Consider the following 57,671-nt stretch of genomic DNA (forward strand, 5'->3'; position numbering starts at 1 on the left):
TCTGGCTATAGTGGCGGAGACATTGTTGCACAGCAGTTAATTGGTGCCTTAAATATGAATAAGAGTTTTGCATTGCCATCAAAATTTTGTATGATTGAAACTGCAAATGATCCGGGAAGCATTTTACAGGTAAATGGAATTGCAGATAGAACAGAAAGATTTGCACAGCATATTCGTCAGTGTCTAAGCGCAAAATAAACTCAGGAGAAAACATGTCAAAAAAGAGAGAAACAATAGAAAATAAGAATAATCAGGAAGAGAAGGAAACACTTGCAGAAATTGTCGAACCTTTGCTACGATGGTATGATGGAAATCGTCGAATATTGCCTTGGAGAGAGGAACCTTCTCCTTATCGCGTTTGGGTATCAGAAATTATGCTGCAGCAAACAAGAGTGGAAGCGGGCAGAGATTATTTTGAACGTTTTGTTAAGATCCTTCCCAACATAGAATCGCTGGCTAATGTAAGAGATGAGCAGCTGATGAAACTGTGGGAAGGATTGGGTTATTATAACAGAGCACGAAATTTAAAAAAAGCTGCCGGCATTATCATGGAGCAATTCTCCGGAGAAATGCCGTCAACGTACATAGGATTATTGGAATTGCCAGGGATTGGCCCCTATACGGCAGGGGCGATTGCATCAATCGCGTTTGGAGAAGCTGTACCAGCGGTAGATGGTAACGTTTTAAGAGTCATTGCTCGAATTATAGCAGATTATGGAGACATTACTTCTTCTTTAATAAAGAAAAGCACAGAAGCAAAGTTAAAAAAGATTTTACCAATAAATCGGACTGGGGACTTTAATCAAGCATTGATGGAATTAGGTGCTTTGGTTTGTATTCCAAACGGAGCGCCAAAATGCTCGGATTGTCCGGTAAGCCATCTTTGCATTGCTTTTCAAAATAATTTAATTGGAGAGCTGCCGGTAAAGAAACAGAAAAAGCCGCGTAAACTGGAAGAAAAAACAATGTTAATTCTTAAAAAGGATCATGCAATGGCTTTGCGAAAAAGACCAAAAACAGGACTTTTGGCAGGACTTTTTGAACTACCTAGTTTATCGGGATTTTTAAGTGAAAGTGAAATTGCATTTTGTCTAAGTAAGCAGGGCTTTGCATACACTACTATTAGACCCTTAGGAGATGCAAAACATATTTTCTCTCATGTAGAATGGCGTATGCAAGGATATGAGATTGAAATTACAGAGTTACCTACTAAAATAACAAAGAGTAGACAAGATTTTTGTGTAGAAGAATCCGCTGTAAATTTAGATTGTAAGGAGGAATTCGGGGACCTTATTTGGGTAAAGGGGGAAGCATTGCAAGAGGAAGTAGCGATACCTTCGGCATTCAAACCTTATGCACACGCATTTCCAAAAGCGAAAAAAGGAGGAGAGTAATGGCAGAGGAAAAGGATATAAAGGAAACTTTAGATGTTATGGAAAAAGCCAAGAGAAAGCTTTTGGTTGAAAAACAACATAGTTATTTTTTTGAAGGCAATACCTTACCGATGGAATTTAGAAGAAAGCAGTTGCTTAAGTTAAAGCAAGCTTTGCAGGTATATGAGCCTAGAATTATGGAAGCTTTGAAGAAAGATTTAGGAAAATCAGCGTTTGAAAGCTATGAAACAGAACTTGGAATGGTACTTTCTGAATTGAATTTTGCTTTATTAAATTTAAAAAAATGGACGAAAAAGAAAAATACGAAAACACCATGGGTTCATTTTCCATCAAAAAGTGCCATGTATCAAGAACCATTGGGAGTCGTGTTGATTCTTTCTCCTTGGAATTATCCATTGCAGTTATCACTAGCGCCACTTGTTTCTTGTATTGCGGCAGGTAATTGTGCTGTATTAAAGCCATCGCATTCCGCACCGCATACGACAGCGATTATGGAAGAAATGATTTCGACTTATTTCGCGCCCGAATACATAGCGGTAATAAGCGGCGAAACCGAAATCAGTCAGGAGTTGCTAAAGCTAAAGTTTGATTATATCTTTTTTACAGGAAGTCCGGCTGTCGGAAAAATTGTAATGAAGGCTGCATCGAAGCATCTTACACCGGTTACTTTAGAACTTGGAGGCAAGAGCCCTTGCATTGTAGATGGTACTGCGAATATTGAAATTGCTGCCAGAAGAATTGTATGGGGAAAATTTTTAAATGCAGGGCAGACTTGTGTAGCACCTGACTATGTTTTGGTCGATGAAAGTGTAAAGGAACGTTTAGTTGATCGTATGATTCAGTATATTTTAGCTTTTTATGGTACAAAACCATTAAAAAGCAAGGATTTACCACATATCATAAATGAAAAGCATTTTAACCGTCTTTGCGGGCTTTTAGAAGGGCAGAATATTCGTTATGGAGGTAAATTTGATGCGGAAATCCGAAAGATAGAGCCTACTATCCTAACAGAGGTAAAAGAAAACAGTGCTGTTATGCAAGAAGAAATATTTGGGCCACTGCTTCCAATTCTTACGTATAATAAACTTGAGAATGCCATTGACTTTATAAAAAAACGGGAAAAACCATTGGCATTGTATTTATTTACAAACAGTCAAAAAAATGAAAGAAAAATATTGCAGAAGGTATCATTTGGAGGCGGATGCATCAATGATACCATCGTTCATTTGGCAAACCCTCATTTAAGCTTTGGTGGTGTTGGGCAAAGCGGTATGGGTGCTTACCATGGGAAAAAAGGGTTTGAAACATTTTCCCATGAAAAAAGCATATTAAAAAAACACGTTGGGATTGATATACCGTTACGTTATCCGCCTTATATGGGAAAGTTAGGTTTGCTTCATTTACTATTGAAATAATATTTTATTCAGCAAAAAAAAGAGCAGAGTGGATTGAGAAGCTTAGATTAAGTTTCTGCATCTACTCTGTTTTTCTTATTGCAACATTCACAGCTTATAATAATTTTATAAAATACTGCACTAAAAGTGAAACAGCTGCAACCATAAACCAACAGCTCAGCCCTAAAGAAATGGGTCGAAGGCCATTCGTAAGAAGCTTTCGGATGTTGGTATTAAGTCCAATTGCTACCATAGCCATAACAATGATAAATTTACCTAGAACGACAAAGCCTTCTGAAATTTGCACTGGAATGTCTGCAAAGGTATTGAAAATTGCTGTTGCAATAAAACCCAATACAAACCACGGAAAGACATTTGTGATAGAAAAACTGGAATGGTCGCAATCCGTTTTTCTTTTTTTAGAGGTGTAAATTGCGAGGACCATTGTAATTGGAACGATCATCAATGTTCGTGTCAGTTTAACAATAGTGGCAAAGGATAATGCGGTATTGTTTCCGACAGAGTTGCTCCAAGATAAGCCCGCAGCAACCACCGAAGAGGTATCGTTGATTGCAGTACCTGCCCACATCCCGAATCCGGTATCGGAAAGTGAAAGTGCATGACCGAGTGCAGGAAACAGAAATACTGCAGCAATGTTAAATAAGAAGATTGTAGAAATGGCTTGTGTAATTTCTTCTTCATTTGCACCGATAACCGGAGCGGTTGCCGCAATGGCAGAACCACCGCAAATACAAGTTCCAACGCCGATTAAAGTCGTTGTATTGCCGTCAAGATTTAGAAATTTACCTACAAAATATGCAGTCAAAAAGCAAGTTGTCAAAGTAAATAGGATAACCAATAAAGATTGGCTTCCTACACGTAAAACATGAAATAAATTCATTTCAAAACCAAGCAGGATAATGGAGTATTGAAGTAATTTTTTAGAGGTATATTTTACGCCGGTTTCAAAAAATATAGGTAATTTGATAAAACCAATTACTATACCAATAAGAATACCGAAAACGGGTCCTCCAACAATAGGGAAATAATGTCCCAAAAACCAAGCAGGCATTGCTAAGATAAGACAAAGAATAATTCCTGGAATTCGATTTTTCATAAAAACTCCTTTACTAGAACTAAATGTTTATAATATTACAATTTGATGTTAAGCGCGCTACTAGTTGATTTTAGCAAATTAATAGTATAAAATAAAATTATATATTATTATAAATATATAAATTTATTTTATAGAGGAAACTATGCTTGATTTTCGATTGAAAACTTTACTTGCAGTTTGCAATGAAGGTAGTTATACAAAAGCGGCAGAGGTGTTACATATTACACAACCTGCAGTTACGCAGCATATTCGTTATTTAGAAAAGCATTATGGGACAAAGTTGTTTGTCTATAAAGATCGATCCATGCAACTTACTTATGATGGAGAACGCTTGAAAAATTATGTTGCGACTATGGAGGCAGGTATAAAAAAGATTGAATTGCTTATGACATCTGAAAAGGGAAGCTGTGAGCCAATTGCATTTGGAGCAACGCTAACCATTGGAGAGTATGCAATGCCGTTTATCATTGCTCGATTGCTGAAGAAAAATCCTCGATTACATCTTACAATGGAGGTTAAAAATACAGAAGTACTGCTCGAAATGCTTGAGAAAGGAAACATAGAGTTTGCTTTTTTAGAAGGATATTTTGATCGATCTCGTTATGACAGTCTTCTGTTTTCAAAAGAAGATTTTATTGCAGTATGTGCACCGGAAAATCCATTAGTAAAGTCTTTCGTTACACTGGAAACTCTTTTTTCGGAACGATTGATTCTTCGTGAGAAGGGATCTGGCTCGAGAGATATCCTCGAGCAGGTATTGCATGAGCATAATCATAATGTCAAAGAGTTTTCTTCAATCCTCGAGTTAGGAACAATCCGTGGGATTAAACAGATGGTTCATGATAATTTGGGGATTACCTTTGTTTATCGTAAGGCGGTAAAAAAGGAATTGGAGGAAGGAACTTTAAAGGAAATAAAAATAATGGACGTTAATATTTCAAGGGAGTTCAATTTTGTGTATTTAAAAAATGACATCCATGAAGAAGAACATCGTAATTGGTTTTTAAGGTTTTATGAAGAAAAGGAGAAGTTGGTTTTATGAAAAAACATGCAATCATACCTATTTTTATTCCCCATAAGGGTTGTCCGAATGATTGCGTTTTTTGTAATCAGAAAAAAATAACAGCAAAGCAAAAACCTTTTGAAATAGGTGAGATTGAAAAACGAATTGAAGAATATTTACCAACTTTGCAAAATAGGGAGTTAGAGGTTATTGAGGTTGCTTTTTTCGGAGGGAGCTTTACGGGGATTCCAATGGAAGAGCAAAGGGAATACCTTAGCATAGCAAAAAGATATAAAGATGCAGGAGAAATTCATAAAATTCATCTTTCGACAAGGCCGGATTATATAAATAAAGAAATTTTAGACTTACTGAAAGAATTTACAGTAGACGTCATTGAGCTGGGTGTTCAATCCTTTGATCCTGAGGTTTTATGTCTTTCTAATCGAGGCCATACCCGCGAAATTGTATATTCTGCATGTAAAATGATTCAGGATTACGGATTTGAACTTGGCATTCAGCTAATGATTGGACTACCCGGTGATAGCTATGAGAAGTGTATGGAATCTGTAGCAGAAACGATTAAAATAGGCCCGTCGCTTGCAAGACTTTATCCAACTGTGATTTTAAAGGATACCGAACTTTTTGAACGGTTTCAGAAGGGTACATTTAAGCCGTTTTCAAGTGAAGAGATGCTGCGTACAACGAAAGATATGTATCGAAAGTTACGCCAAAATAATATCACCATATTAAGAGTTGGATTAAAAAGTACGGAGATTATCAGCGAAAGCGGTGATACCGTTGCTGGGACTTATCACCCAGCCTTTCGGCAATTGGTTGAAGGAGAACTTGCTAAGGAAGAGTTGGAAAGGCAGCTATTTCTTTGGTTAAAAAATCAAAATGAGGCAGAAAACCTTTTAAAGAATGAAAAAATGGGTAAAAGGAAAAAAACAGTCGTTACTTTTTTATGCGAAGGCACAAGCTTTTCCAATATGATAGGTAATTGTCGATGTAACAAATATTATTTTGAAGAAAAATATCCTCAGTTATCTTTTCGTTTCAAAACGGATTCATCACTTGAGGAAGGAAAATATTTTCTAAAAAATTTGTGAAAAATTCAAAAAATTACGTGCGTTCGATAAAAATTTAAAGTATAATGGTCTCGTTTGTGACATAAAAAAGCAAAAACAGAGTTTTAAGGGAAGGAATATATAGATGGTAAACATCGGAAATGATTGGGATGAGGTATTAAAAGGAGAATTTGATAAACCATATTATCAGGAATTACGTAAATTTTTAATTAATGAATATCAAAGTCGAGGCGTTTATCCATCGATGTATGATATTTTTAATGCATTAAAACATACAGCATATGCAGATACTAAGGTTGTGATATTAGGACAAGACCCCTATCATGGTCCTGGACAAGCACATGGTATGTGCTTTTCTGTAAAAAAAGGAGTACCAAAACCACCTTCCTTAGTTAATATATTTAAAGAATTGGAATCAGATTTAGGCATGAAACCGCCATCACATGGAAATTTGGAAAGCTGGGCTGATCAAGGAGTTCTATTGCTCAATACCGTTTTAACGGTGAGAGCTGGAGAAGCCAATTCTCATAAAGGAAAAGGCTGGGAAACCTTTACTGATCAAGTTATTTCATTATTAAATGAGCGTGAAAAGCCGATGGTATTTATGCTTTGGGGAGCAAATGCGAAATCAAAACGCAGTCTAATACATAATGATCGTCATTTGATTTTAACAGCGGCACATCCAAGTCCACTGTCAGCTTACAATGGATGGTGGGGTTGTTCACATTTTTCTAAGGCCAATGATTTTTTAAAGGATGGGGGGGATTACATAAACTGGGTTATTGAAGATTAAAATCAGTATGAAAAACAAAAGAAAAAGGGAGAGAGAATAATGTTAGGATGGATTATTTTAGCGATTGTAATCGGTATAATCGCAATATGGCTTGTTGCAGGGTACAATGGTTTTATTACCATGAGGAATCGCATCGAAGAAGCATTTGCCACAATGGATGTCTATCTGAAAAAAAGATATGACTTAATACCTAATTTGGTGGAAACCGTAAAGGGATATGCCGCTCACGAACAGGGAACGTTAGAGAAAGTTGTAGCTGCCCGGAATATGGCAGCATCAGCGAATTCGATGGAAGAAAAGTTAAAGGGAGAAACGCAGCTGCAAGCGACATTAAAAAGTCTATTTGCTGTAGCAGAAGCGTATCCGGATTTAAAAGCTAATACAAATTTTATGGATTTACAACGTCAACTTCAAAAATTAGAAGATGAAATTGCCAGTGCCAGAAAATATTATAATGCGGTCGTAAAAGAGTTTAATACAAAGACAGAGCTGTTTCCAAGTAATTTGATAGCGGGGATATTTCATTTTACAAGAAAAACAATGTTTGAGGTAGACGATCAAGCGCAGAGGGATGCAGTAAAAGTTCAATTTTAAATAGAGCAGGGGATTTGATAAAGGGAAAGAGGATTATTATGAAAGGGTTATTAAAAAACACAATTGTTTTTTTTGTTGGATTGGTTTTCATTGCCTTGCCGCTTACCGTTTATGGTGCAAGCTTTGAGACCGAACAATATGATGTTAGTCTTGATGTAAAAGAGAATAATTCCTTCTATGTAGAGGAAGACATCACTGTTAATTTTACATCACCAAGCCATGGAATCTATCGTTATATACCGAAAACAGGCACGATAGATTACCAACGAAATGGAGAAGCGGTAACAAAACATTATAAATTAAAAATTAAGGATATTGAAACGCCGGGATTTGAAAATGAAATCAGTTATGAAAATAATAACATAGTTATACGCGTTGGAGATCCTGATATTACGTTAAGCGGTCCAGTAAGTTATAAACTGCGTTATCAAGTGATAGGGCATGAGGATGGAGATGCTTACCTTGATCAGCTTTATTGGGGGTTGCTGCAGGGAGAGTGGGAGACATCCATAAAAAATGCAGATTTTACAATAAAAATGCCAAAGAATTTTGATCAATCCAATGTAGAGTTTATTTCAGGAGCCTATGGCAGTAACGATATATCACGTGTTGAATGGAGCGTAGAGGGAAATAATCTTAAAGGCTCGATTAACCGAGAATTATTGAAGGGAGAAGGTGTAACTCTTCGTATTGTTTTGCCCGAAGGTTATTTTGTAGGAGAAAGGAATAACGACTGGATGGGCGTTGCCATGTATATTTTAATTATACTTGCAGCGGTTATAAGTATCCTTTTATGGTGGTTTTTTGGAAAAGATCAGAAAGTAGTGAAGACGGTAGAATTTTATCCACCGGAGGGAGTCACACCGGGAGAAATCGGCTACATATTGGATGGAGTCGTCGATAATAATGATGTCGTGTCTATGATTCTTCATTTTGCCAATGAAGGATATCTAGAGATAATTGAAGAAGAGACAGACAACTTCCGACTGGTTAAGAAAAAGGACTTGCCTGAATCGGCAGAAACCTATGAACACACCTTGTTTCGAGGCATATTTACCGACAGAGATTCAGTAAATATGGAGGAATTAAAGAAAGATTTCTATGCAGCTTTCCAAGCGAGCAAGAGTCAATTAAAAGGAAAATTTACCAAGAAAAGAGGAAATCTTGTATTTACAAGAACCTCCATATTTGCTCAAATCATAACTGCATTGGTCTTAATGAATCCTTTATTATCCATTGCAATTTTAGGAGTGGGGTATCGGTATCTTTCTTTTGGATATACACTGATGTTTTTGCCTGCAGTCGCATTAACACTAGCTGGTTATGCTACAATGCGAAGTATGTATGAGCGGAAGGACAACACACGAAAACGCTTTAAGGTTGGAATGAGTGTTGCGACCATTTTCCTTAGCGGCTTTGGTTTGGGTATTTTTATTGTAGAAAGTATCTTTATTTTAAACTTACCGTTTGCAAGTGTATTGGCGGCACTTTCTACGTTTGTTTGTATGATTTGTGCAGTTGCAATGAAGCGACGAACAAAGTACAGCGTAGAGATTATGGGTAAAATATTGGGATTTAAGGAGTTTATTCGTACCGCGGAGCTACATCGAATTAAAACATTAGCTGAGGAAAATCCGAAATATTTTTATCATGTGTTGCCGTATGCGTACGTTTTTGGATTAACGGATATCTGGGCTAAGAAATTTGAAACGATCGCCCTGGCACCGCCTGAATGGTACCAATCCAGTTATAACGGTAATTTATTTACTAGCTATGTCTTTTTACATTCCTTTCATCATTATACAAATGCCATGCAAAACAGCATCGTAATTCCTTCTTCTGGAAATGTAGGAACGATTGGCGGCGGCGGTTTTACTTCCGGCGGCGGCTTTTCAGGAGGTGGAATGAGTAGCGGTGGAGGAGGAAGCTGGTAATATTAAATTGGTGACTTCAAACAAATAATTCATAAAAATTGTATACATATAGACAATTTTTATACAATTTCGTTAACAGTAATATATTGCATTTTTGTATACAACTATCGTAAAATATAAAGGTAAGAAACTGTTCGTTTCTGCGCGTTTTTTTTGACGTCGTGGAAACGAATCGTTTTTTGGAATGCTTATTGGAATTTTTTGAGAGATGAGAGAAAAGAAAGGACGGAAAACATGAAAAGAAATAAAATAACGGCTTATTTATTAGTTATGATGATGGTTGTTCTTACTTTGGCTGGTTGCGGTGGCGCTGCAAATGATGATAATGCAGGAAATGACGCAAAGAAATTCGTGATTGGTACCGATACAACATTTGCTCCTTTTGAATTTGAAGATGAAAATGGTAATTTTGTTGGAATCGATATGGATCTATTAAAAGCCATTTCTGAAGATCAGGGGTTTGAATACGAACTTCAGGTATTAGGCTTCAATGCAGCAGTTCAGGCTTTGGAAGCTGGTCAGGTTGATGGCGTTATTGCAGGTATGAGTATCACTGACGAACGTAAACAGAAATTTGATTTTTCCGATGCGTACTTTGATTCTGGTGTAGTAATGGGTATTGCTGCTACGGATGATACTACAAAGAGTTATGATGATTTAAAGGGTAAAAAAGTTGCTGTTAAAATCGGTACAGAGGGCGCAACCTTTGCAGAATCGATCCAGGATCAGTATGGATTTGAGACCGTATCTTTCGAAGACTCTTCCTTTATGTATGAAGACGTAAAGGCTGGAAATTCTGTTGCTTGTTTTGAAGATTATCCAGTGCTTGGTTATGGCGTAGCACAAGGAAACGGATTAAAGATTATAACAGAAAAGAACAGGGTTCTTCTTATGGATTTGCTGTACAAAAGGATAAGAATACAGACCTTATCGAGATGTTTAACGCTGGATTGAAGAATTTAAAAGACAGCGGAAAATATCAAGAAATTTTAGATACTTATATTCAGGAATAAAAAACAGAGGAGTAATCGATGAATGCATTTAACGTAGTTTATGAAGCCCTGCCAAAGCTATTGATTGGCATGAAGCTGACCATACAAATTACTTTCATCGGATTAATTTTTGCAATAATAATCGGATTGGTTGCTTGCTTGATGAATATTTCAAAGAGCAGCATATTAAAAGCAATTGCAAGTACCTATATTTATATTATTCGAGGAACGCCGCTTTTGGTTCAGTTGTTCTTCTTATATTTTGGAATTGCAAAATCGCTTCCGTTTAATTCTGATGCAATATCAGTAGGAACAGTAGCAATCAGCTTAAATGCCGGTGCATATATTGCAGAAATTTTCCGTGGCAGCATCCAATCTATCAGTAAAGGGCAGATGGAGGCTGCGAGAAGCTTAGGTCTTCCTTATAGCAAAGCGATGATAAAGGTTATTTTGCCGCAGGCATTTCGGATGTCAATTCCGGCACTGACCAATCAAGTTATCATTTCTTTAAAGGATGTATCCTTAATTTCTGCTATTGGAGTTGCAGAAATTTTCCAAGTAGGGAAAATTATTGTAGCTCGCAATATGGAGTCGACTATCATTTGGGCTACGGTAGGTGTCATTTATCTGATAGTGGTTGCAATTATTACGAAGTTGTCAAGAATTCTGGAGAGGAGGATGTTCCATGACCAAAGTGCAAGTAAAAAATCTACATAAGGGATTTGGCTCTTTGGAGGTATTAAAGGGCATCGACCTCGAAGTGAAGAATCGTGAGGTTGTTTGTGTTATTGGACCTTCCGGATCGGGAAAGAGTACATTTTTACGTTGTATTAATGCCTTAGAGGAACCGACAAGCGGAACAATTATTGTAGATGACCTTGAGATTACCGACAAACATCAAAACATCAATAAAATTAGAGAAAACATCGGGATGGTGTTTCAACAGTTTAACTTGTTCCCGCATATGTCCGTAAAGAAAAACATTATGATGGCTCCTTTGGATCGTAAAAAGATGAACAAAGAACAAGCGGAGTCAAAGGCAAAGAGATTGTTGGATGCAGTTGGTTTGTCCGAAAAAGCGGATGAATATCCTGCGAATCTTTCGGGAGGACAACAGCAGCGTGTGGCAATTGCAAGAGCTTTAGCGATGGAACCGGATGTGATGCTTTTCGATGAGCCAACCAGTGCGTTGGATCCGGAGATGGTCGGAGAAGTATTAAATGTTATGAAGAAGCTTGCGGAAGATGGTATGACTATGATTGTAGTTACTCATGAAATGGGTTTTGCAAGAGAAGTTGCGGATCGAGTTGTATTTATGGATAACGGGGTTATCGTAGAGCAGGGAACTCCGGATGAAATATTTGGTGCACCGAAAAACGACCGTATGAAAGCTTTTTTGGAAAAGGTTTTATAAAGGATATCAAAGATGAAAAAGATCAGATGGTTTCATTACATCTGATCTTTTGTTATAATATAAAATAAATAAGTATCAACTAATAAATAATTAAAGTAAACCGCAACGAGTGAAATGAGGAAAAGTATGCTGACTGTAAAAGAAATTCTGCATTATACCTTTATGGATTCTTTAGAATTAGCTGCCGGACAAGGCGGGCTTGGAAATCAGGTTTATAATGTAGGTATTTTAGAATATGAACCACCGACTGATTTAGCAAAATATTTTTTTAAAGGAGACTTGGTGGTCACCACATTATTCGCTGCAAAGAATGACCCAGAGTTAGCAAATCGATTTTTACAGGGTTTAATAGAAATTGGCGTTGCCGCAATCGCAATTAAAAAAATATTTTTTCATAAATTATCGAATTCCACAATTCAAATTGCTAATCAGAAGAATATTCCCATTTTCTTCTATGGTGAAACCGTTTACACGGAAGAAATTATCAGTGCAATTAAAGAGGACATTCAAATAAAATCTTGCTATTGGAAGCATGAAGAGAAATTAAGTTCTATTTTAAAAGGAGATAAGACACAACAGGAAATTTCTGATTTTTTATATTGTGTAAATCCTAATTTTAAAGATTGGATTCAATCTGTTTATCTTTGCAAAAAAAACTTAAAGGATGATACTTTTTTATTATCACTTGCAGAAACATTGCATATGCGAAATTATAAGTTAATGACCGATCCTTCCAGTGCTTTTATTAAATATGGTGAAGGAATTTTATTTTTATTGAGTCATAATACGAAAGATGCTATGGATGCCAGTACATTTTTAGAAGAATTGGGAATTAACTTAAAACAGTTTTATGTTGGCGTAGGGATATGCAAAGACAAATCGAGGGAATTTACAGCAGCAGTTGAAAGTAGTCTGTATGTAGAAAAAATTTGTGAATTATGGGATCAATCAATTCTTTTTTATGATCAAATTGGAATTTATAAATGGCTTCTGCCGATTCGAGAAGAGAGTGATATGATGATTCAATATCATAAGTTTATTGGCTTAATTTTAGATTATGATACTGAAAAAAAATCAAATTTAGTGGAAACAGCAGTCCATTATATTAATAATGCGGGTGATATCGGCAAAACGGCAATTGTAATGCATCAACATCCAAATACCATTCGTTATCGATTGCAGAAGCTTCGGCAAGTTCTGAATTTTAGAGAAGAAGATAGGGATGGATTTTATGAACAATTGTATTTAGCAATTAAATTATATGAATATTTGAAAATCAATTGTTAAACACTACAAAAAACTTAAAAAACTATTAGAATTAATACAAAACCTCTTTTTTTTCATGATGATACAATGAAAAAAAGGAGGTTTTGTTCTTTTAATCATTGGGGGTAATGCAGGTGAAAGTATTTTAAAAAAAAATTAATTGCAATGTAATATTGTAAGGCTAGAATGGAGGAGCGTATGGAAACATGTATTGATTATGGATTTTTAAGTGTTATTCCACCTATATTAACAATTGTATTGGCATTTCTTACAAGACAAGTACTTTTGTCTTTATTGATTGGTACGTTTGTTGGAGCAACTATAATGCAAGGTTTTAATCCAATTTACGGATTTATGGATACCTTTCAAGTATATATTAGCGATGCAATGACAAATGCCGGACATGCTGCAATCATAGCATTTACTCTAACTTTAGGAGGTATGGTAACGTTAGTTGCTAAGATGGGAGGGACTCAGGCAATTGCGAACAAGCTTGCTAAAAAAGCAAAAAATGCACGGGGAGCTCAATTGATTACAACGTTATTAGGGTGTCTGGTTTTCTTTGATGATTATGCGAATATATTAGTCGTAGGTCCTACAATGCGGCCGTTAACTGACCGTTTGGGAGTTTCTAGAGAAAAATTAGCTTATATTGTACATACGACAGCCGGGATTGTTGCAGGTATTGCAGTATTAACAACGTGGATTGGTATGGAAATGGGACTGGTAACGGATGCATTTTTTGCAGAAGGCTATGAAATAAATGCATTTGCGATTATTATAAAAAATATTCCATATATGTTTTATAATATTTTTGCAATTGTAATATCCTTTGCTGTTGCATTTTTGATGCGTGATTTCGGACCAATGTATAAAGCAGAAAGTAGAACGAGAAGTACCGGAAAGCTTTTTGAAGACGATGCACATATAAGTATGGGAGACGAAAAAGAAGAGCAACCAAATGGTAAAATTTATTATGCGATTTTACCTATTTTAACGATGGTTTGTGTTATTTTCTTTGGAATTTGGTATGCTGGTTATCAGGGACTAGAAGGTGTAATTGATCCGTTTTCACTGGAAGGTTTTCGAACTTGCTTCGGAAATGCGGATCCAATGCCAGTTACGGTTTGGGCAGCAGTACTCTCAAGTATTGTAGCAGCGATCATTGCAAGATTTAAAATTGGAATGAAGATGAGCGAAATTTATGCAACATGGCTAAAAGGTGCGGCAGGGTTATTTGAAGCAATGATGATTTTAACGGTAGCCTGGGCAGTAGGCGGCGTAATTAATAACATGGGAACTGCTGATTATTTAATACATATTATGTCTTCCAATATTCAAGGAGGCTTTATTCCTGCAATTGTATTTGTTATTTCCTGTTTAATTTCTTTCAGTACAGGAACATCATGGGGAACAATGCCAATTATTTTCCCGCTTGCAATTCCATTAGCAATTGCATATGCAGAGGATCCGATCAATTCACCGCTAGTGATTGCAACAATAGCAGCTGCTTTGTCCGGATGTATTTTTGGAGATCAAACATCCCCAATTTCTGATTCTAGTATTTTATCCTCTTCAACTTCAGGGTGTGATATTTTACATCATGTGAGAACGCAAATACCATATGCACTTGTTCCGGCAGTTTGTGCAATCATAGGTTATTTATTAGTTGGATTCCTTCATTTAAAAGCGTTTGTATTACTCCCAATCGGCATTTTAGGAATTGCACTGTTTGTTCGATTTGTAGGTAAAAGGACGGATGCAGAAGCATTTAAATAAAATCAATCATTAAAGATAAAATGGACTCAATAAGAGTCCATTTCAGACTGTAGACAAGGATATCTCTATCTTTGCCTACAGTTTTTTTTACATAATGTAATACATAAAATATATGTATAAATACATGGAGGTATTTGCTTTATGATGGGTAAGAAAGATTTATTAGGTCGTGATCAATTTCAAATGGTAACCTTGAATTCTCTTGTTCCACAAGATCATATTATTCGTAAGATAGATACTGCGATTAATCTCTCTTTCATTTATGACCTTGTAAAAGATTTGTATTCTGGATGTGGGAAAAGAAAGCATCGATCCTGTTGTCTTAATTAAAATTACCCTCATTCAATATACCTTTGGTATTCGATCCATGAGACAGACCATTAAAGAAATTCAAACGAATGTAGCTTATCGATGGTATCTTGGTTATAGTTTAGAGGAAGAAATTCCTCACTTTTCTACCTTTGGTAAAAACTACTCTCGTCGGTTTCAAAATACTGACTTATTCGAACAAATCTTTCAAAGAGTCATTGCTGAAATCATGGAATATGAATTCATTAATTCAGAAAGCATTTTCATTGACGGTACACATATTAAAGCAAGTGCAAATAACCATAACAGTGAAAAAGAAACCGTTTTGGAATCCGTTAAATACTATGAAAAAGAACTAATGAAAGAAATTAACGAAGATCGCATTGAACGAGGAAAACAAGCTTGTAAAAAAAAACGGAAGCCAAAGAAAAGACAAAAGTAATCAAGAAAAGTACCGTAGATCCGGATTGCGGTGTATTTCATAAAGGAAAGCATAAGGTAGTATTTGCTTATGCTGCAAATGTAGCTTGCGATCGAAACAATTACATACTTGCTTTTCATACAAATCCAGGAAATGTACATGACTCAGTTGCATTCCCAAAGATTTATGAAAAAGTAAAAAGATATAAAGGTGTAAAAAATATTGTAATGGATTCCGGATATAAAACACCTGCAATTGCTAGAGAAATACTCAAAGATAAACGAATTCCTATCCTACCATACAAACGACCTATGACAAAAAATGGTTATTTTAAAAAACACGAATATGCTTATGATGAATACTATGATTGCTTTGTATGCCCAGAAAACCAAGTGTTAAACTATACTACAACAAATAGAGAAGGGTATCGGGAATATAAGAGTAAAGGAGAAATTTGCAAGAGTTGCCCTTCCTTATCAGAATGCACAGCAAGTAAGGACCATGTAAAAGTAGTCACACGTCATATATGGGAAAACTACATAGAGCAATGTGAGGACATTCGTCATACTCCAAAGTATCGAGATCTTTACAAACTACGGAGTCAAACCATTGAGCGAGTCTTTGCAGATGCAAAAGAAAAACATAATATGCGTTATACACAATATCGAGGGATTCAGAAGATAGAAATGGAACTGAATCTTCTTTTTGCGTCCATGAATCTAAAAAAACTAGCAACATGGATTCATAAATCTGAAAGAAGGAATCAAATGGCATAGAGATATCCTTTTATTTTTTCTTTTTTTAAAAGCTTTATAGAAAAAATAGAAAATACCTTGCAGAAATTATAAGAATATAAATTTAGCAAGGTATTTTGTCTACAGTCTGAAATGGACTCAATAAGAGTCCATTTTTTTTGATACGAACCTTTTTTTCAAAAACTAATATACATAGTATATAGTTTACAATTCATAAAGTATCAAAGTTATGAGGTAGAAAAAATGAATGCGAGAAGCAATACAATGCAAATAGAAAATGCGGTTATCAGTTCCATCTTTATTCAAAACGGAACCGGCTATGTTACCATTACTTATGATAGTGTTGAAAATGACCAAGTTACAGATGAAAATTTTTTAATTTTACTGGTGGGAAGAAATACGGTAATCAGAGATCAATTTGGACGAAGAATAGGATTAAGGAATCTAAAAGAGGATATGGTCATAAATGCCGTTTTCTCTTCTGCAATGACAAGAAGCAATCCTCCGCAAGCTAGAGCATACCGAATTAATGTTGTGAAAGAAAATGAATTTTCCATCATAGAAGAGGGTCACGTGTTAAGCGTAGAAAATTACAATGGTTTTTATTATATATTAACCGGATATGAGGATGATATTTACAGCCAAATAAGATATGTAATCAGTGAAACAACAAAGCTAAGAGGTCGATATGGAAATCGGATTTCGATAAGAGCGATAAGACCAGGTCAAATTGTACGAATTGAGCGTGCAAGCTTTCAAACAGCAAGCATACCGCCTCAGACAAATGCACTTACGGTTCAAATATTATATTAAAAGGAGGTAATCGTTTGCAAAAAAGTGTTGTTACAGTAAAAAACATGGTTTTAGAAGAAAAAATGGAATATGATGGGAATACCGTTTTGGTTTATCGAATCGAGTATCCGCAATTTTATTCAAGCTTTTATATCATGGCTTTAAATGAAATAAACCGTTTTTATAAAAGAAGAGCATTGGAATATCAGTACTATGTTACAACAGAATTGTATAATATGGCTGTGGAGCAGTATAAGTTCAATGTAGAAAATGGTTTTCCGATGAATCCATATGCCGCTTACGTGGCGTATGAAATAACATATAATAGCGGCTGCATACTTAGCCTTTATTTTGATCAGTATGCGTATATGGGCGGGGCCCACGGAAATACCATGAGATATGCACATACATTTGACTTACAGAATGGGAATAAAGTGAAATTGAGTCAGCTATTTGGTTGTTATTTAAATCATAGAACTTATATTTTGAATCAGGTTTTAGAGCAAATAAAAAAAGAACCCGAATTCTACTTTGATGATTATGAAACGCTTGTGGTAGAAACGTTTAATCCAAAGAATTTTTACTGCACGCCCGAAGGAGTCGTTGTTTATTATCTACAATATGATATAGCACCGTATTCCAGTGGTATAAGAGAATTTTTAATACCATATGGTGATTGTGTCATAGACCCTATAAAGATGTGCTCTTTTTATAATTGAGCGATCGTTGGATTTACATGCCAAAAGCTGCAGAGCTCTTTGAATTCTTCTGCGGCTTTTTTCATTGCTGCTGTTTGACTATGTTTTGTATTTTGATTTAAGACTGCTCGAATCATAATATTTTTAGCCGTATGTTCCAAGCTTGTAAATTCTATCATAGATACATCATATCCATGCTCCGATAATTTTAATGTACGTAAACTGTCAGTGAGAATTGCAGAAAAACGCTCTTTTAAAATGCCTTGTTTTAAAATTGGCATATTGATATCATTTTGAATTTGTGAAAATAGTTCGTGTTGACAGCAAGGTACGGATAAAATAACTGAAGCATTCCATGAAACGGCTTTCATTAAAGCAAAATCTGTAGCAGTATCACAAGCATGAAGTGTGACTACCATATCAGCTTTCGCAGTCTCGCGGTATTCAGCAATATCGCCCATTTGAAAAGTTAGTCCATCGTAATGTAATTGTTTAGCAATTCCATTACAAAAGTCAATAACATCTTCTTTTAAATCAAGTCCGACAATGGTAACTTTCTTTTTCAATTTAAAATTTAAGTAATAATACAGTGCAAAGGTAAGATAAGCCTTTCCGCATCCAAAGTCAATGATTTTTGGATTATCCGGTAGATAATCGATGACATCCGATATAATTTCTAAAAAACGATTGATTTGACGAAATTTATTGTAATGTTTTTGGATGACTTTGCCTTCCTTAGTCATTACACCAAGGCAAATTAAAAAGTCACATGGCTGTCCATCCGGAATTAAATATTGCTTTTCCTGGTTGTGAGAAAGCTGACTAATATCTTTTGTTTTGCTTGGTGATTTTTTTATAATTTTAAGCTTGTCTGATTTTGCAGCAAGTATTTGATAGTCTGCTTCTACACAAAATAAATTACACTGTTTGAATGTATTATTTAGTAGTTGAATACAAAAAGACTGACACTCGTTTTGTTTTAAATTTTCATGGGTTACCTTTTTTTCATAATGATATGTCGCTTGGTAGAAAAGTTGGTCGCGTAAAATAACGGGACGCAAAGTTACCTTGCGATATGGATTGGATTTTTGTCTTAGATTGCCAAAACTTATATAAATAAGCGATTCTTGAGAGATCGACTGCTCAAGTAGCTGAATAAATTTTTCCATAGATAGTTTCCTCTCTATTTAGCTTGTACTATGTCAGAAATTGATTTTTGAATTTCTTCACTAATTAATTTTGTACGTTCCTTCGTTAGGTTCTTTGTTGAAACCGGCGGCAAAATGGTTACATGCACTTCTGCCGGGTGTATCCAAAAACCATGAGCTTCCATAACTAAGTAAGAACCTTGAATAGCAATTGGGACAATAGGAACTCCGGATTTTAATGCACAACGCAGTGAACCTGGTTTAAATTCACCCACGGAGCTGCTTTTGCTTCTGGTGCCCTCCGGAAAAATAATGAGGGATTGTCCTTGCTCTAATAGCTCTTGCGCTCTTTTTAAGCATTGCAGTGATTGACGTGGGTCTTTACGGTCCATAAAGATACAGTTAAAAAAATTCATCCAAGTTCGGATAATAGGAAGTTTTTTTAGTTCTTTTTTTGCGACAATTGGCATTAAAGGACCCAGTTTGCAAAGTAAAATTGGGATATCAAAATTACCCTGATGATTCGAAACAAAGAGTGCAGGTTCATCGGGTAGATTCTCTTTTCCGGATACGGTAACGTGAACGCCGGCTGCTTTTAAAAGATTGCTTGCCCAAGTTTGGACGGTTGACTGAATAATCAAAGCGGATTTTTCTTGTTCACCATGTTTGAGCATTGCTTCCACACGTTTGGTTTTTGGAAAAATACAAACTAAATATAAAATAAAATATGAAAACCAAATGATAGTACGCATTATGTAATTTCCTTTCTGATGTAGACTCAATAAAAATATTCTAGCAGTTTTTGTTAGAAAAGTCTACCGCAGAGCCTGAAGAAGCAAAGCATCTTTTAAGCAGCCTTTATTTCAAAGTAAAATCATTGAAAAGATTCACGGAAAGGAGCTCCAAAGTATTCCGCCAGAGACAAAGAAAGATTTCGCGCAATGGAGTTGATGTTATCCTTGATCCATTGGGCATCATCAAAATTATCGTGATATGCAAGTTCTACTAAAACAGCTGGTGCTTTTGTTCGACGAAGTTCATCTAAAGTGGTTGTAGGAATGACCGTTATTAAATTTGGAAGAGGATATATGCTTTCTAAGTTTTCTGCTATTATGTCTGAAGCTCGTTGTGCACTTGGACTGTAAGCATAATGATAGACATCTGGTCCTTGCAGCATTCCCGATAAATTCTCTGGTGAAGAATTGGAGTGAAGAGCAAGGTGCAAGTCACGGTATTTTGAATTGGATAGTGCAATGACTTGAGATAAGCTGTCATTTGGATTGTTCCTGTCAAACTCAATGCCGCTTGCTCTTAAGTAAGGAACCATAGCATCTACAATCAAATTCATGTAATATTCTTCTGTTCCACCATTGATATAATTATTGTCTTCCTGAACAGAAGGACTCAAATATAGGCTTGGCATAATAAATCTCCTTTTAAAATATCTTAAAATTATTAGGGATATGGTATTGTATGAAATATTAAAAAAAATTGTGCGTTCAGTTATTTTATGCTATACTTATAAGGTTTGAAAAAACTATTTCAAAAAAAAGGAAAATTGAGGTATTTTATGTAATACAGCATTTTCTCTTAAATATAAAAAGTAGTATAGAAAGCAGGGAAATGGATGGCAAGAAAGCAAAAAATAATCAACGTTGCAGTAATCGCTCACGTTGATGCAGGAAAATCAACTCTGGTAGATGCATTTTTATCGCAGAGTGGAGTTTTTCGAGAAAATGAAGAAGTTGTAGACTGTGTCATGGATAGCAATGACATTGAAAGAGAAAGAGGCATTACGATTTATTCTAAGAATTGTTCCGTAATGCACGGAGATGTTAAAATTAATATTGTGGATACTCCGGGACATGCTGATTTTTCTTCAGAGGTTGAACGAATTATTAAGACAGTAGATACTGTAATTTTATTAGTAGATTCCAGTGAAGGCCCTATGCCGCAGACTCGTTTTGTGTTACAGAAATCATTGGAAATGGGGCTTAACCCGATTCTTTTAATCAATAAGATTGATAAAAAGGATCAAAGAGCTATTGAAGTTGTTGATATGGTTTATGAGTTGTTTATGGAGTTGGAAGCAAGCGATAAGCAATTAGACTTTCCTATTTTATATGGAGTTGCAAAGCATGGAATTGTTCAGTGTGAATTAGAGGATGAAGGTAAGGATATTTTACCGTTGTTTGATACGATTACTTCCCATGTAGAGCCATATCCGGATATGACAGAGGAATCATTACAGCTGCAAGTTTCTACGCTTGCTTATGATGATTACATTGGCCGTTTGGGTATTGGGCGTATCTATAAAGGAAAGGTTCGAAGCGGACAAACTGTTAGTGTTACAAAAGAAGACGGTACGGTTGTAAATCGTAAGATCAATCAGGTCTTTGTATATCGTGGTTTAAAACGTATGCCGGTTGAGGAAGCAGAATGTGGTGATATTGTAGTAATTTCCGGTATTTCGGACATAAGTATTGGGGAGACCATATGCAATGAAGGAAAACCAGATCCGATGCCGATGATTCACATTGAAGAACCGACTCTTTCCATGAACTTTATGGTAAATAAATCTCCATTTGCAGGACAGGTTGGAAAATTTGTAACCACAAGACATATAAAAGAACGTTTGGAAAAAGAATTGGAAGTAAATGTAGGGCTGATTGTAGAACCGTTGGATACCACAGATGGGTTTAAGGTTTCCGGAAGAGGAGAATTGCATCTCTCCATTTTAATTGAGAATATGAGACGAGAAGGCTACGAACTTGCTGTATCAAAGCCGGAAGTTATTATGCATAAAAACCAAGCAGGTAAAAAAATGGAGCCAATTGAAGAGGTAGTTATTGAAGTACCGGATGAATACTCTGGGACAGTTATTTCTAAATTAAACATGCGTAAGGGAATTATGAAGTCCATGTCCGGAAAGGATGGACGTTCTCGATTGGAGTATGCAGTTCCAACACGAGGATTGCTTGGCTATCGAAGTGAGTTTATCAATGATACCAGAGGAGAAGGGACATTTGTAAGACGATTCGATTGTTTTGAGGAATACAAGGGAGAAATTCCACAGAGAGTCAACGGTGTCGTTATTGCACAGGAAGAAGGGGTTACGACTCCTTATGCATTGAACAACATTGGGGAAAGAGCGATGATGTTTGTTGACCCAGGAGTTAAAGTATATGAAGGTATGATTGTAGGTATGAATAGCCGAAATGAGGATATGATTGTTAATCCATGCAAGGCGAAAAAAGTTTCTAATATGCGTGCTGCTGGAAATGATGATGCGATTAAGCTATCTCCCCCTAGAGTCTTTACTTTAGAGGAGGCCTTGGAATTCATTGATGATGATGAATTAGTAGAAATTACACCAACAGACATTCGTCTTCGAAAGAAGCTGTTAAAAGAACTGGAGCGCCGTAGAGCGGGAAGATAAAATTAATTAAAAACTGTAAGATAATATAAATAAAAAAAGACTGTGATCTGCTAAAATAGCTTATCACAGTCTTTTTTACAGGAAAGATTATTCCCTATCAGCTATTGATTTTTTGTAAAATATCTCGTTTTATTTCTAAGAATTCTTTTGTTGTATTAAATTCGGGATTGCACCGATTTTGGGAATTCATTAATAATTCATGTGTGATTTTCCCTGGAACACCGGACATAATGTAGATTCGATCCGAAAGTACAATGGCTTCATCAATATCATGGGTAATGAATAGAGTTGACGTCCGATGTGCAGAGATAATATTGGAAAACCAACGATGCATTGTGGTTTTTGTAATAGCATCCAGTGCACTAAAAGGCTCGTCCAATAGCATAATTTGATCGGAGAATAAGTAAGCGCGAAGAAGTGATGCACGCTGACGCATGCCTCCGGAAAGCTGAGATGGATATTTGTTTTCACATCCGCTCAATCCGAATTCTTCGAAATGTAAACTTGCTTGCTTATACGCGTTTTTTTTGGAAGTTCCTTTCAGGAAAAGAGGCATACATACATTATTTAAAATCGTTTCAAATGGTAAAAGAAGATCTTTTTGTTGCATATAACTTACTTTTCCAGAGTGACCCGTAACTGTTTCACCATAAATCTTTACTGTACCGGAATCTGGGTTTTCAAGCCCGGATAGAATGTGAAACAGTGTTGTTTTTCCAATGCCACTGACACCAAGAAGAGAAACCAGTTCTCCTTTTTTTATTTTTACACAAATATCTTCAATAATTGGTTCATTTTCATAGCTTTTGCAGATAGAAATTGCCTCTAAAGCTGCTGTATTATGTGTGTTCATAGAAAACTCCTATTATTGAGGAAGATATTCATTTGTAAAACCGGTATTTCCTAATTGAGAAGGAATTAATTTTTGTTCATACATCCAGTCATAAAATGCAGTCCAACGCTGTTCATCAAAGCTTCCCCATTTTGTTTTTTCTGCTTTGTATTCTTTTGCAAGAAACTGCTGACTCGCAGTAACCAAATCTAAGGAAAGTTCAGGCACCGCATCCACTAAAATTTGAGCAGCATCTTCTGGATTCTCAATTGCATATTCATAACCTTTAGCGGTTGCTTCCATAAATTTCTTAGCAGTCTCTGGATTTTCTTCTAAATAATCATTGTTTGCAATGATGAGTGGTGTATAAAAATCCAAGACAGGTGTTTCATCACTGAATTTAATAAAATTATAATCAACGTTGGCTAATTTTGCAGAAACAACGTCCCAAGCTTCGTAAACCCATACAACATCAATATCACCTGACTGGATTAAGGAAACTGCATCCGTAGCTGGTGCAGGTACGGTTTTGAGTTTGCTATAGTCACAACCGGCATCCGTCATTGTTTGCTTCATAATTGCTAGCTCAGTAGCACCTTCCCAAGATGCATAGATTTTACCTTCAAGCTTGGAAAAATCATCAATTTCTTTATTCTTTGCGGAAATTAAGCCTGAAGTATTATGATCGATAATGGAAGCCACTGCAGTAATTGGCAATGGATTTTCTAAGGTAAGCTCTGTACCTAAAGCTTCTTGTACATCGACTCCAAACTGTGCTTTGCCGCTGGCAACCAAACTGGATGCACCGCTTTCTGGTGGTGCGACAATTTCAACATCCAATCCCAGATCTTTATAATATCCTTTTGCTTGTGCAACATATACGCCGGTATGGTTGGTATTTGGAGACCATTCCAATACAAATGTAATCTTTTCCAGATTTTCAGCAGTGTTTTCAACTTGATTCTTTGTTCCACAAGAAGTCAATGCTAAAAGCAATGATAGGATTAAAACAAGTATTGTTTGTTTTTTTATTTTATAAAATTTCATTTTTATTCTTCTCCTTTGTTTAAGTATTTCCAAGGCATTGATTTTTTTTCAATGATATCCACCAGCTTCATTACAATTAAACTTACGATGCTGATTAAAAAAATAACGGCAAACATTTTATCAAATGCATAAGATTTTCGTACGCGTGTCATATATACACCAAGGCCTTGCATTCCTCCGAGCCATTCGGAAATGACAGCTCCGACAACCGCGTAGGTAGCGGCAACGCGGAGACCTGCAAAAAAGGATTCTCTTGCTGATTTCAATTTAACACGAAGTAAGATTTGCAGAGGGCTTGCTCCCATACTTTCCATTAAACGGATTAAATCAGGATCGACTGCACGTAATCCACTTAAAGTATTGATTACAATCGGAAAGAAACAAGTAATAAAAATCAAAGTGATTTTCGGAGCAATACCAAAACCCATCCAAAGTACCAGCAAAGGGGCAATTGCAATAGTTGGAATCGTTTGTGTTAATATGATAACCGGATGAACTGCTTTGTATAATATAGAAAATCGATCCATGATTACCGCAATGAGAACTCCAAAGATGACACTAAGAAAGAGTCCAATGACAGCCTCTTGAAAGGTTGTAATGGAATGCTGCATTAGAAGCGGAAAATCTGTGATCAAGGCTTTCACCACACTTCCTGGGGATGGAAGCATAAAAGCTGGAACCAATTTCATCTTGCAAATCATCTCCCATAAAAGAAGGAGCAATGCAAGAAACGAAAGCGGATATAGCTTATTGGTGATGCTTTGTAACTTTTTTGTCAATGCTCCATACCCCCGCATTTGGATTGTAGAAAATTTTTACGTAAGAGGCAACGCTTGGCGCACCTTCTCGAATGCAAATAAGCTGACACTCCTTCACAATATTTATTAGGGTTTCATAATCTCCCTCTATGGTCGTTTCAAATGGTCCGACATAGGTATTTAAACCGGTAGACTTAATGTAGTCAATTACTTTGTCCACAACACGAATAACTTCCTCGCCTTCGACATCAGGTAGCACTTGGATTGCAATACTTGCTTCTGGTTGATTCATAATGATTTACTCCTTTATTATTTTATTTGATTTATCTAATGCGTAAAAAAAATTGCGTAGGTAAACCTACGCAGAAGAATATAACAATATGTTCCTACGTTGGCATTATCCAAATCAGGTTTTGGGTCAGAAACCAATCAGTTTCACTCTCAGCCGGATTCATCCAGCTCCCCATTGTAATGTATTTGCATCATAAATAGGATAGACTTGATACGTGCAAAAGTCAACCTTTTATAGCAGAGTAAATTATATATATTTTGAAATACCATAGATATTTATCAGAAAGTGCATTTTATAGAGAAATCTGGTACAATAATGATTGAAAGAGCATGTTTTCGAGAGTGTGAAAAAGGAGTTAATTGCATGAAAACAGCAGAATTTCATTTTGTAGATATGGATCATTATGAAAGACGAGAGCATTTTGAGTATTATACAAAATTAGTGCGTACCAATTACAATCTAACGGCAAACATTGATCTTACTGCATTGCATAAAAGGATAAAAGAGAAAGAGATTCGATTTTATCCTACCTTTATATTTGCCATAATAAAGGGCATCAATCAGAATAAGGAATTTCGAATGCAGGTAGATCAATCAGGTAGATTGGGGTATTGGGATTTTTTGCATCCGTCGTATACTATTTTTCACGAGGATGATCATACCTTTTCCGATATATGGACAGAGTTTAATCCGAAGTTTACTGTTTTTTATAAAAATGCTTTGGAGGATATAGTGCGGTATAAAGAGGTAAAAGGGGTAAAGGCAAAGCCGAATAAGCTACAAAATTTTTGTCCCATTTCGGGCGTTCCGTGGCTTCATTTTAGTAATTACAGCTGCGATACTTTTTCAGAGCCGCATATGTATTTTCCAGTTATAAGTTTTGGGAAATATATAGAAAAGGAAGGGAAAATAGAGATTCCACTTTCTATTTTTGTAAATCATGCCGTGGCAGACGGGTATCATTCATGCAAATTACTCAATGACATACAGAATATCGTGCAGAAAGCAGAGGAGTGGATTTAAATGAATCGAATTTTAAAATTACAAAGTGCACTTTTACGTGTAATAGAAGAACAAGAAGGAAAGGTGGAAGAGCGAGATCAGAGCTTAGATTGGGAGCGCGTTCATATGGCAAGCTGTGCTCGATTGGGCTTTTTAATGGCAGAAGAAAAAGGACAAGACCCGGAGCTTGCAGCTTGCGCCTGCAGTGTGCATGATTTTGGACGTATATTAACCGGAAAGCAAAAAGGGCATGCAGAAAAAGGGTATCATCCTGTAAAAGATTTTTTGGACAAGTTAGAACTTTTTACAAAAGAAGAAATTGAAATAATCTCTCTTGCAGTAAAAAATCATAGCAGAAAATCTAAAATAGGAAGTTGGATTGAAGAAATTGTAAAGGATGCTGATGTGGTCGATTGCTATCAGTATGGAATACCCTTTGTAAGAGATGCACAGCAAATGCGTTATGAAGAATATATAAAAAGAAATCAACCTGAGGAAGAAGAATAAAAAATATACGAATGTTTAAACAGGTGTCTGTTTTTAACGTTCGTCATTTTGTCCAAAAACTGGTTTTTTTGTAGGAATTTATTCCGAAATTTTGAGAAAGCTATTTACGAGATGGATGTTCATTCATTATAATATAGATGTGGTTCACAGAAAGAAAGGTGGCAAAAAATGCAGCTTTTAAAAGATAGAATATTACAGGATGGAGTCGGAATTGGTACAGAGATATTGAAGGTTGACTCTTTTTTAAATCATCAGATCGATGTCGAACTTTTAGATCAAATTGGAAAAGAATTTAAACGATTGTTTGGAGACCAAAATGTAAATAAAATTTTGACGATTGAGGCATCTGGAATCGCAATTGCTTGTATTACTGCAATGCATTTTGGAAATGTACCGGTAGTATTTGCAAAAAAAGCAGCACCAAATACTATGACTGATGAATTTTATGGATCTGAAGTAAAATCCTTTACAAAGGGAACTGTATCCGTTGCCAGAGTCGCAAAAAAGTATTTAAAAAAGGGTGATCGTGTACTTATTTTAGATGATTTCTTGGCACATGGCGAAGCAGCATTTGGTATGGCTGATTTGGTTAAACAAGCTGGCGGTGAAGTAATTGGACTTGGAGCAGTCATCGAAAAGCAATTTCAAGGCGGCGGTGAAAAACTGAGAAAAAAAGGCTATCGTGTTGAATCCCTAGCGGTTATAAAGTCCATCAAGGACGATAACATAGAATTTCTATAATAGAAATGATGAAATAACAAAGGATAAGAAAAGAAGGAGAATGAACATGAAAAGAATTTTGGCAGTATTAATGGTACTTGTGCTTGTAATGGGCGCATTTGCTGGCTGTGGCGGAGCAACAGAAGAAGAAGAAACTGATGCATTGACCGTAGGCTTCATTTATGTTGGACCGGCAAGCGATGGCGGTTTCTCTGAAGCACAGGACAATGGCAGACAGGCTTTGGAAGATCACTTTAAGGAAAAAGTAAAAACATTAAAGGTAGAAAGTGTTGCAGAAGAATCTCAGGCTGTAAAAAATGCGGCAATTAACCTGATGGATCAAGGTGCAACGGTAATCGTAGCAACTAGTTTTGGTTTCATGAATCCAATTGAAGAATTAGCTAAGGAATATACGGACATTAAGTTCCTTCACTTCTCCGGAAATAAAATGAACGATACAAACTTTGGAAATTATTTCGGTGCAATGGAACAGCCTAGATATCTTTCCGGTATTATTGCAGGTATGACAACAAAGAGCAATAAGCTTGGATACGTTGCAGCTTTCCCTTATACCGAATTGATCATTGGAATTAATGCCTTTACATTGGGAGCACAGTCTGTAAACCCAGATGTAGAAGTAAAGGTAATTTATACTCAAAACTGGCATGATCCTGCTCAAGAAAAAGCAGCTGCAGAAGCATTGTTAGATCAAGGCTGTGATGTAATTGCACAACATTGTGATACAGCAGGTCCTCAGATTGCTGCAGAAACAGCCAATGCATTTGCAATCGGTTACAACATGGACAGCAGTTCTGCTGCACCTGGAGCTTATTTAACAGCACCAGTATGGAATCATGGAGCATACTATATTGAGCAAATTCAGAAAATTATGGATGGAACTTGGGCTCCGGAATCTTATTATGGCACTATGGCAGATGGTTATGTACAACTTGCTCCAATGACTGAAAATGTATCCGCAGAAGCAAAAGCGAAAGTAGAAGAGGTTCAGGCTAAGATTGAATCTGGCGAATTTAACGTTTTCTCTGCAGGAGATAAGGATGTATTATACAATGATGGCAGTGTTATGATTCCAGCGGGTACTTCCTTGGATCGCGATGCAATTTGGGGTATTTCCAATCCTGATTCTGCTATGGTTACGCTTGTAAAAGGTGCAACCGGACAATAATAAAAACAAAAATATTTGTTGCTAGAGTAGACACATCGGAGGGCTTTTTATGAAGCAAGAAATCGCAATTCAAATGCGAGATATTTCGAAAACGTTTGGTGACGTAAAAGCAAACGAAGATGTGAACCTAACTGTATATGAAGGAGAAGTACATGCGCTGCTTGGTGAAAATGGAGCAGGGAAGAGTACTTTAATGAACATGCTGTCGGGAATTTATACCCCCGACAGCGGTTCTATTTCTATCCATGGGAAGCAGGTTCACTTTACATCGCCAAAGGATTCTATTGCGCTGGGGATCGGTATGATTCATCAGCATTTTAAATTGGTAGAAGTTTTAAGTGCAAAGGAAAACATCATCTTAGGTGAAAAAGGTGGCTTTTTTACAAAGGGAAAAGAATTAAGTAAGAAAATCAGACAGATTTCTGATCACTATGGACTTGACATTGATCCGGAAAAAAAGGTATATGAAATGTCCGTAGGAGAAAAGCAGACACTGGAAATCATTAAGGTGCTCTATCGGGGAGCAAAAATATTAATTATGGATGAACCAACAGCTGTTTTGACACCACAGGAAATCAAACGGCTATTTCAGATTATCCGAAATATGAGAGACAAAGGCTGTGCGGTTGTTATCATTACGCATAAGCTGAATGAGGTAATGGAAATCAGTGATCGCATTACCGTTTTGCGAAAAGGTAAGTCAGTGGAAACCGTAGAAACCTCAAAAGTAGAGGTTCCGAATTTAATTGAAATGATGGTAGGAAAAAAAGTAAGTCTTTCCATCGAAAAGAAAAACATAGAAAATAAGAGAGTCCTGTTGGAGGTAGACAACCTGCGTGTTATCAATCAAGAAAAGAAGAACGCATTGGATGAAGTAACATTTTCTTTATACAGTGGTGAAATTCTAGGCGTTGCGGGTGTTGCCGGAAGCGGTCAGAAAGAGCTTTGTGAAACTCTTGCAGGACTTGTTAAATCAGATAAAGGACGTATTTTCTTTGAAGGTGATAATATCGTAGGAAAAACACCTCGAGATATCATTCAGCTAGGAATTCGTATGGGATTTATTCCTGAGGATCGTTTGGGAATGGGTCTTGTCGGAACGATGGATATCGTTCACAATATAATTTTAAAGGATTATCAAACACAACCCGGTTTCTTTTTAAAACGGGAAGATAGTACGGCAAAAGCAAATGAGATTGTGGAACGCTTGGACATTCAAACACCAAGTATTTATACAGAAGTAAAAAAGCTTTCTGGAGGAAACATCCAAAAGGTTCTTTTGGGAAGAGAAATTGACTCTGAGCCAAAGGTACTGATTACTGCTTATGCAGTACGTGGGCTCGACATAGGTGCATCCTATAAGATTTATGATTTATTGAACGAACAAAAAGAAAAAGGTGTTGGAGTACTTTTCATCGGTGAAGACTTGGATGTTTTGATGGAGCTTTGTGATCGTGTTATGGTACTTTGCAACGGGAAAATTACAGGTATTGTAAATACCGACGAAGTAACAAAAGAAGAAGTCGGTTTGCTTATGACCGGTGGTTCTTTGGAAAAGGAGGCAGCTCATGTTAAAAGTAAATAAAAGAGCGGAGCTTCCAAAAGATAGAGAAGCGATCATACGGGTTGGCGCTATTTTATGTTCGATTGTTTGCGCAGGAATTGTACTTGCTGTTATGGGATTTAATCCAATTCAAGTATTTCGTGAAATTATATTAGGTGCATTTGGCACGCAGATGAGAATACAGCAAACTGTGGTAAAAGCAATTCCTTTAGTAGTAACTTCATTGGGTATTTTAGTTGCATTTAAAATGAAGTTTTGGAACATCGGCGGCGAAGGTCAGATTATGATGGGTGCATTTGGAGCAGCTTTGGTAGCATTAAACCTGCCAAGTACACTTCCAATGCCGGTTATGCTTTTATGCATGGCAATTGTAGCGATTGTATTTGGTGGTATATGGGCGTTTATTCCGGCTTATTTTAAAGCCAAGTTCAATACAAATGAAACCATTTTTACTTTGATGATGAATTACATTGCAATTAAATGGGTGACTTATTTGCAGTTTGGTCCTTGGAAGGATCCCGCTTCGCAGGGCTTCCCTCGAATTGCAACCTTTTCGGATAATGCAGTCATGCCAAAGCTGTTTGGTATACACATTGGATGGATCATCGCATTAGCTCTTGTTGCAATTATTTATGTATTTATTAATCATACAAAAAAAGGATATGAAATTACGGTTGTTGGTGAAAGCTTGGAAACGGCACGTTATGCTGGTATGAATATTAATTCCATTATCATCACAGCGATGTTGATTTCAGGCGGACTTTGCGGACTAACTGGTATGATTCAGGCATCGGCAATCGAAAAAACATTAACAGCAAATATTTCTAACAACTATGGATTTACTGCAATTATAACAACTTGGCTTTCTCGTTTATCTGCACCGATTATTTTAGTGGTTTGTATTGTCTTTGCAGGGTTACTGCAGGGAGGTGCCTATCTACAGATTGCGATGCAGGTTCCGGCTTCGGTAGCGGATATGATTCAGGGTATTATATTATTTTTCGTTTTAGGAAGCGAATTTTTCTTGCAATATAAGGTATCCTTTGCCAAATCAGAAAAGACGACAATTAAGGAGGTGGCATAATATGATGGTATCATTTTTAATCGCTGCGGTTGGCGCAGCTATGCCACTGCTTTACGCAACAATGGGGGAACTGATTACTGAAAAAGCAGGAAATCTCAACCTTGGTGTAGAAGGTATGATGCTGATGGGAGCTGTCATGGGCTTTTCCGTAGGACTTCATACAGGAAATCCTTATTTGGCTTTATTGGCAAGTCTGATTGCGGGTGCGATAGGAGCGGCAATTTATGCGGTTCTTACGGTTTCTTTAATGTCAAATCAAGTAGTAACCGGTCTTACTCTTACGATTTTCGGAACCGGATTTTCCAGCTTTGTGGGAGAGGGCTTTATGGGAACAGCAGCACCTGCTGGCATCAAAGCATTATCTACAAAGATTGCCATTCCTGGACTTTATCAGATTCCGGTCTTGGGGCCAATTTTGTTTCATCAAGATATTTTAGTTTACACCGGATATATTATGGTTATCATCGTAGCTATTTATCTGAATAAAACCAAGATGGGATTAAATTTACGTGCAGTTGGTGAAAATGCAGCAGCAGCCGATGCTTCCGGCATCAATGTATCTTTTTATAAATATGCACACATCATCGTCGGAGGAGCAATGTGTGGCTTAGGCGGTGCTTATATGTCCTTAGTTACTGTCCCAGTTTGGCAAGCAAATGTAGTAGCAGGCAGAGGCTGGATTGCGGTTGCTTTGGTTATTTTTGCGTCTTGGAAGCCTTGGAAAGCACTTGTAGGCGCTTTTGTATTCGGTGGTCTAAATATTCTGGGATTGCGTTTGCAAAGTATGGGAATCCATATTTCACAGTATTTGGTTGATATGCTTCCTTATGCAGCAACCATCTTAATTGTAATTATCAGTACAAGGAAAAATCGAAAAGAAGATATGAATCCTGCGGATTTAGGTGTATCTTATTTCCGAGAAGAACGTTAAAATAAAAAAGAATTACTTCTCTTTCTAAAATAATTTTTGGAAAGCAGTAAAATAGTTTTAATTTTTTTGATAAAATTTATATAATTCAAAAATAATTTTTGAATTATCCTTGATTAATTTAAATTATCATATTATACTTAGATAACTGATATAAATCTTATCGGATATGGATTGATTCATTTTTGATAACACTTCTTTGATTTATTTAGAGAGATGTTTGTGATTTTGAAATTCCAAATAAAGCAAAGGAGGTTAGTATTATGGCTGACAAAACAATTACGTGTAAAGACTGCGGAGCAGAATTCATTTTCAGTGAAAATGAACAGGCGTTCTATAAAGAAAAGGGATTTGAAAATGAACCACAAAGATGCCCTACTTGCAGAAGAGAAAGAAAACAACAAAAAAATAGAAGACCGAATGGAAATAGATACTAATTGTAATGTTTATTTCAAGCATAAAAGTGGATTTGATAATCCACTTTTATTTATCTAATAGGAAATATCATTAGATTTTCTCTATTAGATAAATAGGGAAATGCAGAGGGGCGGAAGCCTCTTTGTCCATAAAGGAGGCGCTCAGCGAATGAAATGAGCACCAAAGGGAGCCGTGGGTTCCATAGTGGAGTGGCGAGGCCACTTTTATTTATATGAAAAATTATATTGGAGGTGTTTGGTATTAGCTATAAAAAAAATGAATTACAAATTAACAATGAAATAAATGATAAAGAAATTAGGCTTATTGACGCAGATGGTACTATGCTAGGGATAGTATCTATTTCAGAGGCATTGGAATTAGCATTTCAAAAGGATTTGGATTTAGTAAAAATTTCTCCGAATGCAGTGCCGCCTATATGTAAAATAGCTGATTATAATAAAACGATGTATGAAAAGGCTAAAAAAAAGAAAGAGGCAAGGAAAAGTCAAAAGATTGTTGTGCTTAAGGAAGTAAGATTATCTGTTAAAATAGGAGAGAATGATTTAAATCTTAAAAGCAAAAATGCCCATAAATTTTTATTAGAAGGGAATAAAGTAAAGGTAAGTATTCGCTTTAAGGGCAGGCAACAGAAATATAAAGAGGATGGGATAGAGGTGCTTACAAAATTTGCTGATACGTTAACGGAAGTTGGGGATATTGAGAAGGCTCCTTCTCTTGAAGGAAGAACCATGATTATGATTGTAAGTCCAAAAAAGAAATAAAACCCATTGTACAGGGAAAGTTGTTTTGAAAAATATACAGATATGAAAGATAATAAAAAAATTATATAGAAAGGAAAATATATAATGAACTTTCTTAAGTTTTCATTATACAAGGATTTAGGATGAGTGTTTATGTGCATTTAGCGGAAGGCTTTGAAGAAATTGAAGCATTAACGGTTGTGGATGTTCTAAGACGAGCTTCTGTCGACGTTAAAATGGTATCTATTGGGACAAATAAAATGGTAACCGGGGCACATGGGATTTGTGTAAAAGCCGATTTGCTTTTTGAAGAAGCGAATTATAAGTCTTGTGAGATGCTTGTATTTCCTGGCGGTATGCCAGGAACCTTAAATTTAAAAGAACATGAAGGATTGAAAAAAGAATTAGTTGCTTTTAATGAAGAGGAAAAATGGATTGCAGCAATTTGTGCAGCACCGATGATTTTAGGGGAACTTAACATGTTAAAAGACAAAGCAGCTACTATTTATCCCGGAATGGAGCAACATTTAGTCGGTGCAAGAATTTCAGATCAACGGATTGTACAGGATAAACACATCATTACGTCAAAAGGACCTGGTACGGCTATGGAATTTACTTTAAAACTCGTAGAGGTTTTAACAGATAGTAAATCTAAACAACGTTTGGAAAATGACATGGTTATAAAATAAATGCTTTTAAGGGATGATTACTGAATCATCCCTTAATTATTATATATAGGTATATCATATGAAATTTTACCATTGTAGTATAAAACAAATATAGGTATAATAATAAAGTTATACAAAATGAGCAGAAGGAGAAGCAAATGGAGCATATATTTAAAGATTTATATAAAGAAAATTTTTCAATTAGCTTTGAATCATATAAAGTGTTTTATCATGTGGCTACATTATCAAGCATGACTCAGGCAGCTGAAGTATTATTTTTGACACAGCCTGCGGTAAGCAAGTCCATTCATAATTTGGAAGCAGAATTGGGCTGCAGTCTTTTTAATCGTACACAAAAGGGAATGGCCTTAACCGAAGAAGGTAAAATTTTATATAAATATATTATGAACGCCTATGATAATATCATGATGGGTCAAAAAAAATTATGGCAGATGATAAACATGGAAAATGGTATTATTCGAATCGGAACGGATGAAATGACCGTATATTTTGATCTTTTACCGAAGCTGGAAGCTTTTAATGTCAAGCATCCAAAAATAAAAATGGAAGTAATGAGCTATAAAAGACCGGGACTAATCAGGGGCATCAAAGACGGAGAAATTGATTTTGGTGTTATCATGGCTGAGGATGAAAAATACGAAAATCTTGAAATTCATGAACTGAACACGGTAAAATACAGTTTCATTGTGGGTCCGAAATATAAGGATATGACGAAACGGAATTGGACTTTAGAAGAAATTATAGAGTATCCAATCATTTCTCTGGAAAAAGATATGAGTGCGAGAAAACATATAAATGATTATTTTCTTGGAAATGGGTTGTTGTTTCGCCCTGATATTGAGTTGACTACGACATCTTTAATTGTTCCTTTTGCAGAACGAAATTTAGGGATTGGAATTGTAGCGCACCATTTTGCTGAAGATTCCATGCATCAGCAAAGATGCTTTGAAATTCATGTTACACCGGCGATACCGGATCGAAGAGCCTGTGTTATAAATGGGAAAAAACATTCCATTTCTTTAGCGGCAAAACAGTTCTTGACCGAAATTTTTTCAGATGAAGAGGATGAAAAAAAGTTGTAATTGACATAAGTATTATTTATTTTACAAAAAACCTTATATCCTCTATTATTGTTCTAGTGATGAACAATGCCAAGAGAGGATGCCAATATGCATTAAATCATAGAGGTAACGTTAACGCGATGCTTCTATTTTTTTTGAGGCTTTGAATCGTACAGTAATAAAGGAAAGGAGTCGATGAGTTTTGGATACGCTATCAGAGGAGTTGATACATAGGTTAAATACGGAAGTCTTTTTTGAAATTCCCATTTTTGGCGGAATACCAATTTCTCAAAGTGTGGTTGCTACCTGGGGTATTATGGCTATCTTAGTTTTGGGCTCCATATTGCTGGTTCGAAATTTAAAAATTGTTCCGGGAAGAAAGCAGATTGCTTTAGAGATTGTAGTCGGTGGATTTTTAAAAATGTTTTATGGGATTTTAGGGGAATCCGGAAAGCAGTATGCACCTTATTTGACGACAGTACTGATTTACATTGGAATTGCAAATCTTACCGGGGTTGTTGGAGTAGCACCGCCGACAAAAGATTTAAATGTAACAGCGGCATTGGCTTTTATGAGTATTATCCTTGTTGAATATGCAGGAATTCGAACCAAGGGGTTGTTCGGATGGTTCAAGAGTTTTGCTGAACCAATGGCAATTATTACGCCAATTAAAATCATGGAAGTCTTTATGCGACCGCTATCGCTTTGCATGCGTATGTTCGGAAATATTTTTGGAAGCTTTGTTGTGATGGAGATGCTGATGATTGTTGCACCAGTGATTATTCCGGTTCCATTCAGCCTCTATTTTGATTTTTTTGACGGACTTGTGCAAGCATATGTGTTTGTATTTTTAACTTCTTTATTTATAAGGGAAGCGATTGAGATTGAAGGGTAAAAAAAGAAAGAGAAAGAAAAAACGGCAGTTGCCGCATAAAAAGGAGCGTGTATTATTATGACAACATTAATTGCAATTGGAGCTGGTCTCGCAGTATTAGCAGGTTTAGGAGCAGGGCTTGGAATCGGTATTGCTACATCAAAAGCAGTGGATGCCATTGCAAGGCAGCCGGAAGCAGAAGGAAAAATAAGAAATACTTTAATTTTAGGATGTGCATTAGCAGAAGCAACAGCTATTTATGGTTTTGTAGTAGCAATTATGATCATTATTTTTCTAAAATAAATGCTGGAGGCGATGAAGAATGACAGGATTAAATTGGAACTTTGTTTTTACCATAATCAATCTGATTGTCCTTTATTTACTTATGCAGAAATTTTTATACCGTCCAATCATGAGTATTATGCAGCAAAGAGAACAGCTTATTAAAACGCAGCTGGATTCAGCTAAAAATACAGAGCAAGAAGCATTCGCATTAAAAGAAAAATATGAAACTTCTTTAGCAAGTGTAGAAAAAGAGGCGGATTTAATATTGAATCGTTCAAGAAGTCGTGCACAAGCAGAGTATGATTTGATTCTACAGGATGCAAATGCAGCTGCAAAGCAAGTAATGAAAGAGACAGAAAAAGAAATCGAGACAGAATGGGAAAAAGCAATACAGAATATTTCTGATGAGATTGCTGCTCTTGCAGTATCGGCAGCGGAAAAAGCAATTGGACAACAAAAAAGCGGCGTTTTTTGATCAGAAAATGATGAACGCATTTTTGAAAGAAGAGGGTGTCAGCGATGAACAAACAAGCCGACAGCTATGGAAGAGCGCTGTTTGAGATTGGAATTAAAAAAAGAATTATAGAGGAAAGCAGAAAACTTTATAGTAAGAATCCTGCTTTAAAAGAAGCGCTTTGTAATCCTTCCGTTACAAAAGAAGAAAAGCACCGAGTCATTGACGCGATTTTTTCTCCTAAGATACGGAATTTTTTAAAAGTTCTTTGTGATAATGGAAGTATGGATCAGTTCGAAGAGATTTATAGATCTTATGAAGGATGTTGCTTGGAAAGTGAAAATATTCTGACGGCAAAATTGATTTATGTAACAGAACCGCAAACAGAGCAGCTGGAAGCGATGAAACAAACGTTAGCATTAAAATATGATAAGGACAGTGTAAAGTTGGATATGAAGCAGGATGCTTCGTTAATCGGAGGATTTCTTTTAAGAGTTGGCGATGAGGAATACGATTATAGCGTAAAAGGCAGACTTGCGCAGCTTTACAAGAAACTCGCGTGGAGGTGAAGGAATTGGGCAATATTTGTGCTGAAGAAATTCTTTCGGTGTTAAAAAATGAAATTGAACATTATGAAGATAAATCACAGATGCAGGAGGTAGGTACTGTTATTCGTGCCGGTGATGGAATTGCTACAGTCTATGGACTTTCTCGTGCAATGTATGGAGAGTTAGTGGTATTTGAAACCGGAGTAGAAGGCATTGTACAAAGCTTGGAGGAAAAAACAGTTGGTGTCGTACTTCTAGGATCTGATCATGGAATTATAGAAGGTTCGAAGGTAAACCGAACTGGTGAAAGAGCCTGCGTTGGAGTTGGCGAAGAAATGATTGGACGTGTTGTTGATGCTCTTGGAAATCCAATCGATGGAAAAGGTAAGATAAAGACGACGGAAAAGCGTCCGATAGAAAATCCGGCTCCCGGTGTAGTAGAACGAAAATCGGTATCGGAACCGATGTCTACCGGAATTTTAGCCATTGACTCTATGTTTCCGATCGGAAGAGGTCAGCGTGAGCTAATTATTGGAGATCGTCAGACAGGAAAAACTTCCATTGCAGTAGATACCATTTTGAATCAAAAAGGAAAAGATGTTGTTTGTATCTATGTTGCCATTGGGCAGAAATCGTCTACGGTTGCACAGATTGTAAATACACTATCGAAACATGGTGCAATGGATTATTCCATTATAGTAGCTGCATCAGCAAGTGAATTGGCACCATTGCAGTATATTGCTCCTTATGCAGGTACCGCAATGGCAGAGTATTTTATGTATAGGGGCAAAGATGTTTTGATTGTTTATGATGATTTATCAAAGCATGCTGTGGCTTATCGTGCCATGTCTTTATTGCTCAAGCGTCCGCCTGGCAGAGAGGCTTACCCTGGAGATGTTTTTTATTTACATTCCAGATTGCTTGAACGTTCCAGTCGTTTGGATGAGGCACATGGAGGCGGTTCCATTACCGCTTTGCCGATTATTGAAACCTTAGCAGGGGATGTTTCGGCTTATATCCCAACCAATGTCATTTCCATTACGGATGGGCAGATTTTTTTAGAAAGTGAATTATTTTTCTCTGGTATAAGACCGGCGGTAAATGTAGGCTTATCGGTATCTCGTGTAGGTGGAGCCGCACAAACAAAAGCCATGAAAAAAGCTTCCGGAAATTTACGTATCGATTTGGCACAGTATCGTGAGATGGAAGTGTTTACTCAGTTTAGCTCTGATTTAGATGCTTCTACGAAAGAATTGCTGGATCATGGTAGTCGTTTGATCGAGTTGCTCAAACAGCCATTGAATCAGCCGATGAGTTTGCATGCTATGGTAATTTCTCTTTGTGCAGCAAATCATAAACTTATGCTTGATGTACCACTAAAAGAGATTAAAACATTTCAAAGAAATATGCTTGCCTACATGGAAAAAGAGTATCATGCATTGGTACAGAAAATAGAACAGGAAAAGATTCTGACCGATGAAATGATTGAAGAAATTATAAGCGGTATTAAAGAATTTAAAAGCAGGTGATTTCATGGCAAATATGAGAGAAATACGGATTCGAATGAAAAGCATCCAAGATACCATGAAAATTACAAATGCCATGTATTTAATTTCATCTTCAAAGTTAAAAAAAGCAAGGAAGGTTTTAGATGATACCATGCCTTATTTTGTGACGCTGCAAAAAACTATTCATGACATTCTACTTCATTCACCAGACATTTCTCACGCTTATTTTGATAAACGTGAGTTAAAACCGAAAGAAAATAAAAAAAAGGCGTATATTGTCATTACAGCTGATAAAGGGCTAGCCGGTGGATACAATCATAATGTCATAAAGTTGGCAGAGCAAGAAATGGCAAAAAGCAAGCATAATATTTTATTTGCAGTTGGTCAGGTTGGAAGACAATATTTTCAGAGAAAAAAAGAAGAAATGGCAAATGATTTCTTCTATACAAATTATAATCCGACACGCTATCGTGCAAGATGTATCACAGAGACTATAATTGATGGTTTTAATAAAGGTGAAATCGATGAGGTATACATGGTGTATACAAAAATGGTGACACCGATGAAAGCAGAGGCGGAGGTCATTCAGCTTTTGCCGCTTTCTCAAGGTGAATTTGTTTCTATGGAGAAAGAAGAATACAAACACTTTGCAGAATATTCACCTTCTCCGCAGGTGGTTATGAATCATCTGGTGCCAAATTACATCAAAGGTTTTATTTATGGAGCTATGGTAGAAGCCTTTTCTGCCGAGCAGCATGCACGAATGACTGCTATGCAGTCTGCAACTGACAGTGCTAAGGATATGATTCGGCAGTTATCTTTACTGTATAACCGCGCCAGACAGGCTGCCATTACACAAGAAATCAATGAAGTTGTCAGTGGTGCCGGATCGGAGGATAGATAGATATGAAAAAGGGAAAAATTGTACAGGTTTTGGGACCTGTCGTTGATGTAGAATTTAATACAGATCAGCTTCCTTTTATCAAGGATGCGTTGAGCGTTACGGTAGATGGAGAGGAAAAGGTCATGGAAGCGGCACAGTATATGGGAAATCATGTCATACGCTGTATCATGCTTTCTGCCAGTGAGGGTCTTGCGAAGGGAATGGAAGTCTTTGCAATGGATTCTTGCATTCAAGTACCGGTAGGTAAACAAACATTAGGCAGAATGTTTAACGTTTTGGGAAAAACGATTGATGGGGGAAAAGACTTAGAAGCAGAAATAAAATGGCCAATTCACAGAAAGCCCCCAGCATTTGAAGACCAAAGTCCAGTCGTTGAAGTTCTGGAAACGGGAATCAAGGTAATCGATTTGCTTGCGCCTTATGCAAAGGGTGGTAAAATCGGATTATTTGGCGGTGCCGGAGTTGGAAAAACGGTATTGATTCAGGAATTGATTCATAACATTGCAACAGAGCATGGCGGTTATTCTATCTTTACAGGGGTTGGAGAACGTTCCAGAGAAGGAAATGACCTTTGGACAGAAATGACAGAATCCGGAGTAATCAACAAGACGGCACTCGTATTTGGACAGATGAATGAACCGCCCGGTTCACGTATGCGTGTAGCACAGACTGGTTTGACTATGGCAGAATATTTCAGAGATGAAGAACACCAGAATGTTCTTTTGTTTATTGATAATATTTTCCGATATGTGCAGGCAGGATCTGAGGTTTCCGCACTTCTTGGACGTATGCCGTCTGCAGTAGGCTATCAGCCAACTTTGGCAAACGAAGTCGGTGAACTTCAGGAACGAATTACTTCTACAAAAAATGGTTCCATTACTTCCGTTCAGGCTGTTTATGTTCCGGCAGATGATTTGACTGACCCGGCGCCTGCAACTACATTTGCCCATTTGGATGCAACGACCGTACTTTCTAGAAAGATTGTAGAGCAAGGGATTTATCCGGCAGTTGATCCTCTGGAATCCACTTCTCGTATTTTAGAGCCGGATGTTGTTGGGGAAGAACATTATCAAGTGGCGAGACAGACACAGGAGCTGCTTCAAAGATACAAAGAGCTTCAGGATATTATTGCGATTCTAGGTATGGAGGAACTGGATGAGGAGGATAAGTTAGCTGTATATCGTGCAAGAAAGATTCAAAAGTATTTATCACAGCCTTTCTCTGTAGCTGAGAACTTCACGGGAATTAGTGGGAAATATGTACCACTGAAAGAAACGATTCGCGGTTTTAAAGCCATAATCGAAGGAGAGTTGGATGCGTATCCGGAAAGTGCATTTTTAATGGTAGGTACGATAGAAGAAGTCATTGAAAAAGCGAATGCAATGGGATTTAATAAGTCTGGAGAAGCTGAAAGTGAGGCGTAGCATATGAGCAAAACCTTTGATTTAAAAATTGTAGCCAGCGATCGAGATTTTTTTGAAGGCAAATCGGAAATGATCATACTTCCGGCAATTGATGGAAATCATGGTGTGATGGCACAGCATGAATCTATGGTAACGGCAATTCAAGCTGGGGAAGTACGGTTTCAAGTCGACGGAGAATGGAAGATTGCTGCATTGGGTGATGGGTTTGCAGAAATTATGCCGGATTATGTGGTAGTAGTGGTTGATACCGCTGAATGGCCGGAAGAAATCGATGTACGCCGCGCAGAAGAGGCGCGGGAGCGTGCAGAGGAGCGTTTAAGAAGCAAACAGGCATTGATGGAGTATTATCATTCGAAGGCGGCATTGTCCAGGGCTATGGCACGTTTAAAGGTTACGAAAAAGGTAAGATAAAGACTGAAAGAAAAAGGCGGCGCACTTCATGCGACCGCCTTTTAAAATAGTAATGTCCTTTCTTAAATTTTAATTGCTTATGAAGTTATACGATAATTGCAGTAAGATAAAAGCTTAAATCTGGAAGCATTGACTGCATTGATGAATTTTGATTGCAATGGACAGTTGTTCTGCCTGAGACGGGTTTTTCCAGCTAAGACCTGTGATGGCAGTTATTTTATCAAGGCGATACCGAACCGTGTTTTCATGTTGCTTTAAGATCTCGGCTGCCTCGGAAATATTCTGACCGTAGTCTACGAAGGTCTCTAAAGTGGGAAGCAGCTTTGTGCCGTTTTCCATATCATACTCTAAAACCTTTTCTAAGATACTTTTACAGAAATTCTGCATAGAAGGGCTGCTGCAGTGTGGAAGAAGCAGTTTAAAAATACCAAGATGATTAAAATAGTGAATTTTTTTCTTTTCCTTCGAAATATTTAGGGAAGCGTATATGCTTTCTATGATGCTGTCAGAGTATTCATCAAGTTTATAGTGGCAGGCACTGATGCCTGTTATAAATTCTTCTGAATCAGACAATACGGTATTTATCATTTTTTCAATAAAGTCTTCTTTATAAAATTCCGAAATATTATCGCAGGAATAAGTAAGAAGCATACCGTGTTTGTAATAGCACAGGCTTGTTCCCAAAGAGTTCAAAGGATTTTTTTGAAAAAGATTATAATATTTTTTAAACTGTACTTCGGTAAAAAAATCATTTCCACGGAAGTGAATCGTAAAAAATTGGTTTTCGGAGGATGGATTAATCATTTTTGCGTGTGTGATCCGTTCTGCTTCCGTTAACGGATGATTCAAAAGTATGTCGATTTCCTTTTGGATAAAGTCTGTTGAAGCCATCAGGTTACTATGACTATCTATTTCGTATATTATTTTTTCAAAATATATTTTATTCGATTCAATGAGAAAAATAGGGAAATTCATAGAATCAGCATAACGAATGATAGAATCACTGATCGGAAGCTTGAACACATTTTTAATTGCTAGTCCGCTTGCACCTTTTGCAACAAGGTGTTTGACCGCATCACTAACCAAGTAATGATTTTCTTTTGCATAGAGAAATGTGGTCAAAGCAAATTGTCCTTCATGAAAATTAATGTGAAAATATTTGTTTTTCAGTGTTGGCTCCAGCTCGTAATCCAGTATGCCGGCATCTTTGATCACTCTTGAAAGCCCGCCTCGGCCGGCAATTATCTTTACGCCGCCAGCAAAAGTACCATAAAAATCGGATACGGTATAATTCATCTTCGTGCCTTTCTTTCTACATTTATAAATAAATATAAAAATAGAATCTATCTTTTATAAATTTTAACAATGATATAATTATGATATTTATACCATCAATCATTGTCAATAGAATTATAACTTATTCTCCTGATTTGTATTGTAATTTATAACAAATAAATAAGATTGATTATGCCTTTGTTCTTAGATAGGCTGTTATTATAGATAGGAAATATCGCAGAAAGCGATGAGAAAGCAGGTGATGACTATGATCAAAGAGTTTAAAGTGGAAACATGGCTGAATCCAAGAGATGCAAAGTGCAAGTATAATTTAGGAGCTAGCTGTGTAAAAGCAATGTCGCTGGAAGAACTGGCGGAAATCAGCGGGGAAAATAAGGATGAGCTGACTAACTATTTTATGCAGACACATCTTCACTATGGCGAGTTTGCAGGCTCAGAGCGTTTAAAAAAGGCGATAGCAGGTATTTATACTGAAAAAATTACTCCGGATATGGTTCTGACTCTTCACGGGGGAACCGGCGCAAACTCAACGGTAATTACCGGACTTTTGGAAAGAGAAGACAATGTCGTAGCGGTGCTTCCGAATTATCAGCAGCATTACTCAATTCCCGAAGCACTTGGAAATGAGGTGCGTATTCTTCATTTGGAGAAAGAAGAGGATTACAAAATAAATCCCGAGAAATTGGAAAAGCTGGTGGACTGCAATACAAAATTGATTACTTTCACCAATCCGAATAACCCTACCGGTGCGTATATGAGTGAAGATGAGCTGCAGCCGGTAATAGAAATCGCAAGAAAGAATGGCGCTTTTATTCTCAGCGATGAAATATATAGAGGATTGAGGGAAGACTATATGCCTTCAATCGTTGATCTCTATGAGAAAGGGATCGCAACAAGCAGTATGTCTAAGGTCTACTCTATGGCGGGAACAAGAGTCGGATGGGCTGTTGTGCCTGACGAGGCGGCTTATGAAATATTGTTTAACAGAAGATCCTATGACACGATTTGCAATGGAGTGTTTGATGAACTCATGGCTGCAATCTGCCTTGAAAACAATGAAAAAATTCTAAAGAGATCCAAAGAGATTGTATGTTCAAATAAAGCAATTGTAGATAAATGGTTAAAAAAACAGCCGCATTTAAAAGTTTACGGACAGACTTATACTTCAACAATGCTCGTTCATTATGACTACGAGATTGAAGTAGTGGAATTATGTGATGATATTTATGAGAAAACAGGTGTTTTGCTCTGCCACGGTGATTGTTTTGAAGAAGAAAAATGCTTCCGGCTCGGTTTTGGATTCGGAGATCAAACGCTTTTGAAAGATGGTCTGAAAACACTGGAAGAATATTTAGCAAAGCTGGAAAAATAGGAGGAAGCGATGGAAGTTATGATACTTGGACGCAAGGAAATTGAGAAAGTTCTTGAAATGCCTAAGGTAATAAAGGGCGTGGAGGAGGTATACAAGCTGAAAGCAGCAGGAAAAACAGTAGTATGGCCTCTGGTATCCTATGATTTTGAAGAAAAGAAAGCTGTTATGGACATTCGTTCCGGATGCGTATTCGGAGAGAACCTTCATGGATTAAAAATGCTGAATAATTTTCCGCTCAATGTGCAAAACGGACTTCCGCCCTTTAACGGGATGCTGATGATCTTTGATTCAGAGACGGGAATTCCGCTTGGTGTTATGGATGCATCCTATATTACTTGTATGAGAACCGGTGCAGCAGGTGCGATCGGAGCGAAAACACTTGCAAGAGCAGATTCGGAAACACTTTTCATTTTAGGCGCGGGAAAACAGGCGGCTTATCAGATTAAGGCAAGTTTAATCTTAATGCCGCAAATTAAAAAAGTATATATTGCAGATGTAATTAATTCAGAGAATGCGGTTCACTTGGCGGAAGAATTTGAAAAAAGTATGGATTATGTACATTGCAGATTCGAAGCTGTCGGTAATCTTGAAAAAGCTGTGGGGGAAAGTGATGTGATTATTACCGTAACACCTTCGAGAAGTCCTGTAATAAAAAAAGAATGGATTAAGCCAGGTACGCACTTCAGCTGTATTGGTGCCGATATGGAGGGAAAAGAAGAAATCGACCCGAAGATATTTGCCGGTGCTAGAATCTATGCAGATGATAAAGCACAGTGTATAAAAGTAGGAGAAATGGAGATCCCTTTGAGAGACGGTTACATTTCTGAGCAGGATATCTGCGGAGAAATCGGGCAGGTATTGGCAGGTCAGATCAAAGGAAGAGAGAGTCAGGAAGAAATTACAATTTTTGATGCAACTGGCTTAGCACTTTTAGATCTTGTGACTGGAAAATGTGCCATAGAACTGGCGAGAGAAAAAGGTCTTGGAATCAAAGCCGATATATAAGTTATGTAAAAGAAAAGTCCTACCTGTTTTATGAAATTTGCAGGGGACTTTTCTTTTGTTATGCAGGAAATATTATCAACAGGAATCTTTGATTTCACTACTATAATAATCCGTATTTTTTTAATTTGTTATATAGGGTTTGACGTGATATGGAAAGTTCCTGTGCTGTTTTGGTAATATTAAAACGATTTTTTTCGAAGGAACTTTTAATGATAGTTTGCTCCAAAGTTTCAAGTTGGGTAGCCAAAGAAGAACCAGTGACCATATATTCGGAATAATCAGGCTCCGGAGCAGGAGATATTTTGATAGAAGATATGGTTTTAAGGGGATTCTTTATAAGAAGATAATCGGGAAGGTCGGATAAAGTAATCATGCCGGAAGGCCTGATCGTGCAGGCGTATTCAATGACGTTTTTCAGTTCCCTTACATTTCCTTCCCAGGAATAGGAGCTGAATAAAGTCAGAACTTCTTTGTTAATACCTTTTACCTGGTGATTTAGTCTTGCATTGTAATAGCTGATATACGTATCACAAAGCAAAGGAATGTCATCGATACGTTCTCGAAGGGGTGGAATGGAAAAGCTGGCAACATTCAGGCGGAAAAAAAGGTCTTTCCTGAATTGCCCTCTTTGAACCATCTTATCAAGAGGTTCATTTGTAGAGGCGACGATTCTGACATCGGTTTCTCTTTCGTAAGATTCACCGACACGACGGATGGATTTTGTTTCTATGGAACGGAGCAGCTTGCTTTGCAGTTCTAAAGACATCGAGTTGATTTCATCCAGAAACAGGGTGCCGCCTTTTGCCACTTCAAAAAGTCCAGCCTTATCCATTGCTCCTGTGAAACTTCCTTTTGTAGAACCGAACAAAATACTTTCCATAAGATTGCTTGGGATTGCCGCGCAGTTTTGTATAATAAAAGGTTTTTCTTTTCTTTTACTGTTTGCATGAATTGTATGGGCGATCAATTCTTTTCCTGTTCCGGTCTCACCGTAGATTAAAATATTGGAATCGCCTCTGGCGAGCATTTTTAGCTTTTCAAAGCTGCCTTTAAAAGCTTTATTCTGAGTTATAATATCATCGAAATTATATTTTGAAGAAAAAGGAATTTTCTTTTTGCGTCCGGAGGTGCTATTCAATTCCACGGACATGACGATTCCACCAATGACACCTGTTTCGTTAATAAGAGGGTAGGCGGAATTGAGCGCCTTTTTTGCAATGCCATTGACTTCAAACTGTTGCAGTTCATTTACAATTACACTTTTTGTGTCCATTGCTCTGAATAGAGTAAAGTCCTCTCTTTTAAAAAAGGGATACAATTCAAAAATAGAACGTCCAATGGCATTTTCGTACCGTACCATATTGATTTCATCATTATAGTCCTCATAATATAACACTTTACCGTTGGTATCACTAATCAGGATTGAGTCACTGTGACCAAATAACTCCTTAAATACTTTATCTGTCTTCACATTTTTGTCCATCTTAGAAAGCCCTCCTTGTATGATAGTGTTACATATTGTCCAATTATTATACATTTTGTAAATAGAATAGTCAATCAATTTAAAAAATTAGAATAATATCCATGGCTGGAGGAGCAGAGCAATAAAAAATTAATTCTAAGAGGAATTCAGGAAAAGTAATGGGTTTAATCCATTCTTCTTTAAGATTTCATGATTTTTGAAGAGTTTGGCATAATTGTTGCTTAATTATTAAGTTATAAAAGATGCATCTTAGAAATTTATGATATGCTTATTGGTGAGGAGGACTTATAAATAATGGATCAATTAAAATTTGGTATTTTGGGGTTAAACTATGATACGGAAGCAGGAAGAGGATGGCCGGGAGCAAGGTATGCACCTGACAGCATCCGAAGAGCTATGTCGGGCATTATGAACCGAATAGAAGAGGGACACCTGTTTGACGTCTGCAATAATTATTTGGTAGATTTTAATAAAATAGTTTTAAAAGATTTTGGAAATGTAGATAATATTGCAAGATATGATCATGAAAGATCGCTAAAGGAGATGGCAGAAGAAATCGGTAAGATCATGTCAGATGGTTATACACCGATTTTGCTGGGAGGTGACCACTCTGTCACCAATGCGGGCTTTAAAGCAATTCATGATAAAAAGCCGGGAAAAATCGGGATTATAGATCTGGATGCACATCTTGACCTGAAGTTTGACTCTGTTGCACAGGGAAGATTTTCAGGGAGCAGTGAAATCAGACGGGCAATTGAAATGGAAAGAGTTGATGCAAAAAATGTGGTGGAAATTGGACCGAGAGGATTTAATTATCCAGAGCATTACCATTATATCAAAGACAGTGGAATGACAATCTTTACTCCGAGAGAGGTATTCGAGCAGGGGGCAAAGGAAATTGCAAGAAGAGCGCTTGAAATTGCCGGGGACGGCACTGAGTACATTTATTTAACGGTGGACATTGATGCACTTGATATGGCATATGCGTTAGGATCCGGTGGACAGGAGCCTGCAGGATTAAACCATTTTCAAATGTCGGACCTCATCCGGGCTTTTGCTCCTCATGTAGATGCAATTGACTTTGTAGAGGTGAACCCGATGACGGATCACCGTGAGCTGACAAGCCACGTTGCGGCAAATCTCATATTAGATTATATTTCAAGCGTTTATTACGCGAAATTTGAGGAAGAGAAGCAATGAAATATTTATTAAAGCTGAACAAAGTGATAGTAAGAATTGAGCAGGTGATACTTGGCGGAAGCATCATTGCTATGGCAATGATTTTGGTACTGAATGTTCTTGGAAGATTTTTTTTAGGAACCGGAATCAATGCTTCCGAAGAGCTTGGACAAACTCTGCTGGTATTTGTCACCTTTATCGGTTTGAGCTATTGTGCCACTACGGGGAAACACATTAATATGCTGGCAATTTTTGATATTATGCCAGGAAAAATGAAAAAATGCACCGCACTTGCAGTTTCGGGAATAACCGCGGCAACAATGCTCACACTGTCTGTAATTTCTTTCCAGTATGCTTATTTAATGAAGACAATCGGTAAGGTAACGGTTTCTCTGCAAATTCCGGTTTATTTTATTATTCTAGTCGTTTCTTTTGGATTTTTGTTTGCAGGAATTCAATATCTACTGGTTTTTATCCAAAATATCCGTAAAAAGGAGATTTATATCGGATTAGAGGAAAGCTATACCTCGGAAGAAAGGGGGGAGAAGTAAGATGCTTTGGGTTTTGACAATTATCTTAATCTGCTGTTTGTTGTTCGGATTTCCGATGTATATGGCAATGGTACTGGGTTCTCTTGTCTCAGTCATGGTGTTTTTACCTTCTTTACCTTTAAGTACAGTGATTCAGCAGCTAATGGCTGGAGTTCAGACTTTTGCACTACTGGCGATTCCATTGTTTATTTTTGCGGCAGATATTATGAGTTCCGGACATACGGCTACGAGGCTAGTTGATTTAATGAAAGCTTTTATTGGGCATATTTACGGTGGACTGGGGGCCACTATGGTCGGAACTTGTACGCTTTTCGGTGCTATCTCGGGTTCAACGCAGGCTACGGTTGTAGCAATCGGAAAAACAATGCGAGGAAATATGCTGGAAGCGGGATACCGTGATGAGGATATAAATGGACTGATTGTAACATCATCGAATATAGCGATGTTTATTCCTCCGAGTGTAGCCATGATCATGTATTGTGTCGTAACGGGAACCTCAGTTGGAGAAATGTTTATTGCTGGTATTGGCCCGGGGATTTTATTAGCGATTCTCTTTTCCGTATATATTTATTTTCACTCGAAAAAACTGGATTTGCCAAGAACTCCAAAGATGACATGGGGACAGCGGGGACGGGCGCTGCAAAAAGCGATTCTTCCTATGGGATTTCCGATCATCGTTGTGGGAAGCATTTATTCCGGTATTTGCAGCCCTACGGAAGCAGCAGCCATCTCAGTACTGTATGCGTTTATATTAGAAGTCGTGATTTATCGAACCATAAAACTGAAAGATATCGGTAAGATTGCATTATCGACGGGAGCGGTGACCGCAACGTTGTTTATTCTGTTATCAAGCGGGCAGATATTCTCATTGGTTTTAACCTATGCAAATGTACCTCAGATACTGACGTCAGGGCTTCTTGGTGACAATCCTTCCTCTATTCTGGTCCTTGCATGTGTAACATTATTTTTCTTTATTGCCTGTATGTTTGTAGATCCACTTGTTGCAATCGTAGTATTGACGCCGATGTTTTATGGACCGGCAATGGCCGCAGGAATTGACCCGATTTGGCTGGGAATCATTATTACTTTACAAAATACACTCGGAGCCGTTTCTCCCCCATTCGGGTGCAATATATTTACAGCTTGTGCAGCCTTTGACGTACCCTATATGAGGGTTGTGAAAGGACTTCCGCCTTATCTAATCATATTAGTCATTTTATCAGTTATATTAATATTCTTTCCTCAGATAATTACTTTTTATAGAGTATTTATATAATGATATTTAAAGGAGGTTACAAAATGAAAAAGAGAATTTTTAGTTTACTTGTCTGTACGGTAATGGTAGTAGGCATGACCTTGAGTTTGTCAGGGTGCGGCAGCAGCGGGCAGGGAGATACGGGCTCAAACGAGGTATGGAAGCTGGCTCATACCGAGTCGACGGATACCATGTATGATATGTGGGCAAATAAATTTGCCGAGTTGGTAAATGAAAAATCAGAAGGAAGAATTACCGTTGAAGTTTATCCGGTAGGACAGCTTGGCGATTCTGCCGCTCAACTGGAGATGATTCAGACGGGGGGACTTGATATCGGAATCTTTGCGGCAGGCGATGTCGGAAGTACCTTCCCTGCTACACAGGCAATGGCACTCAATTTTCTTTTCAGTGAAAATGATAAAGTAAATGAGGCAGTACTTACAAAAGGTGAAGCAACGAAGAAGCTCAACGAAATGTTTGATAAAAAAGGAATCCATGTTTATGATTGGTTAAGTCTGGGAAATATGCAGTGGACGAGCAATAAACCATTACATTCTCTAGATGATTTTAAGGGCTTTAAAATGAGAATTATGAATACACCGCTTATCAGTAAAAATTATAAGGCATTGGGAGCAAATCCGACACCGATGGCATTTATGGAAACTTACAGCGGGCTTCAGCTGAAAACGGTACAGGGAACGGAGCAGCCAATAAATGCAATTGAAGAAATGAAATTTTATGAAGTGCAGGATTATATCACTTTTTCAAATCATGCACAGATGGCAAGCTTTGTTGCATTTAATGGTGAATTCTACAATGGTTTAAGTGACGAAGACAAAGAAATTATTGATAGTATTAAGGCAGACATGGAGGCCTATGCTTCGGAAAGCTTGGAAAAGGTTCAGAAAGAAAAATTTGAAATTATTAAAGAGAAAAAGCCGGATATCAAAATTGAATATCTGACAGAAGACGAAAGAGCAAGCTTTGCAAAAGCAAGCATGGCAGTGCGAGATAACATTGTAGATCTTGCCGGTGAAGAAGGAAAAGAGGTCATGGATCTTGTAATTGTAGATGTTGAAAATTTTGAAAAAGAGCTGGGAAACTAAAGTTAAAAAAATTAGTAAAAACAAAAGAAAAACTCTCGGGCCTTCGTAAGGCAGAGAGTTTTTCATTTAGCGGAATTTCCTTTTTCATTGAAATGAAAATCTATTTATGATTTAATGATCTGAGCTGGTCACGATGGCAAAGGAACGTGGCGCATCTATAATCGCGGTTACGGGTCACGATGGATTGGATGGTGTGAAAGAAGAATGTATATTCACATTTTTCTCTTTTTAAAAATATAATATCAAACAGATAGAATGATAGAAGGAGGAAAATAAATGAATCATGAATTAAACTCTAAAAATAAACAATTATTTCATAGAATGAATGAGAATAGCAGTAATCTTAGTGAAGATTTTTCGGTTGCGGAATTATTAGAGAGATATACAACGGAAAATTCTAAAATAGGATATTTACTATTTAAAATTGAGACGGCTCTTGGAACACTTCCGGTTCCAAATGCAAAAGTAACAGTGAGTAAACCATTAGGTAATGGTTACTATATTTCAAAAGTTGTCATGACTGATATTGATGGTAAAACAGAAACCTTTGCGTTACCAACTGTTAGTGCAGAATTATCACAAGCTCCAGGCATTATTCGTCCATATTCGATATACGATGTGACTGTGTCTGCACCTGGTTATTTTGACGTAGAGCTTTTTAATATCCCTATTTTTGAAAATATTACTGCAGTACAGCCAATAAATTTATTTCCGGATTTAGGTTTTGGTTCTGGTCAAAAAATTGAACAAATTTATGATATTTATCCGACAGGTCCTGAAATTTTTAAGAGAGGATACTTTTTATAAAAAGTTATAAAATTTTTACTTAAAAAGTAGTGACATATGGTCGTTACTACTTTTTATAGTTTGTCCGCCATGGACGAGCTCTTATGGGTGAAAGCCCTTAACACGCTCAGGTAGTGGGAAGGGTGTGAGAGGTCGGAAAAATATTTAATTCTCCCTCATGCTTGATTTCTTTGATTTTTTTATAATTATCAGTATAATAGATAAAAAAGGAGGGAAACGAATGATTGACTTACATTTGCATACGTTTTATTCGGATGGAAGCTTATCTCCTTCTGAATTGGTCACGACGGCAAAGGATCGTGGTGCATCTGTGATTGCGGTTACGGATCACGATGGATTGGATGGTGTGGAAGAAGCGATAAAAGCTGGCAATAAATTGGGGATAAAGGTGATATCGGGAATTGAATTTTCGGCACAGCTTCCAGATTTTTTGGATTCTTCTCCTTGTTTTATGCATCTTTTAGGTTATGGTATCGATGTGAAAAATAAAGCCTTGCAGGAAGCAGTAAAAGATATTTTAAGAAAGAGAAAAGAGCGTAATGATAAATTATTGAATGCATTGAGAGAAAAGGGTTATATTTTAGACAAGCAGGATTTTCAGGTTTATCCGCAGCAGACTTATATTGGAAAGCCTAATTTTGCCAGAGCATTATTAAAACGAGGCTATATTCAAGAATTAAGAGAAGCTTTTCAAGCAGGAGAATTTTTAGAGGCTCCGGAAATCAAGGCGATTCATAGAGTTAAAATTGATGTTCGGGAAGCAATTTCTTTGATTGAGAACGCTGGTGGAGTTGCGGTTTTGGCACATCCCTTGAAAATCTCCTATAAAGGGAAAAACCAACCTGGACAGGCCGGTTTTTTTGAAGTATTGTCATCCTTGTTATTTCGTTTGAAAAAATCAGGTTTACAAGGAATGGAGTGTTATTATAGCCGTCATTTGCCTTATGAAACGGAGCAGTTACTTGCACTTGCGGATGAATTTAATTTGTTGGTAAGTGCGGGATCGGATTTTCATGGTCCAGAGTTTGATGAAAATTTAAAGATTGGAACTCTAGCTGTAGAAGTGGAAGAAGGACGTTTAGACTGGGTATATCACTAAAAGTGGTTAAAGCTTCACATAAACCGAGGTGTGACGGAGTGGTGGTAAATTTGCAGCTTCTTAAACTATTTAGTCTAACTGTTTATAAAGCGCAAAAGTACGGCAAGGACACCTCTGCATGGAAGCCTTTTTCATCGGCATACAAATTAATCACACCATCATACCGTTCCACGGTTTCTAAAACTGAGGAAATGCCAAGACCGAAGCCGTTTCGCTTGGACGATAAGTATTTTTCTCCTCTGGTTTTAAGCTTTCCGTCAAAGCTGTTATCTACAACCAATTCAAGCTGTCCATCCTGTACTCGTCCGGCGATAAAAATTGTCTTATCTCCGATTTGCTGACGCTGGCAGGCTTCTATCGCGTTCTCCAGCAGATTTCCAAGAAGACCGCAAAGGTCGACAATGGGGAAATTCAGCACTTCGGGAAGCAAAAGCCTTGCCCGGAACTGGATACCGCTAGACTGTGCAAGATTGCTGTAATACTGTACCAGCGCATCTAGCTCAATGTTGTCTGTTAGACGACCTAGTCGGGTACCCTCGTTAATCTCTGTGATACTGCGGATATAGTTTTCCAGTTCTTCACGGCGACCTTTCTCGGAAAGCGTCATCAGGGTGCGAAGATGATGGCGAAAGTCATGGCGCAGCTTAGCACTTTCCTCTACCTTCTGGTTCATTTGGCGCAGATGCTCCACTTGCATAGTGAGCTGGCGTTTCATCTGGCGCTGTTCTTCAGCATAGACAAGGCTGTGTCGGTATCCCATGGCTACATCGTACCATAACACCACGCCTGTTGCGATTACAAGGCTTAAGCTGCCCCATTCCTGAAACCAGCCGCTAAAGACAGGCTCGTAGTTTGGCAGAAGCCGATCCCAGACAAAGGCGCAGGCATATACAATATCCGCATAGAGCAATATTGTTGCTTGTTCTATATTTCGGCGCATCGCTACAACGGAAGTAAACAGTAGATAAAGGGCAGTAAGCAGCTTAAAGCCGAAAACCACATTGGAAAAGGCAAGCATCACCGGCAGTGTCAGTTGCGCGGCAAACAATCCGTAAAGTAGCGCCAGCACACAGACTATTCCTGCTAAAGTACCACTGATTATCTGTGCATATCTTTTCGCATCGCAAATACGATTGTGAAGAAGGATGACGAGTAGCGTCACCAGATATCCGCTGACCAGTTCTATGGAATACCAAGGCTGGATCGGAAGCGGTAGGATACCATGTACCACAGAATAGGAAGTAAACACTGCGGTTGAAAAGCACAGCAGGAAAAAGATCCAGATATTGTTCCTTCTGTGGGTACGAATGGCAAGATAAAAGCTAAAAATGGCAAGCATCAGTGTCACTGTGACCAAAATCAGGCAGAGACCGATTCGAACTCCCCGAGTGGTGTTTAAATTCAGCGGTTCGCCAAAGGCTGGAGGATAAACTAGGCCGCTGTATATCCATGAGTGGTCACTGACAGCCAGCAGAAGCGTTACCTTGCTGGAGGCTTCGAAGGTGATCATACGGCATTGGGTCTGATCCTGATATTCCATCATGTTCGGATCGCCCATCTGCAGCTTCAGATTATTATCAATGTAAAACCGGTAGGTGGAATAGATTTCTGGAAGCTCAATGGCATAGGTGTGAACTTCCTCCGGCAGATAGAGTGTTAACGCATAGCTGGAGCTACCATGTGGGGAGCGGTGGGAGTCGCCTATGGCAAAATTTGAGCCCTCGCCGATGGACAGGTATTGATAATTGTCACCCTGCTGCTCTAAAGTTTCCGGTGTTAGTAGGCGGTCCGCATAGTAACGCCAGCCGTCCCGCAGATAGCGGATGGGCGTGTTCGTCCAATCCGCCTCTGAAACATACAGCGCGCCATTAATGGCCTGGGGTGCAGCTTTTGTATACTTGTTATCAAAGTGGTATAAGGCGATAAACAGTACGGAGGAAAGTATAATTGTCAGAAGCAGCACCAGAGAAAGCCGCAATACAAAGGGTTTTTTATCCATGGCGTCTCCTCCTGAAAAATGTAATTCCTCCCGCAGCCAAAATCAGCCCACCTGACAAAGGAAGTAGCGGTGACATATCGTTTTGTACTTCCTGCGTATTTGATATTTCCAAAATCGTGTAGGTTCCCACCACATCCGCTGTAAAGCGCAGAAGATCTCCATCATAGGAGGCATCTGTAATTTGTTCGCCTGCTTCATTTTGGACGGTTATTTCCGTATTTTCCGACTGCGGCATATATCGAAGCCGCAAAATCGTTCCCGTTAGTTCCGTAACCGATTTACCGGAAACCTCTACTGCAAGCTGAATTTGGTTGTTTTTCGGCTGTGTCAGCTTAACGGACAGGGTATCTGAATTCGACAGGTTCAGTGCCAAAAGCAGATTGCTTGGAATGCTGGCTGTTAAATTGCCGGAACCAAACACCACGTTTTCCTCATCTGTGCAGAGATCCTGTAGACGCAGACCGGAAATTACAGTTTGGGTCGGAGAATAGGATTCTGAAACGACGGCAGGTTGGCGGGATTCGGAGATTTTTTCCGGCGGTGTATTGTTATCGTTCGGTACTGGGTTTAGTATTGCCTTTGTAATATCCTCCGGCTGGGACACTGTATGGTTCCTTGGCTCAGACAAAGCTCTCACTATTTCATAAAAAAAGGAGGTATCTGAATACACTGGCACTGCCGATTCTGTTAAAAAGGCAGGAGTATCCAAAGCTGGTGTATCTGTCACAGGAGCCGGAACCGGCTGGGTGCCTGACCCCGAGCTGCTGCCGCCAGCGTCGCCACCATCTCGGTCACCGTCTGAGTAATCGAGGATACTAAGCTCCCCATCATATTGAAAGGTCAGAACACCGGTATGATTACCGGGATAGGTCACCTTAAGTTCATAGGAGCTTCCATATACAAGGATTCGTTGGGAAAGCTGGAGACTATCGGAGACCAGCAAAAAACCATCGCTTAAACGTGTCCATTCTCCAGTATCCTGTCGCAGCCATACGGCAAACTCGTCCAGCTGTTCCTGTTGATCCGCAGAAAGCACCCATGGAAAGCGAAGAAAGCCGCGCGCGGATACGCAGCAGTTGATATCCGGCTCACCGGGTGCTTGAATAGAAACCGCGCATAGCTGTCGAGGTTGAGAAACTCCATCCGCCAGCATATATTCCGTTCCAAGGTTGGGGGGAGCCGAAGCATAGTAAACACCGGGGACACTAGTATCCACGGCATCAAAAGACCAGGTATCCGATACCAAGTTATAAGGATTGTTATCTGCGTCATAGCCGGTAAAGCCTACAATTTGATCCGCGAACCAGTCGACAAGCTCATCCTGCGTGGTACCAACGGCAAATGCCACGGCATCCGTCCGATCCAGATTATCAAACCAGGTTAGGGTGATTGCCGTAGGAGATACGGCGAACACCGGCGAGGTTACTTGTACGCAAATGGAGATGATATTCTCCAGACCATCCGAGAGTACCGCTCCTTCTGGAATAGAAATGCTTCCAATGGCAGTGTAGTTGCCGGGCGTTTGGGCGTCTATTGTACTGAAATCCCATGTAACGAACAGTGTAAGTGAATAGTAAGTGCCGTCTTTTTCTACCGTCCCATATAGAACAACAGTATCCAGTGCACTATGTAACTGAGTGAAGATAGTATCACCGCAATCCATGCAAAACGTACCACTAAGTGTATCCGGAGTAGTAAAGGAAATAACGCTGCTGGTATAATCAAAGCCTTCGGGAACCGGACTGTCTTCGATTCCTGATGGTGAGCCGGAAATTTCGTCTGTTTCAGTGGTTTCCGCATCGTCCGTAACCGTATCGGAAGGAGTGGCTGTACCAGTGGAAATATCGGAATCAGTGCCGCTACCTGAATCAGTATCCACAATAGCGTTAGCAGATACGATTGGATCCTCTGCTGCAAGTACGTAAGGCGTAAGCGCTCCGCAGAGCAGGGCAGTTAAAATCAATGCAAGTATCTGTTTCATGTCCTATCCCCCCGTAGTGAGCCGGCGGAAAGGCTCAGACGCTGCTGCTGTACTTGTCGCTGTAACCGCCTGCTAACTGGCAGATGCTCTTCATTTTTCAAAATGAGATAGTTGCTGCCAAGTTCCCGCACCTCCTTTAGGTTGACCATAATGCCCTTAAAGCAGGACACGAACTGCGGATAGGCTGACAGCTGTCCAGAAAGCTCTGTGAAGCTGCCTGATACCGGAATAAGGCAGTCCTTTAAATGGATACAGGCGGAGCGGTTCTGGTAATCGGCATAAAGGATACGGTTCAGGGCAATTTCCAGAGGTTGATTCCTTGTGATAACCGTGATGGAGGGCTCGCTTTGCAATTCTGCAATTTTGCAGTAGTGTAGAGCCCGTGAGAGATTTTCCAGCGTTGCTGGCTTTACGATGTAATCGGCGGCCCGAACATCGTAGCTTTTCACACCAAATTCCGAGCTGGTGGTAAGGAAAATGAGATTGACATTCTCATCAAGCTGCCGCAGCTTTAATGCGCAGTCCACGCCATTTTCATCGTTTAGGAAAATATCCATAAAAACAACGTCATAGCTGCCCGGTATGTAATCGCTAAGTAGTTCCCTACCGCTGTGAAATTTTTTAATTTGTATCGTTTGCTGCTGTTTGATTTCATATTGTTCTAAAAGGCTACAGAGTATTTCGCATTCAGAAGCCAGATCATCTATAATTGCTGCATTTATTTGAAATCCCTCCTTTGCATATAATAATCCATTTAATATTATACCATAAATTCTGGAAAAAATTTGACTGCTTGTGCAGATTTTCGACCACTTGATCATAACGCCTTGTAAAACACTTGACAAAATGCTACCCTAATAAAAACTACTAGACTTCTGATGAAGAGGACTAGTAGTTATTTTTTTTATTTTTTATAAGAAAAGGAGGAGGTCGCGTGAATATTGCACTGTGT

The 57,671-nt window shown here is 37.9% G+C and carries 57 protein-coding genes, 1 pseudogene and 1 riboswitch (2 of these 59 running past the window's edge); of the genes and pseudogenes, 45 read left to right on the plus strand and 13 right to left on the minus strand.

The window, feature by feature from the left end; all coding sequences use genetic code 11:
• The 3 genes in view from I2490_RS05735 to I2490_RS05745 are tightly spaced (at most 14 nt apart) and all read left to right on the plus strand, a layout consistent with a single transcriptional unit that may run on beyond the window.
• Positions 1-198 carry the end of a flavodoxin family protein gene (locus tag I2490_RS05735; RefSeq protein WP_245157095.1) on the plus strand. 903 nt of this gene lie to the left of the window's left edge, so only the last 198 of its 1,101 coding nucleotides appear in the window; the start codon falls outside the window, past its left edge; the stop codon is at positions 196-198.
• A gap of 14 nt (positions 199-212) precedes the next feature.
• A complete protein-coding gene (mutY, locus tag I2490_RS05740; RefSeq protein WP_206458814.1) occupies positions 213-1,394 on the plus strand; it encodes an A/G-specific adenine glycosylase in 1,182 nt (393 codons plus the stop codon).
• Positions 1,394-2,809 (plus strand): aldehyde dehydrogenase, encoded by a 1,416-nt coding sequence (locus I2490_RS05745; protein WP_245157096.1) that lies wholly within the window; start codon positions 1,394-1,396, stop codon positions 2,807-2,809. The genes mutY and I2490_RS05745 overlap by 1 nt, the downstream gene beginning before the upstream one ends.
• Positions 2,810-2,903: 94 nt before the next feature.
• Here I2490_RS05745 and I2490_RS05750 read toward each other — a convergent pair whose 3' ends face one another.
• On the minus strand, positions 2,904-3,905 hold the full coding sequence (locus tag I2490_RS05750; RefSeq protein WP_206458815.1) for a YeiH family protein: 1,002 nt from the start codon (positions 3,903-3,905) through the stop codon (positions 2,904-2,906).
• 142 nt (positions 3,906-4,047) lie between these two features.
• On the opposite strand from I2490_RS05750, the gene I2490_RS05755 reads away from it, so the two are divergent.
• The 13 genes and pseudogenes from I2490_RS05755 (at position 4,048) to I2490_RS05815 (ending at position 17,764) form a co-directional block, all read left to right on the plus strand.
• Positions 4,048-4,947, plus strand: a complete 900-nt coding sequence (locus I2490_RS05755) for a LysR family transcriptional regulator (protein WP_206458816.1) — start codon at positions 4,048-4,050, stop codon at positions 4,945-4,947.
• Complete coding sequence (locus I2490_RS05760; RefSeq protein WP_206458817.1) at positions 4,944-6,017, plus strand: elongator complex protein 3; 1,074 nt, start codon at positions 4,944-4,946, stop codon at positions 6,015-6,017. Before I2490_RS05755 ends, I2490_RS05760 begins: the two co-directional genes overlap by 4 nt.
• A 103-nt stretch (positions 6,018-6,120) precedes the next feature.
• Positions 6,121-6,789, plus strand: a complete 669-nt coding sequence (locus tag I2490_RS05765) for a uracil-DNA glycosylase (RefSeq protein WP_206458818.1) — start codon at positions 6,121-6,123, stop codon at positions 6,787-6,789.
• Positions 6,790-6,828: 39 nt separating this feature from the next.
• Positions 6,829-7,383 (plus strand): LemA family protein, encoded by a 555-nt coding sequence (locus I2490_RS05770; protein WP_206458819.1) that lies wholly within the window; start codon positions 6,829-6,831, stop codon positions 7,381-7,383.
• Between the two features lie 38 nt (positions 7,384-7,421).
• Positions 7,422-9,317, plus strand: a complete 1,896-nt coding sequence (locus I2490_RS05775) for a DUF2207 domain-containing protein (RefSeq protein ID WP_206458820.1) — start codon at positions 7,422-7,424, stop codon at positions 9,315-9,317.
• 234 nt (positions 9,318-9,551) lie between these two features.
• On the plus strand, positions 9,552-10,271 hold the full coding sequence (locus I2490_RS05780) for a transporter substrate-binding domain-containing protein (RefSeq protein WP_330634583.1): 720 nt from the start codon (positions 9,552-9,554) through the stop codon (positions 10,269-10,271).
• Between the two features lie 77 nt (positions 10,272-10,348).
• Positions 10,349-11,026: an amino acid ABC transporter permease gene (locus tag I2490_RS05785; protein ID WP_206458821.1), complete on the plus strand. Its 678-nt coding sequence runs from the start codon at positions 10,349-10,351 to the stop codon at positions 11,024-11,026.
• Positions 10,995-11,723, plus strand: a complete 729-nt coding sequence (locus I2490_RS05790) for an amino acid ABC transporter ATP-binding protein (RefSeq protein WP_206458822.1) — start codon at positions 10,995-10,997, stop codon at positions 11,721-11,723. The genes I2490_RS05785 and I2490_RS05790 overlap by 32 nt, the downstream gene beginning before the upstream one ends.
• A gap of 126 nt (positions 11,724-11,849) precedes the next feature.
• Positions 11,850-13,010, plus strand: coding sequence for a PucR family transcriptional regulator (locus I2490_RS05795; RefSeq protein WP_206458823.1), 1,161 nt, complete (start codon positions 11,850-11,852; stop codon positions 13,008-13,010).
• A gap of 177 nt (positions 13,011-13,187) precedes the next feature.
• Positions 13,188-14,768 (plus strand): Na+/H+ antiporter NhaC family protein, encoded by a 1,581-nt coding sequence (locus I2490_RS05800; RefSeq protein ID WP_206458824.1) that lies wholly within the window; start codon positions 13,188-13,190, stop codon positions 14,766-14,768.
• A gap of 141 nt (positions 14,769-14,909) precedes the next feature.
• Positions 14,910-16,274: pseudogene (locus tag I2490_RS05805) on the plus strand (IS1182 family transposase).
• 222 nt (positions 16,275-16,496) lie between these two features.
• A complete protein-coding gene (locus tag I2490_RS05810) occupies positions 16,497-17,066 on the plus strand; it encodes a hypothetical protein (RefSeq protein ID WP_245157097.1) in 570 nt (189 codons plus the stop codon).
• A 14-nt stretch (positions 17,067-17,080) separates the two neighbouring features.
• Positions 17,081-17,764, plus strand: coding sequence for a DUF3298 and DUF4163 domain-containing protein (locus I2490_RS05815; protein WP_206458825.1), 684 nt, complete (start codon positions 17,081-17,083; stop codon positions 17,762-17,764).
• Here the strand turns inward: I2490_RS05815 and I2490_RS05820 are convergent.
• The 3 genes from I2490_RS05820 to I2490_RS05830 all read right to left on the minus strand — a co-directional run bounded on the left by I2490_RS05820 (position 17,755) and on the right by I2490_RS05830 (position 20,314).
• Positions 17,755-18,912 (minus strand): class I SAM-dependent methyltransferase, encoded by a 1,158-nt coding sequence (locus tag I2490_RS05820; RefSeq protein WP_206458826.1) that lies wholly within the window; start codon positions 18,910-18,912, stop codon positions 17,755-17,757. The two genes, I2490_RS05815 and I2490_RS05820, sit on opposite strands and share 10 nt — an antisense overlap.
• A 14-nt stretch (positions 18,913-18,926) precedes the next feature.
• Positions 18,927-19,643 carry a lysophospholipid acyltransferase family protein gene (locus I2490_RS05825; protein ID WP_209010580.1) on the minus strand — a complete coding sequence of 239 codons (717 nt, stop codon included), beginning with the start codon at positions 19,641-19,643 and terminating at the stop codon, positions 18,927-18,929.
• Between the two features lie 122 nt (positions 19,644-19,765).
• Entirely contained in the window at positions 19,766-20,314 is a 549-nt protein-coding gene (locus I2490_RS05830; RefSeq protein WP_206458827.1) for an N-acetylmuramoyl-L-alanine amidase family protein, read from the minus strand.
• Positions 20,315-20,518: 204 nt separating this feature from the next.
• Between I2490_RS05830 and typA the strand changes: the two genes are divergently transcribed.
• A complete protein-coding gene (gene typA / locus I2490_RS05835) occupies positions 20,519-22,330 on the plus strand; it encodes a translational GTPase TypA (RefSeq protein ID WP_206458828.1) in 1,812 nt (603 codons plus the stop codon).
• 97 nt (positions 22,331-22,427) lie between these two features.
• Here typA and I2490_RS05840 read toward each other — a convergent pair whose 3' ends face one another.
• Genes I2490_RS05840 through I2490_RS05855 form a run of 4 tightly spaced genes read right to left on the minus strand, consistent with a single transcriptional unit; the run spans position 22,428 to position 25,259 of the window.
• Positions 22,428-23,183 (minus strand): ABC transporter ATP-binding protein, encoded by a 756-nt coding sequence (locus tag I2490_RS05840; RefSeq protein ID WP_206458829.1) that lies wholly within the window; start codon positions 23,181-23,183, stop codon positions 22,428-22,430.
• A gap of 12 nt (positions 23,184-23,195) precedes the next feature.
• Positions 23,196-24,209, minus strand: coding sequence for an ABC transporter substrate-binding protein (locus I2490_RS05845; RefSeq protein WP_209010581.1), 1,014 nt, complete (start codon positions 24,207-24,209; stop codon positions 23,196-23,198).
• 2 nt (positions 24,210-24,211) lie between these two features.
• Positions 24,212-24,988 (minus strand): ABC transporter permease, encoded by a 777-nt coding sequence (locus I2490_RS05850; RefSeq protein ID WP_206458830.1) that lies wholly within the window; start codon positions 24,986-24,988, stop codon positions 24,212-24,214.
• Positions 24,957-25,259: a thiamine-binding protein gene (locus I2490_RS05855; protein WP_206458831.1), complete on the minus strand. Its 303-nt coding sequence runs from the start codon at positions 25,257-25,259 to the stop codon at positions 24,957-24,959. Before I2490_RS05855 ends, I2490_RS05850 begins: the two co-directional genes overlap by 32 nt.
• A gap of 73 nt (positions 25,260-25,332) precedes the next feature.
• A riboswitch (TPP riboswitch) is annotated at positions 25,333-25,443 on the minus strand.
• A gap of 179 nt (positions 25,444-25,622) precedes the next feature.
• On the opposite strand from I2490_RS05855, the gene I2490_RS05860 reads away from it, so the two are divergent.
• The 19 genes from I2490_RS05860 to atpC all read left to right on the plus strand — a co-directional run bounded on the left by I2490_RS05860 (position 25,623) and on the right by atpC (position 41,586).
• Positions 25,623-26,282 carry a chloramphenicol acetyltransferase gene (locus I2490_RS05860; protein ID WP_206458832.1) on the plus strand — a complete coding sequence of 220 codons (660 nt, stop codon included), beginning with the start codon at positions 25,623-25,625 and terminating at the stop codon, positions 26,280-26,282.
• Complete coding sequence (locus I2490_RS05865) at positions 26,283-26,768, plus strand: HD domain-containing protein (RefSeq protein ID WP_206458833.1); 486 nt, start codon at positions 26,283-26,285, stop codon at positions 26,766-26,768.
• Between the two features lie 168 nt (positions 26,769-26,936).
• A complete protein-coding gene (locus I2490_RS05870; RefSeq protein WP_206458834.1) occupies positions 26,937-27,509 on the plus strand; it encodes a xanthine phosphoribosyltransferase in 573 nt (190 codons plus the stop codon).
• Positions 27,510-27,555: 46 nt separating this feature from the next.
• Positions 27,556-28,674: a BMP family ABC transporter substrate-binding protein gene (locus I2490_RS05875; protein WP_206458835.1), complete on the plus strand. Its 1,119-nt coding sequence runs from the start codon at positions 27,556-27,558 to the stop codon at positions 28,672-28,674.
• Positions 28,675-28,723: 49 nt separating this feature from the next.
• Entirely contained in the window at positions 28,724-30,259 is a 1,536-nt protein-coding gene (locus tag I2490_RS05880) for an ABC transporter ATP-binding protein (protein ID WP_206458836.1), read from the plus strand.
• Positions 30,243-31,322, plus strand: a complete 1,080-nt coding sequence (locus tag I2490_RS05885) for an ABC transporter permease (RefSeq protein ID WP_206458837.1) — start codon at positions 30,243-30,245, stop codon at positions 31,320-31,322. Before I2490_RS05880 ends, I2490_RS05885 begins: the two co-directional genes overlap by 17 nt.
• Before the next feature lies 1 nt (position 31,323).
• The gene (locus I2490_RS05890; RefSeq protein WP_206458838.1) at positions 31,324-32,253 is read left to right on the plus strand and encodes an ABC transporter permease; all 930 of its coding nucleotides are present in this window, start codon (positions 31,324-31,326) and stop codon (positions 32,251-32,253) included.
• Positions 32,254-32,513: 260 nt separating this feature from the next.
• The gene (locus tag I2490_RS05895) at positions 32,514-32,687 is read left to right on the plus strand and encodes a zinc-ribbon domain-containing protein (RefSeq protein WP_206458839.1); all 174 of its coding nucleotides are present in this window, start codon (positions 32,514-32,516) and stop codon (positions 32,685-32,687) included.
• A 231-nt stretch (positions 32,688-32,918) separates the two neighbouring features.
• The gene (infC, locus tag I2490_RS05900; RefSeq protein ID WP_330634622.1) at positions 32,919-33,449 is read left to right on the plus strand and encodes a translation initiation factor IF-3; all 531 of its coding nucleotides are present in this window, start codon (positions 32,919-32,921) and stop codon (positions 33,447-33,449) included.
• 122 nt (positions 33,450-33,571) lie between these two features.
• Positions 33,572-34,117, plus strand: coding sequence for a DJ-1 family glyoxalase III (locus I2490_RS05905; protein WP_206458841.1), 546 nt, complete (start codon positions 33,572-33,574; stop codon positions 34,115-34,117).
• Between the two features lie 137 nt (positions 34,118-34,254).
• Positions 34,255-35,199: a LysR family transcriptional regulator gene (locus I2490_RS05910; RefSeq protein WP_206458842.1), complete on the plus strand. Its 945-nt coding sequence runs from the start codon at positions 34,255-34,257 to the stop codon at positions 35,197-35,199.
• A 181-nt stretch (positions 35,200-35,380) separates the two neighbouring features.
• Complete coding sequence (locus tag I2490_RS05915) at positions 35,381-36,073, plus strand: F0F1 ATP synthase subunit A (RefSeq protein ID WP_209010582.1); 693 nt, start codon at positions 35,381-35,383, stop codon at positions 36,071-36,073.
• 57 nt (positions 36,074-36,130) lie between these two features.
• The gene (gene atpE / locus I2490_RS05920; protein WP_206458843.1) at positions 36,131-36,355 is read left to right on the plus strand and encodes an ATP synthase F0 subunit C; all 225 of its coding nucleotides are present in this window, start codon (positions 36,131-36,133) and stop codon (positions 36,353-36,355) included.
• A 19-nt stretch (positions 36,356-36,374) separates the two neighbouring features.
• Positions 36,375-36,812 carry a F0F1 ATP synthase subunit B gene (gene atpF, locus I2490_RS05925; RefSeq protein WP_206458844.1) on the plus strand — a complete coding sequence of 146 codons (438 nt, stop codon included), beginning with the start codon at positions 36,375-36,377 and terminating at the stop codon, positions 36,810-36,812.
• A gap of 44 nt (positions 36,813-36,856) precedes the next feature.
• Complete coding sequence (gene atpH / locus I2490_RS05930) at positions 36,857-37,360, plus strand: ATP synthase F1 subunit delta (RefSeq protein ID WP_206458845.1); 504 nt, start codon at positions 36,857-36,859, stop codon at positions 37,358-37,360.
• A gap of 5 nt (positions 37,361-37,365) precedes the next feature.
• Positions 37,366-38,868, plus strand: a complete 1,503-nt coding sequence (gene atpA / locus I2490_RS05935; protein ID WP_209010583.1) for a F0F1 ATP synthase subunit alpha — start codon at positions 37,366-37,368, stop codon at positions 38,866-38,868.
• Between the two features lie 4 nt (positions 38,869-38,872).
• Positions 38,873-39,751, plus strand: coding sequence for an ATP synthase F1 subunit gamma (gene atpG, locus I2490_RS05940; RefSeq protein ID WP_206458846.1), 879 nt, complete (start codon positions 38,873-38,875; stop codon positions 39,749-39,751).
• 2 nt (positions 39,752-39,753) lie between these two features.
• Complete coding sequence (gene atpD / locus I2490_RS05945) at positions 39,754-41,175, plus strand: F0F1 ATP synthase subunit beta (protein WP_206458847.1); 1,422 nt, start codon at positions 39,754-39,756, stop codon at positions 41,173-41,175.
• 3 nt (positions 41,176-41,178) lie between these two features.
• Positions 41,179-41,586 carry an ATP synthase F1 subunit epsilon gene (gene atpC / locus I2490_RS05950; protein WP_206458848.1) on the plus strand — a complete coding sequence of 136 codons (408 nt, stop codon included), beginning with the start codon at positions 41,179-41,181 and terminating at the stop codon, positions 41,584-41,586.
• A gap of 114 nt (positions 41,587-41,700) precedes the next feature.
• On the opposite strand, the gene I2490_RS05955 is transcribed toward atpC, so the two are convergent.
• Positions 41,701-42,882: a PucR family transcriptional regulator gene (locus I2490_RS05955; protein ID WP_206458849.1), complete on the minus strand. Its 1,182-nt coding sequence runs from the start codon at positions 42,880-42,882 to the stop codon at positions 41,701-41,703.
• 247 nt (positions 42,883-43,129) lie between these two features.
• On the opposite strand from I2490_RS05955, the gene I2490_RS05960 reads away from it, so the two are divergent.
• Positions 43,130-44,254, plus strand: coding sequence for an aminotransferase class I/II-fold pyridoxal phosphate-dependent enzyme (locus I2490_RS05960; protein WP_206458850.1), 1,125 nt, complete (start codon positions 43,130-43,132; stop codon positions 44,252-44,254).
• 9 nt (positions 44,255-44,263) lie between these two features.
• A complete protein-coding gene (locus tag I2490_RS05965; RefSeq protein WP_206458851.1) occupies positions 44,264-45,259 on the plus strand; it encodes an ornithine cyclodeaminase family protein in 996 nt (331 codons plus the stop codon).
• 100 nt (positions 45,260-45,359) lie between these two features.
• Here the strand turns inward: I2490_RS05965 and I2490_RS05970 are convergent, their stop codons facing one another.
• Complete coding sequence (locus I2490_RS05970) at positions 45,360-46,742, minus strand: sigma-54 interaction domain-containing protein (protein ID WP_206458852.1); 1,383 nt, start codon at positions 46,740-46,742, stop codon at positions 45,360-45,362.
• 294 nt (positions 46,743-47,036) lie between these two features.
• On the opposite strand from I2490_RS05970, the gene I2490_RS05975 reads away from it, so the two are divergent.
• From I2490_RS05975 to I2490_RS06000, 6 genes are all read left to right on the plus strand, one after another.
• Positions 47,037-47,942: an agmatinase family protein gene (locus tag I2490_RS05975; protein WP_206458853.1), complete on the plus strand. Its 906-nt coding sequence runs from the start codon at positions 47,037-47,039 to the stop codon at positions 47,940-47,942.
• On the plus strand, positions 47,939-48,472 hold the full coding sequence (locus I2490_RS05980) for a TRAP transporter small permease (RefSeq protein ID WP_206458854.1): 534 nt from the start codon (positions 47,939-47,941) through the stop codon (positions 48,470-48,472). Before I2490_RS05975 ends, I2490_RS05980 begins: the two co-directional genes overlap by 4 nt.
• Before the next feature lies 1 nt (position 48,473).
• Positions 48,474-49,748 carry a TRAP transporter large permease gene (locus I2490_RS05985; RefSeq protein WP_206458855.1) on the plus strand — a complete coding sequence of 425 codons (1,275 nt, stop codon included), beginning with the start codon at positions 48,474-48,476 and terminating at the stop codon, positions 49,746-49,748.
• 23 nt (positions 49,749-49,771) lie between these two features.
• Entirely contained in the window at positions 49,772-50,833 is a 1,062-nt protein-coding gene (locus tag I2490_RS05990; protein WP_206458856.1) for a DctP family TRAP transporter solute-binding subunit, read from the plus strand.
• A gap of 276 nt (positions 50,834-51,109) precedes the next feature.
• Positions 51,110-51,640 carry a carboxypeptidase-like regulatory domain-containing protein gene (locus I2490_RS05995; RefSeq protein ID WP_206458857.1) on the plus strand — a complete coding sequence of 177 codons (531 nt, stop codon included), beginning with the start codon at positions 51,110-51,112 and terminating at the stop codon, positions 51,638-51,640.
• Between the two features lie 220 nt (positions 51,641-51,860).
• On the plus strand, positions 51,861-52,739 hold the full coding sequence (locus tag I2490_RS06000; RefSeq protein ID WP_206458858.1) for a PHP domain-containing protein: 879 nt from the start codon (positions 51,861-51,863) through the stop codon (positions 52,737-52,739).
• Between the two features lie 82 nt (positions 52,740-52,821).
• Here I2490_RS06000 and I2490_RS06005 read toward each other — a convergent pair whose 3' ends face one another.
• The 3 genes from I2490_RS06005 to I2490_RS06015 are packed head-to-tail and all read right to left on the minus strand — an operon-like array spanning position 52,822 to position 57,564.
• Positions 52,822-54,738, minus strand: a complete 1,917-nt coding sequence (locus tag I2490_RS06005; RefSeq protein ID WP_206458859.1) for a sensor histidine kinase — start codon at positions 54,736-54,738, stop codon at positions 52,822-52,824.
• Positions 54,731-56,719, minus strand: coding sequence for a peptidase (locus tag I2490_RS06010; protein WP_206458860.1), 1,989 nt, complete (start codon positions 56,717-56,719; stop codon positions 54,731-54,733). The genes I2490_RS06005 and I2490_RS06010 overlap by 8 nt, the downstream gene beginning before the upstream one ends.
• On the minus strand, positions 56,716-57,564 hold the full coding sequence (locus I2490_RS06015; RefSeq protein ID WP_245157098.1) for a LytR/AlgR family response regulator transcription factor: 849 nt from the start codon (positions 57,562-57,564) through the stop codon (positions 56,716-56,718). Before I2490_RS06015 ends, I2490_RS06010 begins: the two co-directional genes overlap by 4 nt.
• Before the next feature lie 89 nt (positions 57,565-57,653).
• On the opposite strand from I2490_RS06015, the gene I2490_RS06020 reads away from it, so the two are divergent.
• A protein-coding gene (locus tag I2490_RS06020) for a hypothetical protein (protein WP_206458861.1) crosses the window boundary here: on the plus strand, positions 57,654-57,671 show its 5' end (the start). It continues 363 nt past the right edge of the window; the window shows 18 of its 381 coding nt (coding positions 1-18); it begins with the start codon at positions 57,654-57,656; its stop codon lies off the right edge, out of view.

Source organism: Anaerovorax sp. IOR16 (assembly GCF_017168145.1).
Lineage (GTDB): Bacteria > Bacillota > Clostridia > Peptostreptococcales > Anaerovoracaceae > IOR16.

Bases quoted from the DNA above. Each gene is read 5' to 3' on its own strand.
- I2490_RS05770 (WP_206458819.1), top strand. From the start codon at position 6,829: ATGTTAGGATGGATTATTTTAGCGATTGTAATCGGTATAATCGCAATA.
- I2490_RS05755 (WP_206458816.1), top strand. From the start codon at position 4,048: ATGCTTGATTTTCGATTGAAAACTTTACTTGCAGTTTGCAATGAAGGT.
- I2490_RS05800 (WP_206458824.1), top strand. From the start codon at position 13,188: ATGGAAACATGTATTGATTATGGATTTTTAAGTGTTATTCCACCTATA.
- I2490_RS05745 (WP_245157096.1), top strand. From the start codon at position 1,394: ATGGCAGAGGAAAAGGATATAAAGGAAACTTTAGATGTTATGGAAAAA.
- I2490_RS05865 (WP_206458833.1), top strand. From the start codon at position 26,283: ATGAATCGAATTTTAAAATTACAAAGTGCACTTTTACGTGTAATAGAA.
- I2490_RS06010 (WP_206458860.1), bottom strand. From the start codon at position 56,719: ATGAAACAGATACTTGCATTGATTTTAACTGCCCTGCTCTGCGGAGCG.
- I2490_RS05855 (WP_206458831.1), bottom strand. From the start codon at position 25,259: ATGAATCAACCAGAAGCAAGTATTGCAATCCAAGTGCTACCTGATGTC.
- I2490_RS05860 (WP_206458832.1), top strand. From the start codon at position 25,623: ATGAAAACAGCAGAATTTCATTTTGTAGATATGGATCATTATGAAAGA.
- I2490_RS05985 (WP_206458855.1), top strand. From the start codon at position 48,474: ATGCTTTGGGTTTTGACAATTATCTTAATCTGCTGTTTGTTGTTCGGA.
- I2490_RS05965 (WP_206458851.1), top strand. From the start codon at position 44,264: ATGGAAGTTATGATACTTGGACGCAAGGAAATTGAGAAAGTTCTTGAA.
- I2490_RS05970 (WP_206458852.1), bottom strand. From the start codon at position 46,742: ATGGACAAAAATGTGAAGACAGATAAAGTATTTAAGGAGTTATTTGGT.
- I2490_RS05760 (WP_206458817.1), top strand. From the start codon at position 4,944: ATGAAAAAACATGCAATCATACCTATTTTTATTCCCCATAAGGGTTGT.
- I2490_RS06005 (WP_206458859.1), bottom strand. From the start codon at position 54,738: ATGGATAAAAAACCCTTTGTATTGCGGCTTTCTCTGGTGCTGCTTCTG.
- I2490_RS05845 (WP_209010581.1), bottom strand. From the start codon at position 24,209: ATGAAATTTTATAAAATAAAAAAACAAACAATACTTGTTTTAATCCTA.
- I2490_RS05780 (WP_330634583.1), top strand. From the start codon at position 9,552: ATGAAAAGAAATAAAATAACGGCTTATTTATTAGTTATGATGATGGTT.
- atpC (WP_206458848.1), top strand. From the start codon at position 41,179: ATGAGCAAAACCTTTGATTTAAAAATTGTAGCCAGCGATCGAGATTTT.
- typA (WP_206458828.1), top strand. From the start codon at position 20,519: ATGGCAAGAAAGCAAAAAATAATCAACGTTGCAGTAATCGCTCACGTT.
- I2490_RS06000 (WP_206458858.1), top strand. From the start codon at position 51,861: ATGATTGACTTACATTTGCATACGTTTTATTCGGATGGAAGCTTATCT.
- I2490_RS05960 (WP_206458850.1), top strand. From the start codon at position 43,130: ATGATCAAAGAGTTTAAAGTGGAAACATGGCTGAATCCAAGAGATGCA.
- I2490_RS05785 (WP_206458821.1), top strand. From the start codon at position 10,349: ATGAATGCATTTAACGTAGTTTATGAAGCCCTGCCAAAGCTATTGATT.
- I2490_RS05880 (WP_206458836.1), top strand. From the start codon at position 28,724: ATGAAGCAAGAAATCGCAATTCAAATGCGAGATATTTCGAAAACGTTT.
- atpG (WP_206458846.1), top strand. From the start codon at position 38,873: ATGGCAAATATGAGAGAAATACGGATTCGAATGAAAAGCATCCAAGAT.
- atpD (WP_206458847.1), top strand. From the start codon at position 39,754: ATGAAAAAGGGAAAAATTGTACAGGTTTTGGGACCTGTCGTTGATGTA.
- mutY (WP_206458814.1), top strand. From the start codon at position 213: ATGTCAAAAAAGAGAGAAACAATAGAAAATAAGAATAATCAGGAAGAG.
- I2490_RS05775 (WP_206458820.1), top strand. From the start codon at position 7,422: ATGAAAGGGTTATTAAAAAACACAATTGTTTTTTTTGTTGGATTGGTT.
- atpE (WP_206458843.1), top strand. From the start codon at position 36,131: ATGACAACATTAATTGCAATTGGAGCTGGTCTCGCAGTATTAGCAGGT.
- I2490_RS05895 (WP_206458839.1), top strand. From the start codon at position 32,514: ATGGCTGACAAAACAATTACGTGTAAAGACTGCGGAGCAGAATTCATT.
- I2490_RS05750 (WP_206458815.1), bottom strand. From the start codon at position 3,905: ATGAAAAATCGAATTCCAGGAATTATTCTTTGTCTTATCTTAGCAATG.
- I2490_RS05875 (WP_206458835.1), top strand. From the start codon at position 27,556: ATGAAAAGAATTTTGGCAGTATTAATGGTACTTGTGCTTGTAATGGGC.
- I2490_RS05840 (WP_206458829.1), bottom strand. From the start codon at position 23,183: ATGAACACACATAATACAGCAGCTTTAGAGGCAATTTCTATCTGCAAA.
- atpF (WP_206458844.1), top strand. From the start codon at position 36,375: ATGACAGGATTAAATTGGAACTTTGTTTTTACCATAATCAATCTGATT.
- I2490_RS05795 (WP_206458823.1), top strand. From the start codon at position 11,850: ATGCTGACTGTAAAAGAAATTCTGCATTATACCTTTATGGATTCTTTA.
- atpH (WP_206458845.1), top strand. From the start codon at position 36,857: ATGAACAAACAAGCCGACAGCTATGGAAGAGCGCTGTTTGAGATTGGA.
- I2490_RS05885 (WP_206458837.1), top strand. From the start codon at position 30,243: ATGTTAAAAGTAAATAAAAGAGCGGAGCTTCCAAAAGATAGAGAAGCG.
- I2490_RS05820 (WP_206458826.1), bottom strand. From the start codon at position 18,912: ATGGAAAAATTTATTCAGCTACTTGAGCAGTCGATCTCTCAAGAATCG.
- I2490_RS05810 (WP_245157097.1), top strand. From the start codon at position 16,497: ATGAATGCGAGAAGCAATACAATGCAAATAGAAAATGCGGTTATCAGT.
- I2490_RS05910 (WP_206458842.1), top strand. From the start codon at position 34,255: ATGGAGCATATATTTAAAGATTTATATAAAGAAAATTTTTCAATTAGC.
- I2490_RS05825 (WP_209010580.1), bottom strand. From the start codon at position 19,643: ATGCGTACTATCATTTGGTTTTCATATTTTATTTTATATTTAGTTTGT.
- I2490_RS05995 (WP_206458857.1), top strand. From the start codon at position 51,110: ATGAATCATGAATTAAACTCTAAAAATAAACAATTATTTCATAGAATG.
- I2490_RS05990 (WP_206458856.1), top strand. From the start codon at position 49,772: ATGAAAAAGAGAATTTTTAGTTTACTTGTCTGTACGGTAATGGTAGTA.
- I2490_RS05890 (WP_206458838.1), top strand. From the start codon at position 31,324: ATGATGGTATCATTTTTAATCGCTGCGGTTGGCGCAGCTATGCCACTG.
- I2490_RS05765 (WP_206458818.1), top strand. From the start codon at position 6,121: ATGGTAAACATCGGAAATGATTGGGATGAGGTATTAAAAGGAGAATTT.
- I2490_RS05790 (WP_206458822.1), top strand. From the start codon at position 10,995: ATGACCAAAGTGCAAGTAAAAAATCTACATAAGGGATTTGGCTCTTTG.
- I2490_RS05980 (WP_206458854.1), top strand. From the start codon at position 47,939: ATGAAATATTTATTAAAGCTGAACAAAGTGATAGTAAGAATTGAGCAG.
- I2490_RS05905 (WP_206458841.1), top strand. From the start codon at position 33,572: ATGAGTGTTTATGTGCATTTAGCGGAAGGCTTTGAAGAAATTGAAGCA.
- I2490_RS05830 (WP_206458827.1), bottom strand. From the start codon at position 20,314: ATGCCAAGCCTATATTTGAGTCCTTCTGTTCAGGAAGACAATAATTAT.
- I2490_RS05955 (WP_206458849.1), bottom strand. From the start codon at position 42,882: ATGAATTATACCGTATCCGATTTTTATGGTACTTTTGCTGGCGGCGTA.
- I2490_RS05870 (WP_206458834.1), top strand. From the start codon at position 26,937: ATGCAGCTTTTAAAAGATAGAATATTACAGGATGGAGTCGGAATTGGT.
- I2490_RS05975 (WP_206458853.1), top strand. From the start codon at position 47,037: ATGGATCAATTAAAATTTGGTATTTTGGGGTTAAACTATGATACGGAA.